The sequence below is a fragment of the Hymenobacter duratus genome, from assembly GCF_014698995.1.
In the GTDB taxonomy this organism is placed as follows: Bacteria; Bacteroidota; Bacteroidia; order Cytophagales; family Hymenobacteraceae; genus Hymenobacter; species Hymenobacter duratus.
This window is the reverse complement of the sequence record NZ_JACWZZ010000004.1, coordinates 458660-515270: the sequence shown is the minus strand read 5'-3', so window position 1 is coordinate 515270 and position 56611 is coordinate 458660. Positions and strand designations below refer to the sequence as shown.

At 59.8% G+C, this 56611-nt stretch carries 53 protein-coding genes (2 of these 53 cut by a window edge); 29 read left to right on the top strand and 24 right to left on the bottom strand.

The features are described from left to right. On the top strand, positions 1 to 799 hold the 3' portion of the coding sequence (locus tag IC231_RS18325; RefSeq protein ID WP_190785920.1) for an alpha/beta fold hydrolase. Its footprint begins 194 nt before the window's first position; the window shows 799 of its 993 coding nt (coding positions 195-993); its start codon lies beyond the left edge, outside the window; it ends in the stop codon at positions 797 to 799. 82 nt (positions 800 to 881) lie between these two features. Beyond that, positions 882 to 1751 (top strand): hypothetical protein, encoded by an 870-nt coding sequence (locus tag IC231_RS18320; RefSeq protein WP_190785919.1) that lies wholly within the window; start codon positions 882 to 884, stop codon positions 1749 to 1751. 50 nt (positions 1752 to 1801) lie between these two features. Here the strand turns inward: IC231_RS18320 and IC231_RS18315 are convergent, their stop codons facing one another. The 3 genes from IC231_RS18315 to IC231_RS18305 all read right to left on the bottom strand — a co-directional run bounded on the left by IC231_RS18315 (position 1802) and on the right by IC231_RS18305 (position 4871). Continuing rightward, positions 1802 to 3181, bottom strand: a complete 1380-nt coding sequence (locus tag IC231_RS18315) for a 4Fe-4S binding protein (protein WP_190785918.1) — start codon at positions 3179 to 3181, stop codon at positions 1802 to 1804. 89 nt (positions 3182 to 3270) lie between these two features. Beyond that, positions 3271 to 3498: a hypothetical protein gene (locus tag IC231_RS18310; RefSeq protein WP_190785917.1), complete on the bottom strand. Its 228-nt coding sequence runs from the start codon at positions 3496 to 3498 to the stop codon at positions 3271 to 3273. Between the two features lie 77 nt (positions 3499 to 3575). Next, entirely contained in the window at positions 3576 to 4871 is a 1296-nt protein-coding gene (locus tag IC231_RS18305) for an NAD(P)/FAD-dependent oxidoreductase (protein WP_190785916.1), read from the bottom strand. Between the two features lie 320 nt (positions 4872 to 5191). On the opposite strand from IC231_RS18305, the gene IC231_RS18300 reads away from it, so the two are divergent. Continuing rightward, positions 5192 to 5605, top strand: a complete 414-nt coding sequence (locus tag IC231_RS18300) for a hypothetical protein (protein ID WP_190785915.1) — start codon at positions 5192 to 5194, stop codon at positions 5603 to 5605. 301 nt (positions 5606 to 5906) lie between these two features. Continuing rightward, on the top strand, positions 5907 to 6611 hold the full coding sequence (locus IC231_RS18295) for a carboxypeptidase-like regulatory domain-containing protein (protein WP_190785914.1): 705 nt from the start codon (positions 5907 to 5909) through the stop codon (positions 6609 to 6611). 83 nt (positions 6612 to 6694) lie between these two features. On the opposite strand, the gene IC231_RS18290 is transcribed toward IC231_RS18295, so the two are convergent. Further along, a complete protein-coding gene (locus tag IC231_RS18290) occupies positions 6695 to 8152 on the bottom strand; it encodes an APC family permease (RefSeq protein ID WP_190785913.1) in 1458 nt (485 codons plus the stop codon). A 458-nt stretch (positions 8153 to 8610) separates the two neighbouring features. Between IC231_RS18290 and IC231_RS18285 the strand changes: the two genes are divergently transcribed. After that, complete coding sequence (locus IC231_RS18285; protein WP_190785912.1) at positions 8611 to 9162, top strand: FKBP-type peptidyl-prolyl cis-trans isomerase; 552 nt, start codon at positions 8611 to 8613, stop codon at positions 9160 to 9162. A gap of 22 nt (positions 9163 to 9184) precedes the next feature. After that, the gene (locus IC231_RS18280; RefSeq protein ID WP_190785911.1) at positions 9185 to 9415 is read left to right on the top strand and encodes a hypothetical protein; all 231 of its coding nucleotides are present in this window, start codon (positions 9185 to 9187) and stop codon (positions 9413 to 9415) included. A gap of 23 nt (positions 9416 to 9438) precedes the next feature. Here IC231_RS18280 and IC231_RS18275 read toward each other — a convergent pair whose 3' ends face one another. Beyond that, positions 9439 to 9993, bottom strand: coding sequence for a hypothetical protein (locus IC231_RS18275; protein WP_190785910.1), 555 nt, complete (start codon positions 9991 to 9993; stop codon positions 9439 to 9441). Between the two features lie 54 nt (positions 9994 to 10047). Next, positions 10048 to 10695: a hypothetical protein gene (locus IC231_RS18270; protein WP_190785909.1), complete on the bottom strand. Its 648-nt coding sequence runs from the start codon at positions 10693 to 10695 to the stop codon at positions 10048 to 10050. A 215-nt stretch (positions 10696 to 10910) separates the two neighbouring features. On the opposite strand from IC231_RS18270, the gene IC231_RS18265 reads away from it, so the two are divergent. Both IC231_RS18265 and IC231_RS18260 read left to right on the top strand, forming a co-directional pair. Next, on the top strand, positions 10911 to 13652 hold the full coding sequence (locus IC231_RS18265; protein ID WP_190785908.1) for a hypothetical protein: 2742 nt from the start codon (positions 10911 to 10913) through the stop codon (positions 13650 to 13652). 105 nt (positions 13653 to 13757) lie between these two features. After that, positions 13758 to 14864: an AAA family ATPase gene (locus IC231_RS18260; protein WP_190785907.1), complete on the top strand. Its 1107-nt coding sequence runs from the start codon at positions 13758 to 13760 to the stop codon at positions 14862 to 14864. Positions 14865 to 14999: 135 nt separating this feature from the next. On the opposite strand, the gene corA is transcribed toward IC231_RS18260, so the two are convergent. After that, positions 15000 to 16199 carry a magnesium/cobalt transporter CorA gene (gene corA, locus IC231_RS18255; RefSeq protein ID WP_190785906.1) on the bottom strand — a complete coding sequence of 400 codons (1200 nt, stop codon included), beginning with the start codon at positions 16197 to 16199 and terminating at the stop codon, positions 15000 to 15002. A gap of 221 nt (positions 16200 to 16420) precedes the next feature. On the opposite strand from corA, the gene IC231_RS18250 reads away from it, so the two are divergent. From IC231_RS18250 to IC231_RS18235, 4 genes are all read left to right on the top strand, one after another. Then, positions 16421 to 17710, top strand: coding sequence for an MATE family efflux transporter (locus IC231_RS18250; RefSeq protein WP_190785905.1), 1290 nt, complete (start codon positions 16421 to 16423; stop codon positions 17708 to 17710). A 143-nt stretch (positions 17711 to 17853) separates the two neighbouring features. Then, complete coding sequence (locus IC231_RS18245; RefSeq protein WP_190785904.1) at positions 17854 to 18789, top strand: glycosyltransferase family 2 protein; 936 nt, start codon at positions 17854 to 17856, stop codon at positions 18787 to 18789. Between the two features lie 83 nt (positions 18790 to 18872). Next, the gene (locus tag IC231_RS18240) at positions 18873 to 20513 is read left to right on the top strand and encodes a hypothetical protein (protein WP_190785903.1); all 1641 of its coding nucleotides are present in this window, start codon (positions 18873 to 18875) and stop codon (positions 20511 to 20513) included. A 108-nt stretch (positions 20514 to 20621) separates the two neighbouring features. Beyond that, positions 20622 to 21599: an acyl-ACP desaturase gene (locus IC231_RS18235; RefSeq protein ID WP_190785902.1), complete on the top strand. Its 978-nt coding sequence runs from the start codon at positions 20622 to 20624 to the stop codon at positions 21597 to 21599. A 77-nt stretch (positions 21600 to 21676) separates the two neighbouring features. Here the strand turns inward: IC231_RS18235 and IC231_RS18230 are convergent, their stop codons facing one another. The 3 genes from IC231_RS18230 to IC231_RS18220 form a co-directional block, all read right to left on the bottom strand. Next, positions 21677 to 22306: a hypothetical protein gene (locus IC231_RS18230; protein WP_190785901.1), complete on the bottom strand. Its 630-nt coding sequence runs from the start codon at positions 22304 to 22306 to the stop codon at positions 21677 to 21679. Positions 22307 to 22591: 285 nt separating this feature from the next. Further along, a complete protein-coding gene (locus IC231_RS18225) occupies positions 22592 to 23224 on the bottom strand; it encodes a hypothetical protein (protein WP_190785900.1) in 633 nt (210 codons plus the stop codon). A gap of 93 nt (positions 23225 to 23317) precedes the next feature. After that, positions 23318 to 23599 carry a DUF427 domain-containing protein gene (locus tag IC231_RS18220; protein ID WP_190785899.1) on the bottom strand — a complete coding sequence of 94 codons (282 nt, stop codon included), beginning with the start codon at positions 23597 to 23599 and terminating at the stop codon, positions 23318 to 23320. Between the two features lie 147 nt (positions 23600 to 23746). On the opposite strand from IC231_RS18220, the gene IC231_RS18215 reads away from it, so the two are divergent. From IC231_RS18215 to IC231_RS18190, 6 genes are all read left to right on the top strand, one after another. Next, positions 23747 to 24853: a vWA domain-containing protein gene (locus IC231_RS18215; RefSeq protein ID WP_190785898.1), complete on the top strand. Its 1107-nt coding sequence runs from the start codon at positions 23747 to 23749 to the stop codon at positions 24851 to 24853. A gap of 137 nt (positions 24854 to 24990) precedes the next feature. After that, on the top strand, positions 24991 to 26547 hold the full coding sequence (locus IC231_RS18210; protein WP_190785897.1) for a sigma 54-interacting transcriptional regulator: 1557 nt from the start codon (positions 24991 to 24993) through the stop codon (positions 26545 to 26547). Between the two features lie 251 nt (positions 26548 to 26798). Continuing rightward, the gene (locus IC231_RS18205) at positions 26799 to 28097 is read left to right on the top strand and encodes a hypothetical protein (RefSeq protein ID WP_190785896.1); all 1299 of its coding nucleotides are present in this window, start codon (positions 26799 to 26801) and stop codon (positions 28095 to 28097) included. After that, positions 28094 to 29749, top strand: a complete 1656-nt coding sequence (locus IC231_RS18200; protein WP_190785895.1) for a tetratricopeptide repeat protein — start codon at positions 28094 to 28096, stop codon at positions 29747 to 29749. The genes IC231_RS18205 and IC231_RS18200 overlap by 4 nt, the downstream gene beginning before the upstream one ends. Positions 29750 to 29797: 48 nt before the next feature. Beyond that, the gene (locus tag IC231_RS18195; protein ID WP_190785894.1) at positions 29798 to 30400 is read left to right on the top strand and encodes a helix-turn-helix domain-containing protein; all 603 of its coding nucleotides are present in this window, start codon (positions 29798 to 29800) and stop codon (positions 30398 to 30400) included. A gap of 111 nt (positions 30401 to 30511) precedes the next feature. Beyond that, the gene (locus IC231_RS18190) at positions 30512 to 30931 is read left to right on the top strand and encodes a hypothetical protein (RefSeq protein ID WP_190785893.1); all 420 of its coding nucleotides are present in this window, start codon (positions 30512 to 30514) and stop codon (positions 30929 to 30931) included. A gap of 77 nt (positions 30932 to 31008) precedes the next feature. Here IC231_RS18190 and IC231_RS18185 read toward each other — a convergent pair whose 3' ends face one another. Further along, positions 31009 to 31470 carry a peptidylprolyl isomerase gene (locus tag IC231_RS18185; protein ID WP_190785892.1) on the bottom strand — a complete coding sequence of 154 codons (462 nt, stop codon included), beginning with the start codon at positions 31468 to 31470 and terminating at the stop codon, positions 31009 to 31011. A gap of 207 nt (positions 31471 to 31677) precedes the next feature. Between IC231_RS18185 and IC231_RS18180 the strand changes: the two genes are divergently transcribed. From IC231_RS18180 to IC231_RS18170, 3 genes are all read left to right on the top strand, one after another. Continuing rightward, positions 31678 to 32322 (top strand): fasciclin domain-containing protein, encoded by a 645-nt coding sequence (locus tag IC231_RS18180; RefSeq protein ID WP_190785891.1) that lies wholly within the window; start codon positions 31678 to 31680, stop codon positions 32320 to 32322. 219 nt (positions 32323 to 32541) lie between these two features. Next, positions 32542 to 33015, top strand: a complete 474-nt coding sequence (locus tag IC231_RS18175; RefSeq protein WP_190785890.1) for a BLUF domain-containing protein — start codon at positions 32542 to 32544, stop codon at positions 33013 to 33015. A 101-nt stretch (positions 33016 to 33116) separates the two neighbouring features. Further along, the gene (locus tag IC231_RS18170) at positions 33117 to 34985 is read left to right on the top strand and encodes a PAS domain-containing sensor histidine kinase (RefSeq protein WP_190785889.1); all 1869 of its coding nucleotides are present in this window, start codon (positions 33117 to 33119) and stop codon (positions 34983 to 34985) included. Between the two features lie 29 nt (positions 34986 to 35014). On the opposite strand, the gene rsgA is transcribed toward IC231_RS18170, so the two are convergent. From rsgA to IC231_RS18145, 5 genes are all read right to left on the bottom strand, one after another. Then, on the bottom strand, positions 35015 to 35941 hold the full coding sequence (gene rsgA / locus IC231_RS18165) for a ribosome small subunit-dependent GTPase A (protein WP_190785888.1): 927 nt from the start codon (positions 35939 to 35941) through the stop codon (positions 35015 to 35017). Positions 35942 to 36014: 73 nt separating this feature from the next. Further along, positions 36015 to 37265 (bottom strand): 3-deoxy-D-manno-octulosonic acid transferase, encoded by a 1251-nt coding sequence (locus tag IC231_RS18160; RefSeq protein WP_190785887.1) that lies wholly within the window; start codon positions 37263 to 37265, stop codon positions 36015 to 36017. A 187-nt stretch (positions 37266 to 37452) separates the two neighbouring features. After that, positions 37453 to 38085: a peroxiredoxin gene (locus IC231_RS18155; RefSeq protein ID WP_185886428.1), complete on the bottom strand. Its 633-nt coding sequence runs from the start codon at positions 38083 to 38085 to the stop codon at positions 37453 to 37455. 88 nt (positions 38086 to 38173) lie between these two features. Then, positions 38174 to 38638 carry a Fur family transcriptional regulator gene (locus IC231_RS18150; protein WP_190785886.1) on the bottom strand — a complete coding sequence of 155 codons (465 nt, stop codon included), beginning with the start codon at positions 38636 to 38638 and terminating at the stop codon, positions 38174 to 38176. A gap of 158 nt (positions 38639 to 38796) precedes the next feature. Next, on the bottom strand, positions 38797 to 40089 hold the full coding sequence (locus IC231_RS18145) for an aspartate kinase (protein WP_190785885.1): 1293 nt from the start codon (positions 40087 to 40089) through the stop codon (positions 38797 to 38799). A 96-nt stretch (positions 40090 to 40185) separates the two neighbouring features. Between IC231_RS18145 and fbp the strand changes: the two genes are divergently transcribed. Further along, the gene (gene fbp / locus IC231_RS18140) at positions 40186 to 41202 is read left to right on the top strand and encodes a class 1 fructose-bisphosphatase (RefSeq protein WP_185886425.1); all 1017 of its coding nucleotides are present in this window, start codon (positions 40186 to 40188) and stop codon (positions 41200 to 41202) included. A gap of 123 nt (positions 41203 to 41325) precedes the next feature. Here the strand turns inward: fbp and IC231_RS18135 are convergent, their stop codons facing one another. From IC231_RS18135 to yihA, 3 genes are all read right to left on the bottom strand, one after another. Then, positions 41326 to 41922: a DUF5606 family protein gene (locus tag IC231_RS18135; RefSeq protein ID WP_190785884.1), complete on the bottom strand. Its 597-nt coding sequence runs from the start codon at positions 41920 to 41922 to the stop codon at positions 41326 to 41328. A 29-nt stretch (positions 41923 to 41951) separates the two neighbouring features. Further along, positions 41952 to 42434, bottom strand: a complete 483-nt coding sequence (locus IC231_RS18130; protein WP_211539178.1) for an energy transducer TonB — start codon at positions 42432 to 42434, stop codon at positions 41952 to 41954. A 77-nt stretch (positions 42435 to 42511) separates the two neighbouring features. Beyond that, complete coding sequence (yihA, locus tag IC231_RS18125) at positions 42512 to 43129, bottom strand: ribosome biogenesis GTP-binding protein YihA/YsxC (protein WP_190785883.1); 618 nt, start codon at positions 43127 to 43129, stop codon at positions 42512 to 42514. Positions 43130 to 43621: 492 nt separating this feature from the next. Between yihA and IC231_RS18120 the strand changes: the two genes are divergently transcribed. From IC231_RS18120 to IC231_RS18105, 4 genes are all read left to right on the top strand, one after another. Beyond that, positions 43622 to 45829 (top strand): OmpA family protein, encoded by a 2208-nt coding sequence (locus IC231_RS18120; RefSeq protein ID WP_211539177.1) that lies wholly within the window; start codon positions 43622 to 43624, stop codon positions 45827 to 45829. Positions 45830 to 45956: 127 nt separating this feature from the next. After that, positions 45957 to 46685, top strand: a complete 729-nt coding sequence (gene ubiE, locus IC231_RS18115; RefSeq protein ID WP_185886421.1) for a bifunctional demethylmenaquinone methyltransferase/2-methoxy-6-polyprenyl-1,4-benzoquinol methylase UbiE — start codon at positions 45957 to 45959, stop codon at positions 46683 to 46685. Continuing rightward, positions 46634 to 47458, top strand: coding sequence for a type IX secretion/gliding motility protein PorT/SprT (porT, locus tag IC231_RS18110; RefSeq protein ID WP_190785881.1), 825 nt, complete (start codon positions 46634 to 46636; stop codon positions 47456 to 47458). The genes ubiE and porT overlap by 52 nt, the downstream gene beginning before the upstream one ends. 62 nt (positions 47459 to 47520) lie before the next feature. Continuing rightward, positions 47521 to 48267, top strand: coding sequence for an SDR family NAD(P)-dependent oxidoreductase (locus IC231_RS18105; protein WP_190785880.1), 747 nt, complete (start codon positions 47521 to 47523; stop codon positions 48265 to 48267). A 67-nt stretch (positions 48268 to 48334) separates the two neighbouring features. Here the strand turns inward: IC231_RS18105 and IC231_RS18100 are convergent, their stop codons facing one another. Together IC231_RS18100 and cdd are read right to left on the bottom strand one after the other, a co-directional pair. After that, positions 48335 to 48988, bottom strand: coding sequence for an alpha/beta hydrolase (locus IC231_RS18100; RefSeq protein ID WP_190785879.1), 654 nt, complete (start codon positions 48986 to 48988; stop codon positions 48335 to 48337). A 5-nt stretch (positions 48989 to 48993) separates the two neighbouring features. Continuing rightward, a complete protein-coding gene (cdd, locus tag IC231_RS18095) occupies positions 48994 to 49485 on the bottom strand; it encodes a cytidine deaminase (RefSeq protein ID WP_190785878.1) in 492 nt (163 codons plus the stop codon). Positions 49486 to 49772: 287 nt separating this feature from the next. On the opposite strand from cdd, the gene IC231_RS18090 reads away from it, so the two are divergent. The 3 genes from IC231_RS18090 to IC231_RS18080 all read left to right on the top strand — a co-directional run bounded on the left by IC231_RS18090 (position 49773) and on the right by IC231_RS18080 (position 52846). Then, entirely contained in the window at positions 49773 to 51152 is a 1380-nt protein-coding gene (locus IC231_RS18090; protein ID WP_190785877.1) for a saccharopine dehydrogenase family protein, read from the top strand. A gap of 604 nt (positions 51153 to 51756) precedes the next feature. Next, positions 51757 to 52155, top strand: coding sequence for a hypothetical protein (locus tag IC231_RS18085; RefSeq protein ID WP_190785876.1), 399 nt, complete (start codon positions 51757 to 51759; stop codon positions 52153 to 52155). After that, positions 52148 to 52846, top strand: a complete 699-nt coding sequence (locus tag IC231_RS18080) for an ATP-binding cassette domain-containing protein (protein WP_190785875.1) — start codon at positions 52148 to 52150, stop codon at positions 52844 to 52846. The genes IC231_RS18085 and IC231_RS18080 overlap by 8 nt, the downstream gene beginning before the upstream one ends. A 25-nt stretch (positions 52847 to 52871) precedes the next feature. On the opposite strand, the gene IC231_RS18075 is transcribed toward IC231_RS18080, so the two are convergent. From IC231_RS18075 to IC231_RS18065, 3 genes are all read right to left on the bottom strand, one after another. After that, positions 52872 to 53591 carry a tRNA1(Val) (adenine(37)-N6)-methyltransferase gene (locus IC231_RS18075; RefSeq protein WP_211539175.1) on the bottom strand — a complete coding sequence of 240 codons (720 nt, stop codon included), beginning with the start codon at positions 53589 to 53591 and terminating at the stop codon, positions 52872 to 52874. A 134-nt stretch (positions 53592 to 53725) separates the two neighbouring features. After that, positions 53726 to 56215: an outer membrane beta-barrel protein gene (locus tag IC231_RS18070; RefSeq protein WP_190785874.1), complete on the bottom strand. Its 2490-nt coding sequence runs from the start codon at positions 56213 to 56215 to the stop codon at positions 53726 to 53728. A gap of 281 nt (positions 56216 to 56496) precedes the next feature. After that, positions 56497 to 56611: the end of a MarR family winged helix-turn-helix transcriptional regulator gene (locus IC231_RS18065; protein ID WP_190785873.1), read on the bottom strand. 326 nt of this gene lie beyond the right edge of the window; 115 of the gene's 441 nt are visible here — the last part of the coding sequence; the start codon falls outside the window, past its right edge; its stop codon occupies positions 56497 to 56499.

Sequence of the window (56611 nt, the reverse complement as noted above, 5' to 3'; positions counted from 1 at the left end):
TGGCCGCACGGTAGTGCTGCTGCACGGCAAAAACTTCTTTGGGGCCTACTGGCGCGAAACCATCAAGACCCTGACGGCGGCCGGTTTCCGGGTAGTGGTACCCGACCAGATTGGCTTCGGCAAGTCTGACAAGCCGGATCTGCACTATTCCTTCCACCAGCTGGCCCGCAACACCAAGCACCTACTTGATACGCTGGGCGTGAAAAAGGCCATTATCGTAGGCCACAGCATGGGCGGCATGCTGGCCACTCGGTTCGCACTGCAATATCCGGACGCCACCGAGAAGCTGGTGCTGGAAAATCCGATTGGGCTGGAAGATTACCGCGTAGGCGTGCCGTTCCAGAGTGTAGACCAAGCCGAGGCTACGGAGCGCAAAAGCACCGAGGAAAGCATCCGGAAATACCACGCCACCTACTATCCGCACGGCTACCCCAAGGCCCACGACGAATGGCTGCTGCCCCTGGCTGCCCAGACCCACCACCCCGATTTCGCGAAAGTAGCCCGCGCCAATGCCCTCACCTTCGACATGATTTATCAGCAGCCCGTGAGCTACGAGTTCAGCCGGCTGCAGGTTCCTACGCTGCTCATCATCGGGCAGGATGACCGCACGGTGGTAGGCAAAGGCCTCATCAAAGACCCCAAAGTGTTGGCTGCTATGGGGCAGTATCCGGAACTGGGCCGCCGCACCGCGGCCCAAATCAAAGGCGCGAAGCTGGTGCCACTGGCGGGTGTAGGCCACATTCCGCATTTGGATGCCCCAACTGAGTTCCGGAAGGCGCTGCTGGCCTTCCTACAGTAGGAGTCGGCCCGGGCCGTTGCCTCCTCACGGGAGGGCGAATGGAAACTGAGCCGTAAGTTGCGGGGCTTTTCGACTGTTCTCTATGCGTGCTATGTGCCTGCGCTGGCTGCTGCCGGTTCTTCTTCTGAGTTTCAATACTGTGCACGCGCAGCGCCCGGCCCCCGGCAAAGCGGCCACCCGCCGGGCAGCGGCCCGCGCCAAGCCAGCGAAACCCAAAGCCACAGTTCCAGCTATCAGTCAAGCCACCATCTTGAACGTAGGTGACACGCTGGATGGGCGCTTCGTGGTGCCGCAGGTGCAGCTGCCGGATGCCGCCGCCGCCGCCCGGATCAATGCCGAGCTGGTGGATGCGGCCCTGGGCGAAGACCTGCAGGTTGTGCCGCTGCCGCTCACGGCGCTTACCGGCCTGCGGCAGGCAGTTTCCGAGTACACCGAGCGTGACCAGAAAGGCTTTGTGGGGGCCCGCTACGAGGTGCTCTATAATGACCACGGCCTGCTCTCCGTAGCGCTTACGTCCGACTTGCTGGGGGCATACGCGTCGTCCGTGACGCGGCACGCCACGTTTGAGCTGCGGACGGGCCGGCTGCTGGAAGTGCGCGACCTACTGGCCGATACGCTGGCGCTACGCCAGCGCTGGCAGGAGTCCATCAACCGCCGTGTGGCCGACCACATCAGCAAGCTGCCCACCGAGTATGCCCAGCTGGATGCCCCACTGCTGGCGGAGGTGAAACGCCGGCTGCACTGGAACGACAGCACCCTCACCAGCCAACTCGAAGGCGACGACCCGCGCTTCTACGACTTCGCCCTGACGCCCTTCGGCCTCACACTCTACTACGATTTTGGCTTCCCGCACGTCCTCGAAGCGCTGCAGCCGGAAACCGACTACCTGTTCAGCTACGCCACCCTCACACCGTGGCTCAAGCCTAGAGGCCTGCTCGACTTCAAGCGGTAGTTACGCCAGAAGACCAGGTGTTTATGTTGTCTGTAGCTGAGTTAAAATGACTAGCTCAGAATCCGCAGCGAGTCGGCGTGAATCAGCTGGCTGCTCTGGTAGCGGCCTTCGCGCGGGCCGTTTTCGAGGTTGAGCACTCCGCGCGGGCAGGCCGTAGAGCACAGCCCGCAACCCACGCAAGAAGCCCGGATGATAGGCTCCCCACGCTGGGCGTACTGCTTCACATCAATGCCCATTTCGCAGACGTTGGAGCAGTTGCCGCACGAGATGCACTGGCCGCCGTTGGTGCTGATGCGGAACCGTGAGAAATGCTTCTGTAGCAGCCCCAGATATGCCGCCATTGGGCACCCGAAGCGGCACCACACCCGGCTGCCCATCAGCGGGTAGAAGCCCACCCCAATCACGCCCGAAAACACTGACCCAATAGCAAACCCATAGAACTTAGACAGCGGCTCGGTGATGGGCTGCAGCGCCGGCGCCACGCCCGAAGCACCCAGCCACAGCAGTGCTGTAAGCAGCACGATCAATGCCAGGATGGGGTAGATGATGCGTACTTCCCAGCGCCATGCGGTGCGGCTTTTGTCGGAGAGGTGGCGGTACGGGTCACCAGCGGTTTCGGCCAGGCCGCCGCAACCGCACACCCACGAGCAGTACCAGCGCTTCCCGAAAAAGTAGGTGAGCACCGGTGTAGCTACCAATGACATTACCGCGCCCCAAAACACCATGAACACGCCCAAGGCCGGGCCGCCATCCTTGAGCAGGTAGCTCACGGTGCCAGGAAACAGATAGTCGTACTTAAGCGGCCAGAAGTAGGAGAAGTAGTATTCGGGCTTCTGAAACGCCAACAGCAGGCCCGGCAGCAGGAACGCAAAACCCAATTGAAAGAGCATTACTGACACCGTGCGGATGCGCTGATACGGCGAGTGGCGGTACTTCCACAGCGCCCGGCCGCCCATCACCAGTATCGCCAGCGTGTAGAACGTGCCGTAGAGGAACCACTGGTCGGAGGGGCGCTGGCGCAGGGCTAGGCTGGCTGGGTCGAGGGCGTGCACCAACTGGTTGAGCGGCCCAAAATTACCTTGGCCATCGTTGTTGCTGAACCAGTAGAGCACCACGTAGAAGCCGGTAAGTACCACGGCTGTCAGCCAAGCTACGGCGCCCCGGCTGGTGCTGCCGCGTAGCCACATGTTGTCGTGCTGCACGCCGGCCGGCGTGCGCCCGAACTTATACCAGGCCCAGCCCAGCGTGCCGCTACTCAGCAGTAGCAGGCCCACCCAGAAGCTTAGGCGCGCCCGGCCGGCATCGGCATCGAAGGCTACGGTCAGCAACGCCAGCAAACCCAGCCCCACAGCTGTGAGCAGCGTTTTCTCGGTGGCCGAAGTGTCGGGTACCGGTGGGCGGGTCAGGGTGAGGTCGGGGGAGAAGGCCATAGGAAAGCAACAACAACGGACCGATACTGCTTTTTCTGCGCGTCATTCAGCGGCAGCAACGGACGAAAATAGGAATGCGAAAGGTGCTCCTAATGATGGTGATGGTGGCCTTGGTCGGGCTTGCCGAACAGGTTCATCAGTGAGCCTATCACATACAGCGCCGCCCAGCAGACGTAAAGCCAGTTGTAGCCCGGCAGCGTGCGGTCTGCGAAGAAATGCAGAATCAGGTGGGCGCCGGCACTCATAATAAGGCCCGTCACGGCAATGAATTGAAAGCTGTTGAGGGCACTCGGGCGGTAAAGTTTAGAGAAATCCACGGCGCTTTTACGGAATAACTGAGAAGAGAAAAGGGAGTCGGCAGAGGCGAGGCCTGTTGCCCTGCTGTACTTTGGACTTACGTATAAGCCGCCACCAGTTGCTGCTTAAACGAGCGTAACATGTCAGGTTCGTGGCGGCGGAAGAACTCAGGGTCGAAATTGGCTTTGCCGAGCTGGCCCAACACCTGCTGCACCGGAGTTTCGGCCCGCAGCCACGCCTCCCATACCTCGTGGCACTGCCGTATGCCCATGGCATTTACGCCCGTTACGGCATTGTTTTGGGCAGGCCGGAAGGTAATACGCAACGCATGGCGCCCGTTTGGGTGCTGCCAGTAACAGGAGGATTCGCCCGGCTCCGGCTCAGCAGGCACACGGCCGTAGGTCTGGTATTCGAGGTGAAAGAACTTGGCTGAGTTGAACCACGGACCGCGGCGGTAGCGGGTAGGTTGCCCACAAAGAGTATGCGCCACGGTTTCGCCCTGCATGCGGCCCGTATACCAGAGCTGCTCAATGGGTACTTCACCGGCGGCCGGTTGCCGATGCTGGGCACAGTCGCCGGCGGCGTACACATCGGGGGCGCTGGTTTGCAGGTAGTCGTCTACCAGAATACCCCGGTCGATTTCTAAGGTAGCGCAGGAGGCCGCCAGGTCCAGATTGGGCGTGACGCCGGTGGCCAGCCCCACCCATTGGCACTCAATTTCCTCGCCGTGGCTGGTGCGCACGGCCCGCACATGGCCATCAGTACCCAATATTTCCGCCAGCCCGGTCCCGTAGCGCACATCAATATGATGCTCGCGGAGTTGCTGGTCTACCAGAGCCGCTTCGGCAGCTGGCAGTACGGAGCCCCAGTATCGGTCGTCGCGCACGAGCATCGTCACGGCAATGCCGCGCGAATGCAGCATTTCGGCCAGCTCAATCCCAATCAGGCCGCCGCCTACTACCACGGCCCGCGCTATGCCGTGCGTGTGGCGGTGCATCTGCTCCAGGTCGGGCAGTGAATACAGGCCTTGCACGCCCACAAGCTCCTGGCCGGGCCAGCCGTAGGTACGGCTGACGGAGCCCGTAGCCAGCAACAGCTTGTCATAGGAAAGGTGTTGGCCGTTGCTCAGCGAAAGAGCTTTGCGGTCGGTGTCGAGGGCGGTAGCAGTGGCATACACCAGCTCCAGCCGGTTTTCGGGCCAGAACCAGTCAGCATAAGGCTTAATATCCTGCGGGCGCAGGTGTCCCATGTACACGTACATCAGCGCTGTGCGCGAGTAGTGGTGCGGCGTCTCATCCGACACGAGCGTAATGCGGGCTTCGGGCTGCAGCCGGCGCACCGTCAGCGCACAGCTGACGCCCGTAATGCCATTGCCGATGATAACCAGATGCATTGAAAAGAAAATATAGTGGAATGACCGGGGTAGTAGGTACAGCCAGCGCAAAGGTGAGCAAGAAATTGGTGCTGCACCGGTCGGCCGCCCCAATCAGCCCTGGAACAAGTGCCCGCCGCTAACTTCTGCTCCCGCATGATACATTCTGTTGGCGACTTTACTCATACGGGGGCAGTTCGGCTGCCGGTTTGCCGGCTTAGCCAGAGGGAGCGCGCAACGAAGTCTGCAGAATGCAACTAGGCGGGCGGTGCGGTACAACCCCCGCTCGGTCCGCGCGTAAAGCAAAACGGCAATCTGCTTCACTCTAACTTCTCACGGCCATGATGCTTGATAACCTGTTCGGCAAAGACAACATCGACGATAACGACAAGGAAAACAGCGAAATAACGGAAGGGAAACCAGCTGTCCACAACGAGCAGCTCGAAAAGGAAAAGGAATTCAAAGCCGACCAAAGCAACGGCAAGAGCGCCGATGATGCTTCGGCGCACCGCAACCAGGGCGCTGGCGGCTATACCCAACGCAGCGACCAGAAAGACCAGCTGGAAAACCTGCACATCGGGGGCAGCGAAACCGAGCCGCAAGGCGGCAACGAGCACCACGCCGCCGGCGAGCAGGCACAAGGCCCCGGTTTTGAGTCGGAAGGCAGCATCGAGCTGGACCACCAGCTGCGCACCCGGGAGCAAAAGTTTGGGGAAGACGCACCCAGCGGGCCGGCCAAACCGGTACAGGACTAAACCTTCCGAAATACGGCATGCAACTGGCCCCGTTCCGCAAGGAACGGGGCTTTTTTGTTGATGCTAATACAAGCCAGAGCGGTTGGCTGCCCAGCGGCATCCGTCTTAGCCGAAACACGTGGCAGCGTCCCGCCAGCCATGAAATTAAGTCGGCGGCAGCATTATTAGGATGGCATGGGACTAATCCTATATCTTTAGGGACCCGTGCTGAGTCCGGCCGGGGCTGCATAGAAATATTGTGCAATCCACGGGCTCAGGAAGGGGCTGTTCTGAGCATTTTCCCACCATTTTATTTTTTCGCATGCCCTCAAAATATACTCTCCCTGAACCCGAAACCGACGAAGCCGGCGCGCTGCTGAGTGAAGAGGATTCTCTGTCCTCCGGCAACGGCCGTTTGGCCATTATCGTTGGGGCAATTCTGCTGCTGGCCATTGTTGGCTACATGTTTATGCCCGGTTCCGGCGGGCGGCGGGTCATCACCAACGTCATGCCGTCCGTGATGCTCGGTGAAGCCAGCGTAACGGGCACGCGCCCCGCCGCTGAGCCGGCTGCTGCCACGGCTGTGGCCGCTGAAACCGAAGATGCAGCAACCAAGCCGGCCACCGACAAGACCAAGAAAGCAGTTACCCGCACTACCATCGATGGCAATCTGGCTACCCGGACCACCGAGTCGGTAGGGACAACTGAAGCCACCCCTGTATCGGAAGCCGCCGCTCCGGCCGCCGCGCCCGAAGCAGCTGCGGCCCCCGCTAATGTGACGCTTTCCGGCCGGATTCTGGACGAGAACGGCCGGCCATTGGCTGGTGCTACCGTTCTGGTAAAAGGTTCGCGCAAGGGCACTGGAACCGATGCCAATGGCAACTATTCCATTGAAGTGCCGGCCGGCGAGAATGCGCTGGTGTATGGCTACGGTGGCTACCAGGACCAAGAGGTCCGCACCCGTGGCTCACAGCCTGTTAACGTAACGCTGCTGCCCAGCGAAAACGGCAAACGCCGGCGTCGGTAGTTGTCGTCAGGAAGTGAATTCCCAAAAGAAAAGCCGCTCCGGACATCCGGAGCGGCTTTTCTTTTGGACCGTTGTGGAGGCTGCTATTGCCCACCGAAGCGCTTGCCAAACAGGAAATAGACCGGCACGCCCATTGCGACGAGCCCAAGCCCAAAACCAGCGTCGCGAGCCGTGGCCGGCGACACGAGCAGGATAATGCAGAAAGCAGACGCCAGCACCACATAGAGCATCGGAATGACCGGGTAGCCCAGGGCCCGGTAGGGCCGGGGAGCGTCGGGCCTGGTGCGGCGCAGAATGAAAATACCAATGATGGTGATGACGTAGAACAGAATCACCGAGAACATGACGTAGTTCAGAAGCTGCTCGTAGGAGCCCGACAGGCACAGCCCGCAGGCCCAGATGCACTGCGCCCACAGCGCCACACCCGGTACGCCAAACTTATTAAGGCGGGCCATACGGGGGAAAAACAAGCCGTCTTTGGCCATGGCATAGTAGGCGCGGGCGCCGCTCAGGATAATGCTGTTGTTGGCTCCGAACGTGCTGATCATAATCAGGACGGCCATCAGGCCCGCGCCGATACTGCCCAGAATGCTACCCGCTACGGCCGTGCCTACCCGCTCATCGGCGGCGTACATGATGCCACGGCTCATGATGTCGGTGGCTGCCGCGGCCGGGTCGCCGTGCATGGGCAGCACCAGCAGGTATACCAAGTTGATAAGCAGATACAGGCCCGTTACGATGCCCGTGCCGATGGCCATGCTCAGCACAATCGTGCGTTCGGGCCGCACGATTTCGTCGCCGGAGAAGCCGATATTGTTCCAGGCATCGGAGCTGAACAGAGAGCCGGTCATGGCCAGCCCGATGGCCCCAATCAGGCCCCAAGTGGTGAGCGGGGTACCCTGGCCGGCAGCATCGTAGCTCACGGCGTTCCACATATCATGGAAGTTGAGGCTCACGGCCTGGTCGTTGATGCCCAATGCCAGCCCGAACAGAATGAGCAGCGCCAGCGCTACCAGCTTAGTGCTGCCGAAAATGTTGGAAATCAGCTTGCCGCCGCGCACCCCGCGCGAGTTCACCCATGTGAGGCCTACCAGCATAACAATGGCCAGCAGCATGACGGTAGAGAACTTCAGTGGCCCGATTTCAAACAGTATGTTGTCCTTTGAAAACCACGGCACCAGCACCCCCACAAAGCGCGCAAATGCCACCGCCACCGCCGCAATTACACCGGTCTGAATTACGAGAAACAAGGACCAGCCGTAGAGGAAGGCCACTAGCTTGTTATAGGCCTCGCGCAGGTACACATACTGCCCACCCACCTTCGGAAACATAGCGGCCAGCTCGCCGTAGCTCACGGCGCCCGCCAGCGTAATAAACCCGGTAATCAGCCACACCACCAGCAGCCAGCCCGCCGAGCCAACCTGCCGCGCAATACCGGCCGACACAATAAAAATACCGGAGCCAATCATGCTGCCGGTTACAATCATGATGGCGTCAAACAGCGTAATGGCCCGCTGAAAATGGCCTTGCTTTTCGGACATAAAAGGAGAGGAAACAGGATTGAGGCCGGGAAGATAGGGGTTTGATGGAGTTGAAGACGATGTGGCACTTGTCATTTAGCTTTCATTCCCGCTGCGCGAATGCCCCAGCCAGCGTGTCGGCTGTGCATTCTCGAGCAGCCTATCGGTTGGCCACTGGGTACCCAGGCGTGCCAAACGAACAGAAATGGCTGGCAGAAAGCGGGGCAGCAGCCTGCTGAAAAGGTAGAATGGCTGAGCATACTGTTTGGGCTGACGAAGCGCGGATAACGTACCGCTCAAACCCGGAAAGGACCTCGTGCAGTATAGTCTGCAAGGGTGCTCGGGTTTCCGGTGTTACTTTTGGGTGGGCCGTAGCAGAAGCAGGGCGGCCCGGCTCCTCTGGGGCGGGGCTGCCGGTTGTGCAGCCCTGGGCCCTGGCTGTCGCTCCCTAACCTGTAAGAACTTCTTCTCCATCTGATATGCTTCATTCACAATCTTTTAGCAAGCGCCTGGCCGGCGGCCTGCTTGCGTTTCTGACGCCGCTGCTGCTGGTTTCCTGCGGCGGAAACAATATCGATATTGATGCCCTGAACGCACAGGCGTTGCAGCGCCAGAAGCAGGTATTACGAGCCGATTCGGTGGCTATTGCCAAGTACATTGCCGACAGCAGCTTCGTGAACGTCCGCCGCCAGCCCTCAGGCTTGTGCATCGTGACCAAAGTAGCGGGCGCCGGCGACCTGCCACGAAACGGCCAGACGGCTTCCGTGGTCTACAAAGGCATGCTGCTCACAAACCAGGTATTCGACCAGTCGCGCCCTGGCCCCGATGGCCGGCCTGTGCCGTTCCTGTTTACGCTGGGGGCAAACCAGGTAATTACGGGCTGGGAAGAGGGTATTGGGCTGATGCGCAAGGGCGAAAAAGCCATTCTGTTGATTCCTTCGGCCTGGGCCTACGGCCCGAGTGGGGCCGGCAACCTCATTCCGCCGGATGCGCCGCTGCGCTTTGATGTCGAGCTGACGAATCTGCAATAGTACAGCGCCAAACCTCCGGATTTTGAAACAGAGGACGCTGCTATTGCTGCTGCTGCTAGGCACCTCCACCGCCCGGGCGGAGAAGTTCGATAACCTGGGCAGCACCCTGGAGCACTTGGCGCTGCTGGTGCTGCTTCTGGTGGGCGGGACAGTGGTAGCAGGTTGCGTCGGAATCTACTGGCTGTTTGCGCGCAATCAACGGAAAAAGCGCGAAGCCCGGCAGCGGGAGCAGACCTTCTACGAGTCGCTCTGACTATGCGGCTGGCGGCTGGCGCGCTAGAACTCGCTCCGGTCATACCAGCTACGCATGCGCCATGGGTCGCCCTTCTGCTTGCGCACCAACACCAACCGCGCCGAGCCGGCTCCCTGGAACTGCTGGTTGTCGCGCTGCTCGATGCTGAGCTGGAAGGACCTTTCGACGTACACCAGCGTATCCGAAAACAGCGTGTCGGTGGTGGGCAGGTACTGAGTCCACTGCAGGTTGGCGGTGCGGGCGGCCCTGAACAGCTTGTAGGTGGTGGATATTTCCACGTCGCGGTTCCAGGTGCGGTCTACGTTGGCCGCGAAGTCCCGGTACGTGAACGTAAAGCGCCGGTCGAGAAGCTGGCCGTAGAGGGTGGAGTCGCGCAGCTGGTAGGCACTCCGGAACCGGTCGAAGAAGCCGCGCACGGTCACGGGGTTGCCGAGTAGCTGGTTCGGGTCGGTGGGCATATCATCAAGGCCCGGCGCGAAAGGGTTGCAGCCCGCCAGCACAGCCCCCACGGCCAAGCCACCGCCCACCATACGGCTACGACGACGGGCAGAAAGTGCAGGTGGCAGAAGATCAGGCATTGGAAAGCGTAGAATTCCCCGTCAAACTTCAGCAAGCTCAGCAGTACGGCGTTGCTAGTTGCGAATAAAATACTTTTTCAAGTCCGTCCAGCACATGGTGTTAGACGTACGCTGGTCGCGCCAACTGGCTATTTTCCACTCATTGTTGCGGCGGCGCACCAGCAGCCGGATGTTGCCTTCCAGCACCGTCGCCCGGAAAGCCGTATCAGTCTGCGTGATTTTTAGTTGATACAGCGCAGAAACCTCTGCCGAATCGGCCGTGAAAAACTGGTCGCGGCGGCTGCTGAGCGTGAGTTGGTTCTGGCCGCTGGCTGGGGAGCGGCGGCGCAGGCCGTTCAGGTAGTCACGCTCCTCGTTCACGCTCCAGTTGGCAAACAGCGTGGTAGCGGTACCGGCCGCCGTAGGATCGGGAATGAAGCGGTACTGTGGCCCGGTAAACGTCCGCTCATAGTTTACCACGTTCAGCGTTTGCACAGCCGTAGTAAAGTTGGCCAGCAGAATATCAATCTGGGTGGGCGGAAGCCAGTCGCTGGCGGCGGCCGCTGGCTCCGGGTCGCGCAGTTCGAAGCAGGCTGTCGTCAGGAGTAAAAGTGGGGCACACGCCAGCAGTCCGGCTTTGCGGCAGGATGAAGGGCGTACCTGTGCCCCGCCCAAAGGTTGGGTAGAGGCAGAAACCGGCAAAGCTTTCCATCGTGAAGCCATGCCTTGAAGGTAAGCAGTTTTCGGTTGAGCTCCAGCGCTTAAGCGGCAACTAGGCCGGGCATCGGTAGTAGCTGTTGTAGCCAATCTGCTTCTGAATTTCAATAGTAGCCAGTGAAATAGTAGGCGTAGACTAGCCTTCTGCCGTATTACGGCCAGGGTTTCTGTCACCTGCTTCCGAATAGCTATTTTTGCCGCCCGCCCACCGGCACCCTTGCATGTCCAAAAAGCTACTGGTATTTCTTACGGGTCTGTTTCTGCTGGCGTCGCTGGCGTCGTACGTGTACTACCGCCGTACTGTGGCGGCCGTGCCCGTCGACCCTTGGGCGCTGGTGCCCGACGATGCGGTGCTAGTGGCCGCTACCCGCGACCATCCAACGCTGGTACGCCACCTCAAGGAAACCCAGGTCTGGGACAACCTGACCACCGTGCGCTACTTCCAGGGCCTGGAAAATACCGTAGTACTGATTGATAGCCTCACTGGCTCCCGCAACGTGCTGATGCGCTTTCTGGGTCGCAAAAAAGTGCTGACTTCGGTGCACGTCACTGGCCAGGGGCGCTTTGATGTGCTGCTGCAGCTGCCCATTGGCAGTGTGCGCGAATACCGGCAGGTGCGCAGCCTTGTAGACGCACTGAGCCGCGACCCCCAGTTTCGGGTCCGGACCCGTGAGTATGAAGGCGCGCTGCTCACCGAAATCAGCGAGGTGGGTACCGGCCGAGGTATTACGTTTCTCAACCACCGCAACCATTTGGTGATGAGCCCTAATCCGGGGCTGGTAGAAGCAGTAGTGCGCCGTTTGGCTGCACCCGAGCAGCCCAGCGTCGCGGCCGACTTCCAGAACACTGACTTTTTCCGGCTGCGCGATGTAGACGCCACGCTGCTTATCAACTACCGTCGCCTACCGCAATTGCTGGGCGTGTTCTTCCGTGCCGACGTAGTGCCGGGAATCGGGAGCGTAACCAGTCTGGTGCTTGATGGGCAACTAGAGATGAAGCTGGCGGGCAATAAGGTGGTCTTCAGCGGATTTGCAAATCCGGAAACCACTGCCGGGAGCCTGCACGAGCAGCTGCGCGGCCAGCCGGCCCAGCGCCTGCGCATGGCCGACGTGCTAAGCCTGCGAACTGCACTACTGGTGCACTTGGGTATTGGGGAGGCCCGCGTACTGCGCGGTGCCCGTCCGGCCGCTACTACTGATTCACTCGCTGCCAGCATCAACCCGCTCCTCGACAGCCTGACGGCCGGCATGAGCAAGGAAGCGGCGCTGGCGTATCTGGCCCCGGCTTCGGCCCGCGTCAGTCCGGGGCGGCTGGCCGTGGTGTGGTGCGCGCAACCGGCGCGGCAGGCCATTCTGCTGGGCCAGCTGCGCCGGGTAGTAGGAGCCAGCCCGTCGTTTGAACGGGTCGGGAGCTACCAGATATATCAGATGGGCGTGCCGGAGCTGCCGGCCCGGCTACTGGGGCCCTTGTTCGCCGGTTTCCGGCAGCCAACAATGGCCGTAGTTGGCAATTACGTGGTTTTCGGAGATGATGCGGCGGCGCTGCGCACCTGGCTGCAGGACGTGGTGGCCGGACAGGTGTGGGCCCGTTCGCCCACGCAGGTGTCCTTTCTGCAGGAAACCCAGCCGTTGGCTCGCCTGAGCGTGGTGCTGGATACCCGCAACGCCTGGAACCTGCTGTTGCGCGGACTAGTGGAAGAGCGTCGGGCCGGGCTGTTGCGCAATGAGTCGCTGTTCAAGCGTTTTCCGCAGGTGGCCCTGCAGTTTGTGCCGGCCGCTAACGAAGCCGAAACCGGTGCCCAGTATTTCACCCAGCTGCTGCTGCGTCACCCGCTGGTAGGGCCCGCCGTAGCCCGTCCGCAGGGCAGCATCGGTACCGGCAGCCTGCTGGCGTTCAAAACGCCCCTGTCTGGTTCTCCCACGCTGGTTTCGGTGGCAGGGGCCACGCGGCCCGGCGTGCTGGTGCAGGATGCGGCGCAGGTGCTGCACTATATCACGCCCGAAAACGTGGTGGCCTGGTCTGATACGCTGGCTGGTCCGGTCGTCGGGCGGATTCAGCGCCAGACGGTAGCCGGCCGCTCGGGGTATCTGCTGGCCACTCCCAGCCAGCTCCACTTCCTGGACGAGCAGGGCCGCTCCACGCCGACGTTTCCCCTCAATCTGCCCGATTCAGTGCGGGCCAGTGGCCTGAGTGTGTCGCCGGTCGGAGCATTCGGAGCCCCGCGCCTCCTGGTGACGGGCGGTGGTGGCAACCTGTTTCTCTACGACACCAAAGGCAATGCCTACCCCAACTGGCTGCCCAAGCGCCTCGACTTCAACCTTGCTGCGCCGCCGCTGTACTTAGTAGTGGGTGGGCGCGACGTGGTGGTGGTGCTACTCGAAAATGGCTACGTGTATGCCTTCGATCAGCAGGGCGGCGTCTATCCGGGGTTTCCCATCAGCTTGGGGGCACGGCTGCAAAGCGAGGCACTGGCCGAAACGGTGGGCCCGACGCTCAACCGTACCCGCATTACGGTCGTGAACCAGCATGGGGAGCGGGTCACGTTTTCGCTGGCCGGCGACGTAGTAGGGCGCAGCCGTGTGGCTACCTGGAGCCGCAGCTCGGTTTTCCGGCTTATTCCGGATCAGCGGCGACGCTCCTACGTGGTGGCCCGCGAAGAAGGAGGGCAGTTGGATCTGTTCGACCCCACGGGCCGGAAGCTGCTGGGCCAGAAATTCCTGACTTCGGGCCAGAAGCCCGTGCAGTTCTTTGATTTCGGCGCGGAGCAGCGAGTGTATGTGCTGACCGAGCCCGGACCTGGCAAAGCCTACGTTTATGACCGGCTGGGGCGGCTGCTGGGTGGCCAGCCCTTCGACAGCAGCGCCCCGGAAATCGGACTTGAATACGAAGCAACGACCAAAACCTACCATCTCTACCGCACCATCGGCCCCGAACTTCGCCGCACGTCGCTGGAACTCAAGTAAGGCGGGCTGCTGAGCTGTGGCCAAACTGAGTACCTTGAGGCGGATAGACTCCTTCATTTGCACTACCAGGCGGCAGCAAAGCATGCCGTTTTCAACTTTTTCTGCTTGGCCTCTTCTGTTACTTCTGCGTCCCGCTGGCCCATTGGCTTGGTTGTGGGAAAGTTTCTGCCCTTCCACAAAGGCCACCAAGTACTGCTTGAGCAGGCTGCCGCTCAGGTGCAGGACCTATATGTGCTGGTATATTCCAACCCCGACCCGGCCACCATGGACGCTGAAACTCGGGCTGGCTGGATTCGGCAGATCTATACTCCGGCAGGGGCAGACCCTGGCACGCCGCCGCGTATCGGAAGCGCCGTGCTGCACGTGGTGGCCCTGCCGGTGGGCCAGCTGCCTGTGCCGCCCAACGATGCCGACGACTACACCCAGCGCGAATTTGTGCGGCGCTGGCTCCGGCAGCAGCCGCTGCAGCCCGACGTGGTGTTTTCTTCCGAAGCATACGGACCGGGCTTCGCGGCGCATATCGGGGCCGAGTATGTGGCCGTGGACCCACCCCGGACGGCCGTGCCCATTTCCGGCACGCAGATTCGGGACGACCTGTATGGGCACGCGGAGTTTCTGCATCCGGTTGTGCAGGCGCATTTCCACTCAGCGCAGTTCATCCGGAAGGTTGTGCTGATGGGGGCCGAAAGCACGGGCAAATCGACGCTGAGCAAGGCGCTGGCCGCGGCTTACGGCACGGTGTGGGTGCACGAGTATGGCCGCACGCTGCACGAAGAGAAAAACGGCGCCACCGACTTCGACGACCTGCTGTACATCGCGCACCGGCACCGCGAGCTGGAAGATGAGGCCGTGCCGCACGCCCGGCACTTCCTGTTCGTGGATACCAATGCTGCCACTACGGCGCAGTTTTCCTACTTCTATTATGCCCGCTGTGCGCCTGAGCTATTGGCCCTGGCCGCTGAGTGCCGGCAGCGCTACTTTCATACCTTTTTGTGTGCCCCCGACATTCCGTATGAAGACGATGGCTGGCGCGACCCGGAGGCACTGCGCGACTTCCACCACGGCATGGTAGCCATGCAGCTCGACATGCTGCAGATTCCGTATACGTTGCTCACGGGCACCGTGGAAGAGCGGCTGCAGCAGGTGTACGCCGTACTTGGCCAGCCCCAGCACGCCGCCGTCACGGCCGCCGACCCGCGCAAATGGGGCTGAAAGCGGAGTAGTGGATCAGACGGTGCCTGAAAAGTTGTTTGCTACCCGCTCAGCATGACCGTTTTGGCGCTTTGGACACAGCCTGGCAGGATAACGGCTCAATCAACGACTCTACCATCCTGCCACTCCACCACGTCACCTGTTGGTCAGCCAGCCTTTGCGGTAGAAATACAGGAGCTGAAACATCACAATAACGGCCAGAATAGCGAGCAGAATAGGGTAGCCCCAGGGGCTGTAGAGCTCGGGCATATTGAGGTAGTTGATGCCCCCGTGTGGGTTTTCGCGCTGAAAATTCATGCCGTACAGGCCCACCACAAAGCTGAGCGGAATGAAGATGGAGCTGATAATAGTCAGCACCTTCATTACCTCGTTCATGCGGTTGCTCTGGTTCGACATAAACAGCTCCACCAGGCTCGTCACCGATTCGCGGTAGCTTTCAGCCAGATCCAGGGCCTGAATGGCGTGGTCGTAACAGTCGCGGAAGTAGACCTTCATTTCCTCGGGCACAACGTCATCGGGCATGCGCAGAATCTCCGCAATTTTCTCCCGCTCCGGGTACACAAAGCGGCGGAACCGGATGATGTCCTTCTTCATGCGCAGAATGCGGCTCAGCACCCGCCGGTCGGGGCGGTCCTGCAGAATCCGGTCTTCGAGCCGCTCAACATAGTCGCCGATGGCTGCCATGGTTGGGTAGTACTGGTCGAGCACCACATCGGTGAGGGCGTAGGCGAGGTAGAGCGGCGGCTTGCGCTTGATCTGGCTGTAGCCCGAGCGGATGCGCTGCCGCACGGTATCGAGGCAGTCGTTGTAGTCGTCCTGAAACGTGAGAACGTAGTTGGGGCCGGTGAAAATGGACAGCTGGTCATCGTCGATTTCGAGCAGCTTGGTAAACTCGGTCATGCGCGAGACCAGAAACAGGCGGTTGTCACCGAACACGTCCACTTTGGCCCGCTGATAGTCGCCGAGCACATCCTCCATCTGCAGCGGGTGCAGGTCGAAATCCTGCATAATGCGCTCCATGAGCGGCAAGTTGTTGTAGCCCCGGACATCAATCCAGTGCCGCAACTCCGGATGCGTGGAAAAAAAGCGCCACAGCTCATCGTAGTCCGAGTATTCCTGCTCCGTGCACGAGCCTTCGTCGTAAGAAAGCAGAAACAGGCGAGGGGTCATGGCGCCGGCCCGGATGGTGAGCGTGCCCGGCCGCTGGCCTACGTGTGCTTCCCGGGCCAGCCGCGTATCGGCGCGGTCGGCAATTGAGTTGTGCTTTTCATCGTCGGGGTGCAGCGGGGCGGTGTCGGCAGCCGAATCGACAGCAGAGGAGGCAGAAGGTTCCATAGAACAAGTGAAGGCTGGGCCAATGTACGGCAGAAGGCCGGGTATGGCTGCAGAATAGCGCCTGAACTGCTACCGACGCCAGGTCGCCACCCGGCCGGCCCGGCACACCATGCGTAAGGTGGCCGGCGTGGGCTTCGGCAGCACGCGGGAACAGCTGCCGCTTGTGCCGCTTGGGCTCCTGTGCGCCGGACACTGCCGCGGCTTCCGCTACTTTTGCGGCCATGCGCCCTCCTGAAACCTCCGTTGCCACAGAGCCTGCTGCCTCGCCGGGGGTAGGGCGCTTCGTGCGCGGGTCGCTGGGGTCCGGGGCTGGTGTGCTGGCCCGTGCGGCGGGGGCGCTGCTGCTCAACAAGCTGCTGGCCGTATACGGCGGGCCGGGCGGACTCACGCTGCTGGCGCACTTTCAGAACCTGATGGCCCTGTTCACGACCCTGCCCAATGACGGCACGCACGTGGGCGTCGTGAAATACCTGGCCCCGCTACGGCCTGCGTCGGGCCGCTACCGGGCGTGGCTGGGCGCGGCCATTGCCCTGAACGGGGCCGCTATGCTGCTGGGGCTGGTTGTGATGCTGCTGGTGCCTGGTCCGTTGGTAGGGGTGTTTCGGCCCACTCTCGGCTGGCTGCTGCTGTTCGGGCTGGGCATCGTGCTGCTTACCGGCTATGCACTGCTAGTGGCGGTGCTGCTGGCAGCCGGCCGGCTACGGGGCTACATTGGCCTGACGGTGACGCTGAGCCTGCTGGGGCCGGCTGCCGTGGCGGCGGTGCTGGCCGCAGGTGGTACGGCTACCACGGCGCTGCTGGCGTATCTGCTGGCGCAGGGCATCACGCTGCTGCCCGCCTGGGCCTTGGCGAAGCAGGCCGGGCTGCTGCCGCCACTGCCGGGCCGCCTCAGCCGCCCGGCGCTGTGGGGCCTGAGCCGGTTTCTGCTCATGGCGGTGGGGCTGCTGCTGTTCGGAAAAGCCGTGGACTTTGCGGTGCGGGAAGTGCTGATCCGGCAGTTCAGCCTGGCCCAAACTGACCTCTGGCAGGCCGTGGCCAAGCTCTCCGACAACTACACGATGGTGATGACGGCCGTGATGAGCAGCGTGTATTATCCCCGGCTGGCGGCCTTATCGGCGCAGCCCGCTGCTCAGCGGGCCTGGGTGCGCACCGTGCTACGCCTGCTGGTGCCGCTGCTGGCCGCCGGCCTGGGCCTGCTGTATGGCTTGCGCTACTGGCTGCTGCCGCTGCTTTTTGAGGCCCGTTTTGAAGCCGCCGCCGGCCTGCTGGGCCCACAGCTGCTCGGCGACTGGTGCCGGTTTGCGGCCTGGCCCCTGGTAATGGTGCTGACGGCGCAGGCACGGGTAGGGCGCTACGTGGCGGTACAGGCGGCTTCGGCGGTGCTCTATGCTGCGGCTCTGGCAGTGCTGCTGCCCCGGCTGGGGCTGCTGGGGGCCGTGTGGGCCTCGGCGGCGCGGCACGCGCTGCTGCTGGTGTGGTGTGGCTGGTATTTCCGCCGGTTCTGGCGCTGAGCAGTGCCAGGAGTCGGAAGATAGGCTGGCCAGGGAAAGGGCAGGAGCACCTTGCCAGGCACGGCGGCGCAGACCCGTGGCCGGTGCGCTTTCCGGGCCCAAACGATACATTTGCCTGCTGCTTCATCACATGCCGCTCCCTTATGCCTTCTCCCGACTCGCTGCCGTTGGTTACTGTGGTGGCTCTGTGCCACAACCACGCCCGGTTTGTGGCGGCGGCCCTGGATTCCATCCTGGCCCAGACATATCCGCGGCTGGAGGTGTTTCTCGTGGACGACGGCAGCACGGACGGCAGTGTAGCGGTGCTGCGCCAGTATGCCGCCGCGCAGCCAGCCTGGAAAACGGTGTTTCTGCCCGAAAACGTGGGCAACTGCGCGGCGTTCAATCGAGCCTTTTTCCAGAGCCAGGGCGAGTACATCATCGACTTTGCTACCGATGACATTCTGCTGCCCGAGCGGGTAGCCCGGCAGGTAGCGCAGTTCCGGCAGCTCGATGCCAGCTACGGCATGCTCTACGGCAACCTGGAGCTGATAAGCGAAGCCGGCGAGTTTCAGCGCTACTTTCATCGGCCCGACAAGGCAGGCCAGCTGCAGCCCCGTCCGGCCTCCGGCTGGGTGTTCGAGGACGTGCTGCGGCGGTTCTTCATCAGTGCCCCCTCCATGATGATGCGCCGGGCCACGCTGCAGGCGCTGGGCGGCTACGACGAAACCCTGGCCTATGAGGATTTTGACTTCTGGGTGCGCGCCTCCCGCGACTGGCAGTTCTGCTACCAACCCGACGTGCTGACCCGTAAGCGCCTGCATCCGCGTTCTAAGTCGGCGCAGGGCTACCGCCCCCACGACCCGCTGCTGGCCTCTACCGTTGCGGTGTGCCGCAAGGCGCTGGCGCTGTGCCGTACCCCGCCAGAGCGCGAAGCACTGGCGGTGCGGGTACGGTGGGAGCTGAGGCAGGCGGCGCGGTTCGGGAGTCTGCCGCAAGCCAGGCACCTGTATAGCCTGTTGCGCGAACTAGGCGGAGCGAGGCTGCCGGAACACGCCATAGGCGCATATCTGCAGCTGCGCCGGCTGGCTGGCAACTAGCAGCGGCTACACTACGATTATCAATTAAGCCAGTAGGTTTGCTCCGGAATTCACCCGTTCTATCCTTCCTCCCGATTTCACCAATGGCTGGTAAGCTGTTTCGCCGAGTGCTGTTGCCGGCACTGCTCTTGCTGGCAGTAGCTACCGGTCTGGGCAGCTACTTCGAAACCAACGACGATGCGGCTATTATGCAGCTTCTGCGCGGTACCACGGCCGCTGCGCCGGTTTCCACGCTCTATCTGTACTTTCATGGGCTGGGTGCCGCGCTGGCCTGGCTCTACCAGGCCATGCCTGCAGTGCCCTGGTATGCGCTGCTGCTCTACGCGCTGCTCTATGCCGCTACGGCCGGCGCCTTCACTTTCCTCGACCGGTTGCTGGTGGGCAAACTGCCGGCGGGCTGGGCGGCTCTGCTGCTGACGCTGTTTTTTCTGGTGGCGTGGCTGGAGCACGGCTTCTGGTTCAACTACGTGCGCGTGCCCATTCTGCTGGCAGGAGTAGGGGTGTTGTGTGCGGCGCAGCGCCCGCAAAGCCGGTGGGCGCTATGCTGGGGACTGCTGGCGTTTGCCCTGAGTTGGCTGATCCGGCCCAGTGCCGCGCTGCTGGGGCTGCTGGCCGCCGCGCCGGGGGCCTGGTGGCTGGCCGGCCGGCGGGCCCTGCCGGTGCTGGGCGGCGCCGTGGCCTGGGCCATCACTGGGGCCGTGTGGCTACAGCTCACCTGGAGCCCGGCCGCCGCCACGTTTCGCCGCCTCGATGTGCTGAAATCCAACCTGCTGGATTTTCAGCTGGCCGCGCCGCCTGCTACGTCGCTAAGCGCGACCGACAGCCTGGGGCTGGCCGCCGCGCAGCAGTGGCTGCTGGCCGACTCAACCCTCGTTAATGAAGGCTTTTTTGCCCGCGCCGCGCCGCTGCCTGGTCCGCGCTATTTCCTTACCCATATTGCCCCTGCGAAGCTAAGCCAGGCACTGCCGCAGCTGGTCCGCGACTATTTCCCGCTCCTGTTGCTGCTGCTGGCCAGCGTGCTGCTGCAAGCAGGAAGGGGAGTGCCGCAGAAGAAAAGCTTCTGGCTGCTGCAGGCAGGTTACGTAGGGCTGCTGCTGGCCTTGGCCGCCGTGCTCAAGCTGCCGCCCCGCATAGCGCTGCCGCTGCTGGATTTGTGGGTACTGAGTAATCTGGCGTTCGTGCTGGCGCGCCCCGCCGCCGCCCGGCAGGCACCGTGGAGTATCTTGGTGGTTCTGGCGGTGGCATTCGTGCCGTATGCCTACAAAACATGGCACCGCCGTACCACGCTGGTGCAGGAGCGGCAGCGCAACCAGGCCGAGCGGCAGCGGCTTTTTGCGCTGGTCCACCAGCCCCCGGCCTCCTTGCCCGAGCTGATACTGTCCGATGCCTTTGAAGCTACCTACAAGGCGGAATCACCGTTTGCGGAGCATAGCCTAGTGGCACGCCGCCTCACTGTGGCCGGCTGGACCACGCTACACCCGTCTCAGGCGGCGTGGCGGCAGCAGCTCACCGGTACCAGAAACTTTGCTGAGGGGCTGCGCCGGCTGGCACAAAGGACCGATGTAGGCTGGATACTCACGCTGGGTAGTGCCCGGATTTTCAATTACCAGCTGGCACAACTGCCCGGAAGGCATGTGCAATTAGTTCCGGCCGCAGGGCAAATGGATTCTTCAAAAAATGTAAAAGCGTATTTACCATATTTAGGAAGTGCCAACTATAGGTAAAAGCCAAAATTTTGTAGGCGGGTTAAGGGACTTATTCAACGAAATACCGGGTAGTGAGTATATACCTTTGGGCTCCCTTCCTACGTTCCTTCATTTAGACCTACTGCCATGATTGCAACCACCACCTCCCGCGGAGAGGTTTTGCAGCACCTCGAACCTTTTTTGCGCGAAAACCTAGGCACTTTTCTGAAAAGCGTAGACAATAGCTGGCAACCATCGGACTACCTGCCCGATTCCCGGACGGATACCTTTTTCGACGAAGTAAAGCTGTTGCGTGAGCGTGCCAAGGAGCTGAGCTACGACCTGATGGCCGTGCTCATCGGCGACACCATTACGGAAGAAGCACTGCCAAACTACGAAGCCTGGTTTCACCAGCTCGACGACCTGGGGCGCGACCCCAACAACGGCTGGGCGCAGTGGATCCGGGGCTGGACAGCCGAGGAAAACCGCCACGGCGACCTGCTCAACCGCTACCTCTACCTCTCGGGGCGCGTAAACATGCGCGAGTTTGAGATAAGCACCCAGTACCTGATTGCCGACGGCTTCGATCTGGGCACGGCCCACGACCCGTACCGCGCCTTCATCTACACCAGCTACCAGGAAACGGCTACCAACATTTCGCACCGCCGGGTAGGGCAGCTGGCCCGCAAAGCCGGCGACGACCAGCTGTCCAAGATCTGCGGGATGATTGCCGGCGACGAAACCCGCCATGCCCGCGTTTACAAAACCTTCGTCGACAAAATCTTTGAAGTGGATCCTTCGGAGATGATGCTGGCGTTTGAGGACATGATGCGCAAGAAGATTGTGATGCCGGCGCACTACATGCGCGAAATGGGCATCGAAATGGGCAAAACCTTCGGGCACTTCACCGATGCCGCGCAGCGGCTGGGCGTGTACACCAGCCAGGACTACACCGACATCCTTGAAACGCTCATCACCGACTGGAAAATAGCCGAGATACCCGGCCTGAATGGCGCTGCAGAAAAAGCGCGCGACTATGTGATGGCGCTGCCCAACCGCCTGCGCCGTGTAGCCGACCGTATGCCGGTGCCCAAGCTGGAGTACCGCTTCAAGTGGATTGACTAACCGGCCTGCTCACGCACAAAAAAAGCCCCCGCAACACATTGGTTGCGGGGGCTTTTTTGTGGGCGGTGCCAGCCAGACTATGGCTGCGCGTCCATTACCTGGCCCATCGTCCATTTGCCATCGGCGCCGAGACGGTAGCTGATGGTTCGGTTGCTGGCGGCGGCTGGGGTAGTGCCATCAGCGGCGGCCGTTGTCGTGGTCACGGGGAAGGTGCGGCTGAGCGTTCCGTTGTTCAGCACGTAGGTGTCTTTGCCGGAGTAGCCCACACCTGCCGTACCCGGAATCATACCGGGGCTGCTGATGGGCGTGTAGCCACGCTCGGCAAACTCGTAACCGTAGAAGCCGGCGTTGGAGGCAGGATTATCGGTGAAGACGTACAGCTCGGGTTTGCCATTGCCGTTCAGGTCCGCCGTTACGGCGTCGCGCACGGCCCCGTTGATGTCAACGCGAACCGGATCAGTGGTGAGGGCCGAACCCCGGTAGGAGCGGATGGTAAGCTGGCGCTGCGCCGAAGAGCCGGTCGTGCGCACTTCGAAGCGTGCATCACCCTGGGTCAGCTCGCGGGTAAAGCTTACTGGCTCCGTCGAGGCCGTGTTTTCTGCGGTAGGAGCAGCAGTAGAAGCATCTTCAACGGCATTGCGCGAAGAGTCACAGGCAGTAGCTGCGAGAAGCGAGGCGCCTAGCAGAGCAAAAGCGGAAGCTTTCATAGATATGGTGGTTTGGAGGAGAGAAACAAGTACGACCCGCAATTCGGGTGGCTGGCCCCGCAAGCGGCAGAGCCGGCAGCAAAGAATGTGAAAACAGACAGCAACTAAATGGCTGCGTATCTGGCATGAGAGCGGTAATATCTACGCAAGGTATTACGTTCTAGGTGAAATGCAAATAAAAAGTAAACACGTGCTAGTTTTAAATGGCTTTTTCCAGAGCTTGGCTTCATTCTATCAGTGCTTTACGTAATTCCGGCAAAAGTGCTGCACCGTGGCGTTTATCTTTTACTTTATCTGGTTGCTAAACCCTACCTGCCGGAACATCATTGCGCCGGCCGGCAGCGCATACTGAATAGTCCGCTGGCCGCCGCTGGGGCAGCAGTTGGGGTCAGCCTCCAGATATATCGGGAAAGTGCGCAGCACCTGGCGGCTCTGCACCCGGAATTCGTCGTGCCCCTGATAGCCTTTGGCCGCCGGCCCTACCAGTTCGGGCAGCGTGAGGTTGCGGCGGCCCTGGTTCAGAAACTCGTAGCCAATCAGCTGGCCATAGGAGCCACTGCCGGCATCGGTCAGAAACACCAGAAGCTCCGGAAATTTGTCTTCGTTCAAGTTAGTGGCCACGGCATTGGCTACCACGCCCTCCACCGTCTGGGTGGTGGTGGTCAGCTCCCGGCCGTTTTTTTCTACCCGCAGCTGCATCTGGCGCTGGCTGCCTTCACCGGTAGTCTGCACCACAAAGCGGTGGTCGTTCTGGCTCAACTCGCGGCGGAAGCTGACGGTAGCGGCCGGTGTGGCTGCGGAGGTACTGGCCCGCAACGTGGCCGGGTCGGCTGTTTCGGTGGCGGACCGGGGCGCATCGCAGGCGGCCGCCAGCAGGAGCAGCAGGGCCGCCGACAGAAGAGGGAAAGAATGTTTCATATGCGTAGCGGAGCGGCCCTACTGCCAACGCCGGCAGGAAGCAGCTCCGCTTTTGCATACCGTAGAGCCCGGCCGGAGGTTACAAACCCGCGCTCAGGGTTGAATCTGTACGCCCTTCCAGAACGCCACGCGCCCCCGGATCTGCTGGGCTGCTTCCTTGGGCTCAGGGTAAAACCAGGCGGCGTCTTTGTTCAGCTCCCCGTTCACGCGCAGCGAATAGTAGCTGGCGCGGCCTTTCCAGGGGCAGGAAGTGTGCGCAATGCTGTCCTCGAAATACTCGCGCTTAATGGCGTCGGCCGGGAAATAGTGGTTATTTTCCACTACCACGGTGTCGTTGCTCTCCGCTACTACGGTATTGTTCCAGATGGCTTTCATGGTGGGTATGGGTTGTTTGGGGGCTTGTATACGGGGGAGAGGAGGTGCCGAAACCGCCAGATGGCTGCCAGTAGCGGCCCCCTGAAAACCAGCAACCATAAACCAACTTCGCCCGGTGGTTGTTCTGAAAGCTCATCCCCCTCCATTATGTCCTCAGGCTTTCGTTTTCGGGACTACGTGCCCGAAGAGTCGACCGATAAAGGTTTCGACTCCCTCTTCAAGATATTCATGCAGCTCATCACCATCACCAGCGGCGACGTGGGCGAAACCCTCTCGTGGCTGAATGAGCTGGACAAGCAGTACGGCCTCACCAACGATGAGTACGGCATGGGCAACTTCATCGAAGACCTCAAAAAGAAGGGCTATATCGATGAAGACGAGCAGAAAAAAGGCGAGTTCAACATCACGGCCAAAAGCGAGCAGCAGATCCGCAAAAGCTCTCTGGAGGAAATCTTCGGCAAGCTCAAGAAATCGGGGCAGGGCAACCACCGCACGCCCCACACCGGCCAGGGCGACGAGCAGAGCACCGACATGCGCGAATTCCGGTTTGGCGACTCGCTCGACCAGATTTCCATGACCGAGAGCATCCGCAACGCCCAGCTCAACCACGGCCTGGGCACCGGCGAGTTCATGCTGACCGAAGGCGACCTGGAAGTGCGCGAAAACGAGCACAAGAGTCAGACCAGCACCGTGCTCATGATTGACATTTCGCACTCCATGATTCTGTACGGCGAAGACCGTATCACGCCGGCCAAGAAGGTGGCCATGGCGCTGGCCGAGCTGGTGAAGCAGAAGTACCCCAAAGATTTCCTGGACGTGCTGGTGTTCGGCAACGATGCCTGGCAGATTGAGGTGAAGGACTTGCCGTATCTGCAGGTGGGGCCCTACCACACCAACACGGTGGCCGGCCTGGAGCTGGCCCTGGACCTGCTGCGCAAGCGCAAAACGCCCAACAAGCAGGTTTTCATGATTACGGACGGCAAGCCTACCTGCCTGAAAGAAGGCAACGGCTACTACAAAAACAGCTTCGGCCTCGACCGCAAGGTGGTGAACAAGACCCTGAACCTGGCCGCCGCCGCCCGCCGCCTCAAGGTGCCCATCACCACGTTCATGATTGCCTCCGACCCGTATCTGCAGCAGTTCGTCAACGAATTCACGGAAGTGAATCAGGGCAAGGCGTACTATAGCTCGCTCAAAGGACTGGGCCACCTAATTTTTGAGGATTACAAGCGCAACCGACGCAAAAACGTGTAGCTCGTGCCGGTAGGGGCGGGGCTTGTCCCCGCCCGCTGAACCGCGCCGTTCGGCCTTCCGCACACGTAGCAAGCACCCGACACTTCATTTAACATCGTTCAACGACGGGCGGGGGCAAGCCCCGCACCCTACACTGTATGCCTTCGTATTCCTCTCTCTCCGCCGACCAACTCCAGCAACTCACTACCCTTGGTGCCCTGAAAAAATCCGGCTATCAATCCCGCTCCGTGAAACAGGAGCTGCGCGACAACCTGATTGCCAAGCTGCAAAGCAAAGAAGACGTGTTTCCCGGCATCTTCGGCTACGAGGAAACCGTGATACCCGAGCTGCAGCGCGCTATTCTGGCCGGCCACCATATCAACCTGCTGGGCCTGCGCGGCCAGGCCAAAACCCGCATTGCCCGCCTACTAGTGGGTTTGCTCGATGAGTACATGCCCGTAGTGGCCGGCTCCGAGCTCAACGACGACCCGCTGCAGCCGCTGAGCGTATTCGCCAAAAACCTGATTGCCGAGCATGGCGACGACACGCCCGTGGCCTGGGTGCACCGCAATGACCGCTACACCGAGAAGCTGGCCACCCCCGACGTATCGGTAGCCGACCTTATCGGCGACGCCGACCCCATCAAGGCGGCCACGCTCAAGCTGCCGTACAGCGACGAGCGGGTAATTCACTTCGGGCTGATTCCGCGGGCGCACCGGGGCATTTTCGTGATAAACGAGCTGCCCGATCTGCAGGCCCGCATTCAGGTGTCGTTGTTCAACATTCTGCAGGAAGGCGACATTCAGATCCGGGGCTTCAAGGTGCGGCTGCCGCTCGATATCCAGTTTGTGTTCACGGCCAACCCCGAGGATTACACCAACCGGGGCTCCATCGTGACGCCGCTCAAAGACCGGATCGACGCCCAGATTATCACGCACTACCCCAAGAGCATCGAAATCGGCAAGCGCATCACCAAGCAGGAAGCCCGCATCAAAGACGTGCAGAAGGGCATGGTGACCAGCAACGAAGTCATTCATGACCTGGTGGAGCAGGTGGCCGTGGAGGCCCGCGCCTCGGAGTTCGTGGATGCCAAGAGCGGCGTATCGGCCCGCCTCACCATCTCGGCCTACGAGCAGGTGGTGGCCGGGGCCGAGCGGCGCGCCCTCATCAACGGCGAGAAGCAAACCTACGTGCGCGTCGGCGATTTCATTTCGGCGGTGCCGGCCGTAACGGGCAAGGTGGAGCTGGTGTACGAGGGCGAGCAGGAGGGAGCCGGCATCGTGGCCGAGAAGCTGATGGGCAAAGCCATCCGCACGCTGTTTCTGCAGTACTTCCCCGACCCCGACAAAGCCAAGAAGCTCAAAGGCCGCCCCTCGCCCTACAAAACGGTGCAGGAGTGGTTCGGCTCGGGCCACACCGTGGACATGCTGCACGATGCCAGCACCAAAGACTACCGCGCCGTGCTCGACCAGGTGCCCGGCCTGCGCGACATCGTGACGGAGCTGCACCCCAACGAAACGCCCGAGCACACCTACTTCCTGATGGAGTTCCTGCTCCACGGCCTGAGCGAGTACAGCCTGATTTCGCGCAACCGCCTCACGGCCGGTGCCCAGTTCAAGGACCTGCTCAGCAGCATGTTCACCATGCCCAGCTTCGGTGAGGATGACGACGAGGACGACGAAGACGAGAAGCCCCAGCGCGGCCGCCGTCGGTAGGGACCTCACCCCCCGGCCCCCCTCCTCAGGGAGAAGGGGAGCCTGATGACCTAAGTAAATGCCCCGTGTACTGAAAGGTGCGCGGGGCGTTTTTGATAGACATGAGTGAATTTTATCACACCTAGCTCTTGTAGGTTATTTTTTAATATTATAAATATAACCTACAAGAGCTAGGTGTGTGGCTGCTTGCAGACTCCAGATCATAAACTTTAGATATTTGTAACTTCATTTGCTCCCTTTCCTGCTTTAACATGTCTGTCTACCAGTTCCCCGTCATCGATAAGTTTCAGGCGCGGGCCGTTACGGAGCCGAGCTTTGAACCAGAGTTGTTCGGCGACGACCAACAGTTGTATGTAGATCTGGACCAAGTTCGGGGTTCTGAATTCCAGGATGATATTCTCTTTACGCTGGCAGTAGAGGACGGTAGACTGATGGAACTACCTAACGACTACATCAAGATCATCTGTTCGGGCCATCGGGGCTGTGGCAAAACCACGGAACTCAAGCGCCTCCACACTTACCTCAACCATCCCGACCGCTACCTATCCATCTTCCTGAGTATTGAGGAAGAAATGGAATATGGCTCGTTGCAGCCGGAGGATATTTTTGTGTGGATTCTGCTGAAGCTGGTATCCGCTATTGAGGAATACGACATTCCCGCCAGCCGTACGCAGTTTAATGAGTTAGCTCGGCAGTTTCTATCCAGCCAGACCGTAGAACAGGAGCTAAAGGATAATTTTGGGGTGGAAGTAGGAGCGGAGACGGAAGGGGGCATCAATTTCTTTAGCCTGTTTAAGCTGAAGACAAAGGCCAAAGCGGTATTCTCCACCAACAACGCCACATCTACTAAAATCAGGGAAGAGATTCGTAAGAATCCTTTAGCTATCATCAACCGAATCAATGCGGCGTTGGTAGACATGCGGCAGGCAGTGGCCGAGGCAGGGCTGGGGCAGGATGTGCTATTTATTATTGATGGCTCAGAGAAATTGCGGTTTCAGGTGTACGAATACCTGTTTATTCAAAATCCGAATCTGCTCCAAACGCTGGCGCTGAACATGATTATGGCAGTGCCCATTGACTCATACTACAAAATAGAAGCTGGACCAGGGCTGAATTTTTCGCATAGCCTGATTATTCCAATGATCAAGCTGGCCGGCCCGGGCAACCCGGCCGACGAGTGTTTTAAAGAAGTAATTGAGCGCCGCATTGCCACCGATTTATTTTTCGAATCCGGCGTGTTGGATGAATGCGTCCGCCGCTCGGGGGGCTGCGTGCGTCAGCTGCTCCGGATTGTGAATGCCGTGATTCGGAAGGCTCGGGGCGGTCGGGCTTCATTGGAGGTAGCGCAGGCGGCCATCCGGGCTCTGGGCAGCGACATGAACCAGCTACTCACGACCAAACATATTGACACGCTGAATCTGGGGCTGCACAAATTGCGTCCGGGTGATGCGGAGGTGCGCGAAATGCTGTTTCAGTTGGTACTGCTTAAGTACAATGGGCACTTACGGCTGAATCCGTTGTTGGAAGGTATCATACCTATTTTCGAATGAATACTACGCCCACATCCGCTGCTGCCTTGGAGGAGTCGACCATGTTCGAAGAAATGGTGTTCTCGCTGGCCCACCACGACCAGCCTACGGTGGCCTTTGTAGAGTGCGCCAGCTTGGCCAAGCGCGACGAGGTAGAAAAGCAGATGGCCGAGCGGCTGTCGGAGTACACATTTTACACGCTTGACGTCACGCCCTACCCGGTAGTGTCGCTACTGCGGGTATTGCAGGAAAAGCTGCCGAAAGAGGTCCAGGAGTCAAAGCCGGTTTCGTACGTAGTACACGTTCACGGCCTCGAAAATAGTTTGCTGGTAAGCGAAGATGGCCAACTAGCCGCCTCGGCTCTAACGCGCCAACTCAATCTGGAGCGGGAGTTACTGTTCCGGAAAGTGCCCTACATCTTGGTGCTGTGGGGCGATGCCCACTTCTTCCAGACGCTCCGGCTGGAGGCCCCCGACCTGTGCCATTGGGTAACGTACTCTTTCCGCTTCGAAGACCACACCGCCCGTTCCGTGGAAAGCCTGCCTCCGCTACCACCGGAACGCCTGCCTCAGCGCGGCAATATTGCAGAGCGACAGTATCGCATCCAGGAATTACAGGATCGTTACGATCATCTGAGCCTAGATGGTAGCGACAAGAAACGCCTGCTTCGGGATAAGACTGGTATCCTGAGTTTGTTGGCGCAGGAATTGACAGAAGCATTCAGGTATTCGGAAGCCGCAGAATACTACCATATAGCTATAGCATTACAAAAACGGCTGCGGGAACCGAATGGATTAATAGCTCATTCTTGGTTTAGACTAGGGGATGTGTATTTGCGTATGGGAAGATTGATAGAGGCAGAAGAAGTATATAAAGAGTGTTATGCTATAAGTGCAGATTACAATTACGGATCTATCCTGCATCAATTAGGGTTAGTTTATCAAATGCAGCACAATTGGAGTATGTCAATAGATTACTATGAAAAATCGGCAATGTGGTATAAGCGTACTAATAACAACAATAGTTTAAGTGGTATATATCATCAACTTGGTCGAGTATACCAGGAACAAAAAAAATGGTCTAATGCATTGGAGTACTTTCAACTGTCATTGCAGGAATATACTGATGATGGCCAGTCATCTAAGGGAGATACATACCATCAGATAGGAGTTGTCTATCAGCAGCAACACCGTTGGGATGAAGCGCTGAAATATTATTACGAATCATTGAGGGAGTACAAAGTGCAGTCTAATATATTCGATATGTCAGCTACTTATTATCAATTAGGAACAATGCATCAGGAGCAAGATAAGTTGAAAAAAGCGCTATTGTACTACCAAATAAGTCTGTACGCGTGTTATTTATCAGGTAATGAGGAAGGGTATGCACTTAATTATCACAATATTGGATTCATACACGAACTAAAAAAGGAATGGAAAGATGCTTTATTGTGTTACGATAAGGCGGTAAAATACATTGAGAAAATTGGTAATACTTATGACATAGGTTCCACTTATTATCAAATAGGCCGAATATACGAAAAACAACAAGACACTATTAATGCGAAAGAATGGTTTGTAAAAGCGGTTAATAATATGACTTTGCATGGCCATCAGAACTTGCCTATAGCTTTAGCTGCTTTGAAAAGGTGCAATCTGGATAAGGTTATTTAAAATCTGTAGGTTATTATTGATGATTATAAAAATGACCTACAAACATTGATGCCTCGTCAATCTATTCCTTCAACTACGCTCCTGGCCCAGGTCCGCAAATACTTTGGTCTTGAGCAGCGAGAGTTGGCAGGCTTGTTAGGAGTCACTGCCGCTCAAGTCGGTCACATCGAAGCCGGCCGCCGCACGCTTACCAGCAAGGTGCTGCTGCGCCTGAACCCGCTGGCGGCGCTGCTGCCCCCGGAGGCCCCGGCCCCGCTCTCCGAAACCGAGCTGGCCGCTACCGTGGCTCCGCCCGCTGCCGGCCCCCTGGAAGCCCGCCTCGACTACTGCCGCCACCACGCCGGCCGGCTGCGCCGGCAGCTGCGAACCTACACTACCCGCGCCAACTATGCCCACCGCTGGCAACAGGCGCTGCCTACGCTGCTGGCCGCCATACCCGAAGCCGACTTCACGAACCTGCCCCCGGCCTCCGACCTGGAAGCCCTGCACGCTTGGAACGCCGCCCGTACGACCCGCGCGCGGCTGCACCAGCTGGCCACCGAGCTGACCCCCGCAGAAACGGCTGAGTGGCACCTGCTGCGGCTGCGCGCCGAAGCCCTCGAAACCGAAGCCGCCGCGCTGGCCGAACTGCTGGCCGTTGCGGCCGGGTAGGCGTCTCAAAACGAGAAGATATTTCCCAAAATAATTATAACGCAGGTAGAATCGGGGAGGGTTTTGGTCGTCTATATTGGGGCATTCCTCACCATTTAACCGTTACCGTTTATGCCTTTTGATCTAAAACTATTGACCACCCGCGCCGACTGCGACGAAGTGCTGGACGACCTGGCCGCCGAGCTGGATGGTTACCAGCAGCGCACCAGCAACCTCGACTACGCAGACCGGCGCGCCGACCGTACTCAGGCCGACGTAAGCGGGCAGGTAGCTGGCCTCGAAGCGGAAATTACGGCCTACACGTCTATTCTGGCCTCGCCTGCCATTACCCCCTCCCTGCGCAAGCTAAACGAAACCAAGCTGCGCCGCGCCAACGACCGGCGCGACAACTTACTGGACCGTGGCAGCGCCCGCAGCGGCCCCGCTCGCTTCCTGGCCGGCGTCGATGGGGAGCAGGTGACGGCACAGGTAGCCGTGCTGACCGATGCCCAAACGCAGGTAACGAACCACCGCAGCTCGCTGACTACCTAACGGCACGCGTATCTGTAAAACACAAAAAAGCCCGCCGGACTAACCAGCGGGCTTTTCGTTTGTAGGGGCGGGGAGGCTTACGCCTGCTCCGTCACCACGATTTTCTGGATTTCGTCGTTGGCCTGAATCTGGTCGATGACGTCGAGGCCTTCTACCACCTTGCCGAATACCGTGTGGTTGCGGTCGAGGTGGGCGGTGTTGTCGCGGCTGTGCACGATGAAGAACTGGCTGCCGCCGGTGTTGCGGCCGGCGTGGGCCATGCTCAGGGCGCCACGCTCATGGTACTGATGGTCGCCGGACAGCTCGCAGTCGATTTTGTAGCCGGGGCCACCGGTGCCGGCCATGCCTTTAGCGCCGTCGCGCGAGTTGGGGCAGCCGCCCTGAATCACGAAGTTGGGAATGACGCGGTGAAACTTCAGGCCGTCGTAGAAGCCTTTCTGGGCCAGGTCGGTGAAGTTCTTCACGGTGTTGGGAGCGTCTTTTTCGTAGAACTCCACTTTCATTACACCTTTGGCAGTGTGGATTTCGGCAGTTTTCATGTTGGCTTGCAAACGGATGGAACGGGTATTTGTACGATGCGGCGGAACCGGCAGATGCGGCGCCGGCCCAAAGGTAGCCAATTTGCGCGCGGCCAAACATCCGGGCAACAGTTGGGTTTCGTAGAGACACTACCGCCGCCCGGCTGTCCGTGGCGCGGTAGTTTGCTTCCAACTCTCACACTTCCCAACCAACCCTTCGTGTATCCCATGAACAAAACCCTGCGCTCTGCTTCCTTCAGCCTGCTTTCAGCGGGCGTGTTTGCCTTCGGTCTTGCCAGCTGCGGCGACTCGGCTACCACCGAAACTACTACCACTACCACCGATATGGCCACTACCGTCGATTCGACGGCCATGATGAGCGACTCGGCCCGTATGGGCAAGTCGGAGGGCGTGCTGGTAGATGGCATTCCGATGACGCCGGACAAAACCATCGTGCAGAACGCCGTAATGGCGCCCAGCGTGAGCACGCTGGTGAAAGCCGTACAGGCGGCCGGCCTCGACGGCACGCTCAGCGGACCGGGCCCGTTCACGGTATTCGCACCCACCAATGCCGCCTTCGACAAACTGCCCAACGGCGCCCTCGCCGGCTTGCTGAAGCCCGAAAGCAAGGATAAGCTCAAAGGCGTGCTGACCTACCACGTCATTGCGGGCCGCCTGCTGGCCCAGGACCTGAAAGATGGCCAACAGCTGACGACCGTAAATGGTCAGAAAATCACGGTGTCGGTGAAAGACGGCAAAGTGATGATCAGCAATGGCAAGGATGCCCCCGTAGCGGTGCAAACCGCCGACGTGGTATCCAGCAACGGAGTTACGCACGTCATTGACGGCGTGCTGCTGCCCTCGGCCCAATAGCCGGGAATTGATTTCCTGATTGGTTGAAAAGCCCGGCTGTTTCAGCCGGGCTTTTTTTGCAGGGTGGCGGCAGCCGTGTGGTGTAGGGCTGCCATCGGATTGCAGACGCGGGCGGCCTTGCTACGCTGGCATCTCCGCCTGCAGAGGCCACAGGCTAAAGTGGAGCAATTCCGGTAATTTGCTGTTCCGTAGCGCTGGCCAGCGCCTTTTCTGTTGTTGATGAAGCATATTGTATATATGAGCCGGGCCGTGCGCCCCATGACTGACCCCGATTTGCAGGAGCTGCTGGACCAGAGCCGGCATGATAATGTCCGCCAGGGCATCACGGGCATCCTGTTTTACAGCCACGGCAACATTGCGCAGCTGTTTGAGGGCCCTGCCGAGCAGGTAGATCCGCTTTTTGACCGCATCTGCCGCGATGGCCGGCACTCGCACGTGCGCAAGCTCGTGGACGCCCCCATCGAAGCCCGCAGCTTTCCAAGCTGGTCGATGGCGTTTCATCCGTTGGAACCGAGCGGTTTTGCGGCCCTGGAGGGTTTTCTGCTGCCTCATCAGCTGCCGCCACTCCCGTCCTCGCTGACGATTGCCGATGCGCTGCTGGTGCAACTGGTGCAGCTGGCTGTGTTCGGCCCCGACCCGACGCAGCCGTTTCAGCACCGGCATGCCGACCCGCCCGGAGCGCTGGATGCGTAGGTGTCGGCACATCTTACCTGCATTTACACTTAGCCATAGCCGCTCTATCCGGGGCCTCCCATTAGTTAGCCCAGGCCAGGACTTTTATCGAATTACGACATATGCCAGCCCCCCATTTTGAGCAATTGCTGCGTCGGCTTCAGGCCGGAGTAGCTACTTTAGAAGGCCCTGAACTACGCTATGGGTTCGTGAATGAGCAGATGCAGGCGCTGGTAGGAACCAATGCCGAAGGACGTACCCTGGCCGAGCAACCCGGCCTTTTGCCTGCGGCACTGCTGGAGGTGCTGCCAAAAGTATTTGCGGCGGGCACTCCGTATGCTGCCCGGGCCTGCGCGTGCGGCTCGGCAGCCGACAGCCCGAACGTGCGCCACTTCGACCTGGTAGTGGACCCCTACGACGGCGAGGCCGGCCAGCCGGCCGGGCTGCTGCTGCTGGCCGTGGATGTGAGCGAGCAGGAAGCTGCCCGCCAGCGTGCCCACGAGCTGGCCCTCACTACGCGGCAGCTGGATGCGCGCCTGCGGGTACTGACCGAAACAGCGCCGCTCTTTACCTACACCATGTCGCCGCAGGGAGAGGTAACGTACGTGAGCCCGCAGTGGTACCGCTTCACGGGCCAGCCTGATACGGCCGACCTGACGGCCATCTGGCCGCTGCTGGTGCACCCGGATGACCGGTTGCGGGTGCTCTTCGAATCGGAAACTGCCCGCCGCACCGGCACCGGCTGGAACTACGAATACCGCCTGCGCCGCTACGACGGGCAATACCGCTGGATGCTGAGCCGGGCCTTGCCCGAGGTGCATCCGCCCGACCAGCCGGTAGCGTGGCACGGCGCCCTGACCGAAGTGCACCTTCAGCGGGAGCTAAGCGAAGCCCGCCGCCGGGGCGAGGCCGAGCTGCGCTTTCTGGCCGATAGTATTCCGGAGCTGGTCTGGACCACTTCGGCCGAGGGCTTGGTGGAGTATTACAACCACTACACCAAAAGCTACAGTGGCCTGACCACCGAAGAGCTGGGCCCCACGGGCTGGGTGGGGCTGCTGTACCCCGAGGAGCAGGCCGCCGCCGCCCGGCGCTGGGTGCAGAGTGTGGCCAGCGGCGAAGATTTTGAGGGCGAATACCGGCTACGGCGGGCCGATGGAGTGTACCGCTGGCATACCATCCGGGCACGGCGCCTCAACGACGGCAGCGGCCCCCGCTGGTTTGGGGCGGCCTCCGATGTGGAAGAGCAGCATCGCCTGCGCCAGGTGCTCCAAACCCAGTACGACGAACTGGCCCGCGCCCACCACAACCTCGACACGTTTGTGTACGCGGCCTCCCACGATCTGCGCCAGCCCACGCACAACCTGCGGGGGCTGTTTGAGGAGCTGCGCCGCTCCGTCCGGTTCACTGACCCCGAGCAGGCGCTGATGCTGCGCATGGTAGATACGGCCCTGACGCACCTGGACAGTACACTGGCCGACCTGACTGCTACCGTGCAAACCCAGCGCCAGCAGCAGGAGCCCGTGGAAATACTGGACCTGGCCCTGGGGCTGGAAGAAATCCTGCTGGGCCTGCGCCCGCAGATTGTGCACCAGGGAGCATCCGTGCAGATAGACGTGCAGGAAGCGCCGGGGCTACTCTATAGCCGGGCCAACTTCCGCTCCGTGGTGCACAACCTGGTGAGCAATGCGCTGAAGTTTGCGCACCCGCTGCGCCCGCCGCAGGTGCTGCTGCGCAACTACCTGACAGACGACGGCCAGCCGGTGCTGGAAGTTCGCGACAATGGCCTGGGAATGCGCATAGACGACCCGCACAACCCGGCCTTCCGGCTGTTTGCGCGCCAGCATACGCAGGTAGAGGGCACCGGTGTAGGGCTGTATCTGGTGCAGCGGATTGTAACCAGCCAGGGAGGGCACATAGAAGTAGACAGTACGCCCGGCATAGGCACTACTTTCCGCGTGTTCTGGGCCGCACCGCTAGGGATGAGGGAGTGAAACTGACGTAGCGGCCGGAGCCGAACCGGTTATTTCCGGTTGTCGTCGGCTTGCTGCATGCTCACGTAGCTGTCGTAGCGGGGCAGGGCAATGCGGCCTTTGTCCACGGCTTCGCGCACGGCACAGCCGGGCTCGTGCAGGTGCTGGCAGTTGTGGTAGCGGCACTGGTTGAGCAGGGCGCGCATTTCGGGGAAGAAGTGGGCCAGCTCGCCGGGCTTCATGTCCACGAGGCCCAGTTCCTTGATGCCGGGCGTATCAATCAGGAACGTACCGGGCCGCACCTCCAGCATCTCGGCGAAGGTGGTGGTGTGCACGCCTTTGTCAGAGAACTGGCTGATTTCGGCCGTTTTCAGGTCCAGGTCGGGTACCAGCGCATTGATGAGCGTGCTTTTGCCCACGCCCGAGTGGCCCGAGAGCAGCGTGGTTTTGTTATCCAACTGCGCGTCGATGTCGGCTACGCCTTCGCCCGTGTGGGCCGAGCAGCGCATGCCCGGGTACCCGATTCGCTCATACATCTTCAGAATCTGGTCCTGGTAGTCGGCCAGATCTTCGTCATACAGGTCGGTTTTGTTGAAGAGCAGCGTAACCGGAATGCTGTAGGCCTCGGCCGTCACCAGAAACCGGTCGATGAAGCCAAACGAGGTGGCCGGCGAGGCCAGCGTAACTACCAGCATGGCCTGGTCGAGGTTGGCGGCCACAATGTGGGCATGTTCGCTCTTGTGCACCGACCGGCGGATGATGTAGTTGCGGCGCGGCTCGATGTGGTGAATAACGCCCGCGCCTTCGGTCTGCTCTTCCACCGTAAAGTCTACCTGGTCGCCAACGGCCAGCGGGTTGCTCACCTTCAGGTCTTTCATTTTGAACTTGCCCCGCAGCCGGCAGTGGTGCAGCTGCCCGGTGCCCGCTTCGCGCACCACGTACCACGAGCCAGTAGATCTTACAACGGTTCCGGTCATGAGGAAAATGCGTGAGAAGGTGAAGTCAGAATAAAACGGAAAAGGACAGCAGACTGTGCCGAAAGTAGGTGGCTCATTCCGCTACCCGCGACGCCACCCATTGCATAATCCGGCCGGTGGCGCCGCTGTTGTCGTGCACATAGTCGAGGCTGCGGTCCTGCACGGCGAGGCGGGCCTCTTCCTGGTAGAAGAGTCGCCCAAATGCCGCCAGCAGCTCTTCCGCCGACTCTATCGGGAAGGCGCAGTCGATTTCTACCAGGTCTTTCGCCTCCTGAAACTTATCGTAGGTAGGCCCAAAGAATAGTGGCAGGCCAAAAGCAGCGGCTTCCAGCGTATTGTGCAGGCCTTTGCCAAACGCCCCCCCGATGTAGGCGAAATGCCCGAACCGGTAGAGCTGGCTGAGCAGGCCCACGTTGTCGATGAGCAGCACGCGGGCGTCGGCTACGGTGGCCGCGTCGGCGCGGGAGTAGCGCACTACCTGGCCCGGCATGGCTTCTTCCACGAGGCGCAGGTTGGTTTCGCTGATTTCGTGGGGAGCCACAATGAAGCGCATCTGGCCGGCGTATTGGCGCATCAGCGGCGTCAGAATCGGCATATCCTCGGGCCAGCTACTCCCAATAATAAGAACCGGCACCCAGTCTTCCGTAAAAGCATCGACGAGGGGCAGCGGCTGGGACGCGGCAGCGGCCGTGCGCACCACGGTGTCAAAACGGGTGTCGCCGGCCACGCTGGTCTGGGTAATGCCGGCTTCGCGCAGCAGCGCCACGGAGCTTTTGTTCTGGGCGAAGATGTGGGTGAAGCGGCTCAGAATTTGGCGGAAGAAACCGCCCCAAGGTTGGAAAAACACCTGCTCCGGCCGGAAAATAGCCGATACGCAAATGGTAGGTACCTGGCGGCGCTGCAGCTCCGTGAGGAAATGGTACCAGAACTCGTACTTAACGAATACCGCCAGCCGGGGCTTCACCGCCGCTACAAAGGCCTGCGCGTTGGCTGCCGTATCAAGCTGCAGGTAGAACACGTAAGCCGCGCCGGGCCAGTTTTTGCGCACTTCATAGCCCGAAGGTGAGAAGAACGTTAGCACGATTTTGTGGCGGGGGTAGCGCGTGGCGTAGGCCTCTATTAGGGGGCGGCCCTGCTCAAACTCGCCCAGTGAGGCGCAGTGAAACCAGGCCAGCGGCGCCGTTTCGTGCCGTAGCGCCGCCTGAATGCGAGGCAGCAGCCCCTGCCGGCCGGCCACCCACTGGGCCGCTTTCGGCACAAAAGGGGCTACCAGCTGCAGCAATAGCGCATACAGGCGCAGGGCTATGGAATATAGGAAAGGCAAAAGAGCGGTTTCGTTGCGGATGAAAGGAGGAGTGCAGAGTCTGAAATACCCGGCACCGGCCCTCCGGGATGCATCATTCAGTTAACGGCACAAAAGTACAGTCTTCCTCAGACTATTATAAAAAAGCCTCTGCCATACCGGCAGAGGCTTTTTGAGAGGCATCAGCCCACTCACGGGCTGATGCGGCTTAGTGGTGCTTGCCGAGGTAGTCGGCTACACCTTCGCGGGTGGCCGACATGCCTTCCTTGCCTTCTTCCCAGTTGGCGGGGCATACTTCGCCTTTCACCTCGAAATACTGCAGCGCGTCTACCATGCGCATGGCTTCGTCGATGCTGCGGCCCAGCGGACCGTCGTTCACTACCTGGTGGCGCACAATGCCGTCCTTGTCGATGAGGAACAGGCCGCGGTAGGCGAGGGGCGAGCCCACGAAGGTCATTTCGCCGGCCTCGTTGTAGTCGTAGTGGCCGCCCAGCACGTCGTAGTTGGCCGCAATGGTTTTGGTGGCGTCCGCTACCAGCGGATACGTTACGCCCTCAATGCCGCCGTTGTCGCGCGGAGTCTGCAGCCAGGCAAAGTGCGAGAAGTGCGTGTCCGTGGAGCAGCCTACGATGGCCACGCCTTTGGCTTCAAAATCAGCCAGACGCTCCTGGAATGAAATAATTTCGGTGGGGCAAACGAACGTGAAGTCGGCGGGATAGAAGTAGAAGATGACGTGCTTCTTGCCCAGATACCGGTCGAGGGAGAAATCCTCCTCGAATTCGCCGTCGATAACGGCGGTAGCTTTGAACGAGGGGGCACGCTTACCTACGAGAACTGCCATGAGTTACTGAATTTATGAAAGTGAAAAAAGATGATGCGTTGATGGAGAACCGGTGAGCGGAGAAAAAGCACCGGCATGTCTGGCGGCCTTACTTTCGGGGCTCGTCACCGGCGAGCTTATTGCCGGTGATGTGCAGCGAGAAGCTTTGGGCCTGAAAGCCCTGCAGCCCGCGGACCGCGAAAAACTCCTGAATGAGCGTGTCCAGCTGCGGGTCGTGGAAGTCGATGATTTCCTGCGTATCCGTGCAGAACAGGTGGTGGTGGGCGGAGCAGTCGGCATCGTAGCGGCGGCAGGAGCCTTCCGTCGAGGCGACGCGCCGCGTGAGGCCAGCCGCCACAAACGAGTCCAGCGCCTTGTATACCGTACCCAGCGACAGGCTGGGTTCCTGGCCCACTACCCGGCGGTGTACCTGCTCGGCCGTAGGGTGGCCGGGCAGGTGCAGCAGGCTTTCCAGAATGACCAAGCGTTGGCGCGTAGCCCGCAGTCCGGCCTCGGCCAGTCGGGCACGCAAATGGCCCGGCGAGGGCGGCAAATGGTCTGAAAAGTGGCTCACTAGCTAAGAATGATTCTCCGCAAAGATATGCCCATAAGGCGCATTGAGGCAAAATTGTTCGGTGCCGGTGCAGAAATTACGGCGGGCGGCTACCCAAACAGGCTGCCACTCAGGACCTGAAGCCACCGGAAAAAACCGGCGGACGGCTGGCTTGCCCGTTATTTCGCGGCTTTATTGCGGCTGCCCCGGCACACAAACTGAAACGTCTGGCGGCTGCGCTGCTCCAGCAGCAGCTCGCGCCCTTCCGTGAGGCGCTGAATACTCGGGGCATCGTAATTTTTGATGGTGTACAGCTCCAGCCCCGTGTTGTAGTGAATGGTGAACTGCTCACGCAATACAGCCAGTAGCTTTTCGAGGCGATAAGCGGAAAAATCGGTGCAGACCGAGAAGCTGATGGCCGAGTTCTGCATCAGGTTTATTTTAAGCCGGACCTGCGCCAGCGCCCCGAAAATCACCTCCAGGTTTTCTTCCGAAATAAAGGTCAGGTCCTTGCTCTCAAACGACACGAGGCACTGCCCGTCTTTGCGGATGAAGGCCGGCACCAGCAGCCCGTGCCGGCAGTCGTGGATGCGGGTGCCCTCGGCGCTGGGGTCCAGAAACGACTTCACCAGCAGCGGAATCCGGCGCACGGCCAGCGGCTTAATGGTTTTGGGGTGAATCACGGAAGCCCCGTAATAGGCCATTTCAATGGTTTCCTGGTAGCTGATTTCGGGGTAGCGCACCGTGTCCGGGAAGAATTTGGGGTCGGCGTTCAGCAGCCCCGCCACATCCTTCCAGATGGTCACCGACTCCGCGCCCAGGCAGTAGGCCAGAATGGCCGCCGTATAGTCGGAGCCTTCGCGGCCCAGCGTGGTCGTCTGACCGCTGGCAGTGCCACCCACAAAGCCCTGCGTGACGATAGGGCCCTGCGCCAGCAGCGGCAGTACCTCCGCCGTGAGGGCCCGCTCCGTAGTCGGCCAGTCGATGCGGCCCTCGCGCCAAGTACGGTCGGTCCGGATCAGAGGGCGGCAGTCGAGCCACCGGGCGTGCAGGGCGCGGGCCACAATGAGAGTCGCCAGCAGCTCTCCAAAGCTCACTATCTGGTCGTACTGCTTGTCGTAGTCGCCGGGAGTGAGGGTGGCCAGCCGGTCGCCGAGCTGCTCCAGTAAGGCTGCCAGGGTAGGCGCATGCGGGTCGGCGGTGTGCTCATCGGCCACTTCCAGTGCCGCCGCTACCTCCAGATGAAACGTGCGCAGCGCGGCCAGCTGGCTGCCGAAATCCTGCCCGGTGTGGGCCAGCTGGTACAGTTCTTCGAGGGCATTGGTGGTTTTGCCCATGGCCGAAACCACGATGAGCAGCGGCGTACCGGCCCCATATTCCCGCACAATACGGCTGAGGTTGCGGATAGCCGCCGCATCTTTCACCGAGGCACCGCCGAACTTGTATACTTTCAACTGAGAAGCTTCCTGCATGGGGCCAAATGTAGCGCCGAACGGATATTGGTGCCACTACGCCCGAAAAAGGTTAATTTTGGCTTCCCACCCATCTGTTCATTCTCTCAGGCTTTTATGAATCAACACGACAAACTGGCGCTGCCCGTAGGCACTACTCTGGACCGTTTCATCATGCGCAAGCAGGAAGATTTTCCCTATGCTACCGGGGAATTGTCTCAGCTACTCCGCGACATTGCCCTGGCCGCCAAAATCGTGAACCGCGAAATCAACCGCTCCGGCCTCATTGATATTGCCGGGGCCTATGGCAACCGCAACGTGCAGGGCGAAGACCAGCAGAAGCTGGATGTTATTGCCAATATCCGCTTTATCCGGGCGCTGCGCAATGGGGGCGAGGTGTGCACCATCATCAGCGAGGAAGACGAGGAAGTTATCCAGACCGGCAACGTGCAGGGCAAGTACATCGTGGCCATCGACCCGCTCGACGGCTCCAGCAACATCGATGTAAACGTATCCATCGGCACCATCTTCAGCATCTACCGGCGCGTGTCGCCGACCGGCAACGAGGGCACCATGGCCGATTGCCTACAGGCAGGCACGCACCAGGTGGCCGCCGGCTACGTTATTTATGGCTCCAGCACCATGCTCGTGTACACCACCGGCAATGGCGTAAACGGATTCACCTACGAGCCTAGCCTCGGCGAGTTTTTCCTTTCGCACCCCAACATTCAGTCGCCGAAAACCGGCACGGTTTACTCCGTGAATGAGGGTAGCTCTGCCTCTTTCTCACCGGGTGTGGCCGACTACGTGGCGCATTGCAAGGAACAGGGCTACTCGGCCCGCTACATTGGCTCCCTGGTCGCCGACTTCCATCGCAACCTGCTTAAAGGCGGCATCTACATCTACCCGTCCACGCAGAAGTCGCCGAAGGGCAAGCTGCGCCTCATGTACGAGTGCAATCCGCTGGCGTTTATTGTAGAGCAGGCCGGCGGCAAGTCCAGCAACGGCCGCATGCGTACTATGGAAATCGAACCTCAGGACATGCACGACCGGTGCCCGCTATTTATTGGCTCTACTGAGTTAGTAAATAAAGCAGAGGAATTTCTGGCGAAAGAGTTTGTGGAAGCGAAATAAAACGGAGCGGAAAAACGGAAAGCGCCTACCGCATTTGGTTTTATTCCGTTTCCGGTTTGCCTAATAAAAAAAGCCCGGATGCTACTGTAGCATCCGGGCTTTTTTATGCTGACTAAAAAGAAATTACTCTTTCTTTTTAGCGGCTTTTTTTGCTGGCTTTTCGGCGGCTGTTTCACTGTCGCTATCCGAAGCAGACGTCTTCTTTTTGGCTTTTGGCTTTTCTTCTACAGCGGCTTCCGAAGTGGCCTTAGCAGAAGATTTTTTTACAGCCTTCGGCTCAGTATCAGCGGCTTCAGCGGCAGCGGGTGCCTCTTCCGTAACGGGCGCCTGATACTCAAGGCGGCTGCTTACGGCGTGGTACCACTGCACCAGCTTCTTAATGTCGGACATGTACACCCGGTCCCGGTCATAGTCCGGAATGATTTCACCCATGAAGGCCGTCAGGTCCCGGTCGTCCGACTTGTGCGTGAGGGCCAGGCTGGTGCCGTGCTTCTGGTGAATCCGGTCGAACACCTCCGACAGCGGCACCGTCTGGTCGTAGTCCTGGGTGTAGATGGAAATTTCCTGCAGCAGCGACACCTTGTTGCGGGCCGAAGCTACAGAGCGTGTGCCGCGCTCATCCAGGGATTCGACGATAACGCCTGCGCGGGTTGGCTTTACGAGACGGAACAGACCGGGCATTCCGCTGATAGCGGCAATTTCCTTCAGGTCGTAGGGCATAGGTAGAATGGTTGTTTGAACGGGCAAAGTTACTCAGTTGCGGCGGCTTGGCCGGGGGCGCCCAGCTTAAACACGATGGGCAGGCTGGTGAGAATAGCGTAATCGGGCTTTTTGAACTGGAGCAAACGTACTACGCGTAGCGCTTCTTCGCCGCAGCCGCCGCCAATGTTTTTTACCAGCTTGATGCCTTCCAGCGTGCCACTGGTCGTCAGCGTGAAGCTTACGATGCAGGTGCCCTGAATCCGGTTGCGGCGGGCCAGAATAGGGTATTTCTTTTCTTTCTCGATGAAGGCATACATTGCCTCCTGGCCTCCTTCATAGTATTCAGCCACCGGAATGGCCTTGCTTACATTGCCGGCAGCTGGGGCCTGTGCAGGCGCGGCTTCCGTAGCAGGGGCCGTCGTTTCCGGAGCCGGGCCGTCGGTTTTGATCTTTACCTTGGTTTTCTGCGCCAACGCTGGTACAGTGCTGGCCATCAGGCCCAGCGCCAGCACGAGTGTGATTTTCTTCATGTGAGTGGAAGGAGGAGTGAAGGAGTGAAGTAAGCCCACGTGGCTACGGGTGGCGCCATGACAATTACAGGGCCAATCTACACATTCTCCTGCGTTTGGACTAGCTGCTGGTTGATGTCGGCAATGAAGCCGAGTATCTCTTCGCGGCCCGTTTTCTCTTCTGCCGACGTAATAAAATGCCGCGGCACCTCGTCCCAGCTTTCGCTCATCTTCTGCATGTAGTCCACCACGTTCTGGTGCGTGCGGCTGCCCGATTGTTTGTCGGCTTTGGTAAATACCATCACAAACGGAATGCCCTCAGATCCGAGCATTTCCATAAACTCCAGGTCGACGGCCTGAGCCGAGTGACGGGAGTCAATCAGCACAAACACACACGTCAGGTTTTCGCGCTGGCGGAGGTAGAAATTAATCATCCGGGCCCATTGCACGCGGCTCTCTTTGCTCACCTTCGCGTAGCCGTAGCCCGGCAAATCCACGAGGTACCACTCCTTATTAATGAGAAAATGGTTAATGAGCTGCGTTTTGCCAGGCAGAGAAGACGTTTTAGCCAAGCCCTTGCGCTCAGTCAGCATGTTGATGAGTGAGGACTTGCCCACGTTGGAACGGCCGATAAAGGCGTATTCGGGCAGCGTGGGCGGCGGGCATTGCTCTACCCGCGAATTGCTCATCAGAAAGGTTGCGTCACGGATTTGCATAGGAAAATAGTAAGGAGTACTGCGGCAAAGGTAGAGGGTTTGTAAACGCTACTTCCGAATAGCGCAAACGGAATATAAATTTTTGATTGAAATTCTTGTAGTATACAAAGCGCCTCTATATTTGCGTGCTTCACATTCTTTGCTGAAAGGCAGCTAACAACTGAGAATTATGATTTTGAGCATTTTCCGCAGTAAAATTCTGCGTCAATTGGATAAGATTGAGGTGGTATTATAAAATTTCTATCTTTGCCCCCAAATTGATGCCTTACGCACCAGCAGGAAAGCTATGTGAAGTGGCGCGGAACGGTTAGTTGAAGCCTTTCTGTCGCGAAAAAAATAGTTCCCTGCTTAACCCTAGAACGTGTTTTCAGTATAAGAGGCATCTTACGCAAAGCACAGCACCGACAGGTTGCCTTCCGTTCTCGGGAATCTCCTCTGCAACTCCTTATTCCTCAAACCCCTCCTAAAATGGACAACTTAGTCAGAAGGTTATTGAAAGCCTCTTGCGCCTTCGCTCTTACCGCGGCCGTGGCCCAGCCCGCGCTGGCCCAGAGCGTGCGGAAGCAGCTGAAGACTGCAAATAAGTTCTTTGAACAAGAGAACTACCGGGCATCCATCCCTTTCTACGAGCAAGTGTTGGCCAAGGAGCCCAACAACGCCCTGGCCCTGTTCCGCGCCGGCATCTCCTACATGTCATTCGACAAAGAGAAAGCCAGCGACTATATCTACAAGGCTCAGAAACTGAAACCCAAGGTTTCGAAAGATGTGGAGTACTGGCTGGGCCGTGTGGATCACCTCAACTACAACTTTGATGAGGCTATTTCGCACTACCAGGCATACAACGCTACGCTGAAACAGAAGGACACCCGCAAAGCGGAGCTTGCCCAGCTGATCCAGCACTCGAAGAATGCCAAGGTGCAGTTCAACAGCCCCAAGGACATCTTCGTGAAAAACCTGGGGCCCACCATCAACACGCCGTACTCGGAGCATAGCCCGGTTATCTCGCAGGACGACAAGCTGCTGCTGTTCACCTCGCGTTCTGACAACATGAGCAACATTCCGGTAGCGGATGATGCGAAAGGCAAGAAGAAGGACAAAAATCTTGCTGCTGACGGTCAGTACTACGAGAACATCTACGAGGCTACCCGCATCGACGATGAGAACTGGGAGAAGCCTCGCTCGCTGAGCTCCGTGCTTAATGGCAAAGGCCACGACGCTTCTATTCAGGTCTTCGACAACGACACGAAGCTGCTGATGTACCGCAACGATGAGAACGGCGACATCATGTATGCCGAGAAGTCGGGTACGGACTGGACGGAGCCTAAGAAGCTCAACGACAACATCAACTCGAAGGCTTTCGAGTCGGATGCGTACATCACGCCAGACGGACGGACCATCTACTTCTCTACGGGCAAGTATTCGGAAGACGGTACGCTGGACATCTATTACGCTACCCGCCAGCAGGGTGGTGACTGGGGTGAAGCCAAATCGGTAGGCAACGCCATCAACACCAAGTATGACGACGACAGCCCGTTCTTGAGCAAGGACGGCAAGACGCTGTACTTTGCTTCGCGCGGCCACAACACCATGGGCGGCTACGACATCTTCAAGTCGGAGTTTGACTCGATTGGTAACAAATGGGGCCGTCCCGAGAACATGGGCTACCCCGTGAACACGCCGGATGACGATACTTACTACCGCCTGAGCCCAGATGGTTCGTATGCCTACCTGTCGTCGTACCGCATCGGTGGCTACGGTGAAAAGGATATCTACACCATCAACTACATCAAAAACGCCATCATCCGTGGTAAGGTGTATACGAAGCGTGACAGCACTGTTATTCCGGGTGTAGAGCTGGTGTTTAGTGGCACGCAAGCCGATAAAACGGCACTTAGCTACCGCGACATCACCAAGCCTGAAACCGGCGACTATCAGGTAAGTGTGCTTTCGGGCCGTACCTACCAGGTAGCGCTGTCGAAAGATGGCCAGAACGTAGGTACCGAGGAATTTGCCATACCTGTGTCGACCAACGACTCGACGGTAATCAACAAGGATTTCTATGTTGACTACATCGACACGAGTGCTACGGGCATGTTTGCCTTCAAGAAGATTTACTTCGACACCGACAAATACAAGCTGCGTCCGGAGTCTATTACCGAGCTGAACAACATCAGTTCGATTCTGAAGGCTAACCCCGGCGTAAACATCTCCATCGAAGGCCATTGCGACTCGCGCAACACCGACGAGTACAACATGGTACTGGGCCAGAACCGTGCTGACGCCGCCTATAACTACCTGAAGAAGCAGGGTATCGGCGAAACGCGCATGGTAACGGTTAGCTACGGTGAGCGTCGTCCGGCTGCCGGCAATGATTCGCCGGAGAACATGCAGCTTAACCGCCGCGTAGAGTTCCGCGTGATTCTGAAGGAAGGCGAAGCTATGCCAACCATGACCACGCCTGCTCCGACTTCCGCTGCTCCGGCCCGCACTACGCCGCTGCAACCTGGCAAAAGCAAGGTGAAGATGGCCGACGGCACCAAGGTGAAAACCAAAGTGGACGAGGACAGCGACAAAGTAAAAGTGAAAACCAAAGGCGCTAACGGCGAGGAATCGAAGACCAAGACCAAAGACGGTACCATCGATGCCAAGACCAAAGACGCCAATGGCGAAAAGACCAAAGTGAAGACGGACAACGACTAAGCCGCTTTCAACCGCTAGAAAACGGGCCGGGCAATTTGTCCGGCCCGTTTTTTTTCAACATAATGGCCCAACCCACGTTATGTTTGGGCAATTTCGCCCCTGAATTCTCGTTGTTCGCCCCAGAACCATGGCCGTAGTACCCTATAAAGACGACACCGCCGGCAAAAAGTCGCAGGTAGCGCAGATGTTCAACAGCATTGCCGGGAAATATGACTTCCTGAACCACTTCCTGAGCGCCGGCACGGACATCTACTGGCGCCGCAAAGCGGTAGGAGAGTTGAAGCAGCTGCGCCCGGCCCGCATTCTGGACATTGCTACCGGCACGGCCGACTTCGCCATTGAAACGCTGCGCGCCGCCTCCAAAGACGCGCAGGTGACAGGCGTGGATATTTCGGAAGGCATGCTGGAGGTGGGGCGTCGCAAGCTGCAGGCAAAAGGCCTCACCAACCGGATCCAACTGGAACTGGGCGACTCCGAAAACCTACCGTTCCCCGACAACCATTTCGACGCCGTAACGGCTTCGTTTGGGGTGCGCAACTTCGAAAACCTGGCCATTGGCCTCGCCGAAATGCGGCGGGTACTGCGGCCGGGCGGCAAACTCGTGATACTGGAGTTTTCCAAGCCCACGGCCTTCCCTATGAAGCAGGCCTACAACTTCTACTTCCGGCATATTCTGCCGGTATTCGGTAAACTGATTTCCAAAGACCGCGCCGCCTATACCTACCTGCCCGAATCGGTGCAGGCTTTCCCGGACGGCCCCGACTTTCTGGCTATTCTCCGGCAGGTTGGCTTTACTTCTCCCGCATGGCAACCCCTCACGTTCGGCATAAGCTCCATTTACACCGCGCACAAATAGGCCGCTTCGCATTGCTGGGGCTGCTGGCTCTGGCTGTGCCGTTGAGTACCGAAGCCCAGAAAAAAAGCCGGGCCAGCGCCAGCCGTGGCAAAGGCGGCAAGGTCAAATCCATTACGGTGGAAAACCTGCCTGGCTACGACGATAAATGGTTTCACCCCGGTTTCTACATTGCTCCGCACTTTTCGCGCTACAAGCTGGAGCAGTCACCGGCTTACATCACCAACCAGGGCACCAACCGTGGCGTGACGGCAAATGCCATCAGCAGCCCCGGCTTCGCAGTTGGGTTTGTGGGTGACGCGCGCCTGGGGGACTTTTTCAATCTGCGCTTTGCACCGGGCGTTAGCTTCATCACGCGCCAGATTGAGTTCAAGCCAGCTGGCTACGCGCCCGATCCGACGAACGAGGATGACCCGGCCGAAATAACCACCCAGGAGGTCGGAGCCACGCAAGTAGACTTTCCGGTCCTGCTCAAGTTTCATTCGGAGCGGCGGCGCAACACACGTGTGTATGTGGTGGGTGGCCTCAAGCCCAGCGTGAGCGTGGGCAACCGCCGCAAAGACCCCCTGAAAAACCAGCTCACTACGGCCCGCAGCGACATGGCCATTGAGTATGGCGTAGGGCTGGACCTGTTCTATCCGTTTTTCAAATTTGCGCCTGAACTGCGCTTTTCGCACGGCCTGAGCAACCAGTATCAGCCCGAGGACAACGTCTACAGCCGCAGTCTACAGAGCCTGAAAAGCAACACTGTGACGCTGTACCTTAATTTTGAATAGCAAATCGAATCCCGAAAGACCGTCCCGCAAGACGGTCTTTTTGCAACCCTTTATCTGAAGACATGCAGACTGCTTTTATTACCGGCGCTTCGTCGGGAATTGGCCGGGCTACGGCCGTTGCGTTGGCAAAATCCGGCTTTCAACTCGTCCTGACGGGCCGCCGCCGGGAGCGGCTGGAGGAACTGGCGCAGGAACTGAGCGGCACACCAGTCCATATCCTGACGTTTGATGTGCGCGACCGGACTGCCGTAGAGGAGGCAGTCGCGAGCCTGCCCACACAGTTTGCTGCTATTGACGTCCTCATCAATAATGCCGGCAACGCCCACGGCTTGGCGCCAGTGCAGGACGGCGACCCCGCCGACTGGGATGCCATGCTCGACGGTAATGTGAAAGGCCTGCTCTACGTGAGTCGCGCTGTATTGCCCGCCATGACGCGCCGCCAGGTGGGCCACATCATCAACATCGGGTCCGTGGCCGGCTCGGAGGCGTATGCCAATGGCAACGTGTACTGCGCCTCTAAAGCCGCCGTATCGATGCTGACCAAGACGATGCGGCTGGATCTGCTGCCGCACAATATCCGCGTGGCTGAAGTGAACCCCGGAGCTGTGGAAACGGAGTTTTCCAACGTGCGCTTCAAAGGCGACGAAGCGCGGGCCAAACAGGTCTACAAGGGCTTCGAGCCACTGCGGCCCGAAGACGTGGCTGACGTAATCCAGTTCATGGTGACGCGCCCGCCGCACGTGAATGTGGCCGAAGTACTGCTGTTCCCGACCGCGCAGGGGGCCGCCACTACTATCCACAAACAGTAGAACCCCCCAAACAAAAAAGCGCCGGCCCCAAAGCCCGGCGCTTTTTTCGTAGGTTTTACTTACTTATTCAGGAAGCCGACAGCTGCTGCAGCACGCCGGGGTGCAGCGTGTGCTTGCCGGCAAAGCCGATGACTAGGGGCTCTACACCCAGTCGCCGCAGAAATGCGCGCTGCTTTTCCACGTCTTCGGGCTTGATGAATTCGTCTTCGTCGCCGCAGACTAGCGAAACCGGCAGGCCCTGCAGCAAGTGCGAAGCCACCGTGAAATCGATATCGGGCGGGAAGGCGCCGGCCCAGAGGATGAGCCGGGCCGGGCGGAAAGCGGCTCGGGCCAGCCAGCGGCTTACGGTAGCGGCGCCCTGCGAGAAGCCCAGTGCCGTCACGCGCACATCAGCCGGCACGATTGCTAGTACTGATGCCGCCAACTGGTTCAGGTACGCAACATAGTCGTCGATTTCCGTGAGTCGGTCTTCGCGCGTCATCCAAGTAGCGCCCACACGGCCGCCGGTGCCCTGCAGGTAGAAGCGCGACAGACCCTCCGGCGCAACAATTACCAGCGTTGGGTCGGAGGCGGAGAGGATAGTAAAATGGCGGATGAAATACTGCGCCAGCTGGCCGTAGCCGTGGCACACAAACCACACCTGCCGGGTAGTGGCTGACAGTTCCCCCAACTGAAAATAGCGAGCTGTGCGCGTGACGGCAAGATGGTGCTCCTGGGCCATCCGGCTTAGCCTTTCTGCGGCAAATCGTCGGCGGTGAAGCCGAAAGGCAGCAGGTCGGAGAGGCTGCGGAAACGGTAGATGCTGCCATCGGGGCCGGGCAGCAGCAGCGGAATGGCCTGCTGCTGGCGGTGCTCATACTCGGCCATCACCTGCCGGCAGGCCCCGCACGACGTTACGGCTACAAAGTCGCCGGAAGCGGGCCGGGCCGCTACCGCCATGCCCAGAATGCGGCGCTCGGGCTGAGAAGCTGCTAGGCCAAACAGCGCCGTGCGCTCGGCACAAAGACCCGAGGGAAAGGCAGCGTTTTCCTGATTGGTGCCCCGGAAAATGGTGCCGTCATCCAGCAGCAGCGACGCGCCGACGTGGAAGTGGGAGTAGGGGGCGTAAGCGTGGTCGGTGGCGGCGCGGGCAGCCTGCCAGGTAGCGGCTTCGGCGGGTGTCAGTTCGGCTTCAGAAAGAACCTCGACGTTGATGGTGAGGTGGAGCGGATGGGCCATTGAGTAGGCAGGAAAAGGAAAGCCCGGTACCGCTGGCGGCCCCGGTTGGATAAGGGGCGGTGAATGTACTACAATTTCCTTTAGGGATGAGTGCGCCATGGTCTGCTGCTGCAAGCGGAGGAGAACCAGAGCTGGCAGAGGAGCCAAAAAGGTCGAAGAAGCCAGTAGCTAACCTTCCATACTCCCCGGAATTCGCTAGAATTGGGCCTGATTTGGCAGCTGATCCGGAGCCTGACTCTACACAAGCCGGCTCCTGCTGATGGTCCCTTTCCACCCAATTTTCCCCGATGACCCGTATTACCCTGCTCGGTGCCGGCCGCTCGGCCTCCTCGCTTATTCAGTACCTGCTTCGCTACGCGCCCCTCGAAAACTGGCAGCTCACGGTGGCTGATGTGAATCCGGCCCATCTGGTGCCGGTGCTGGCTGCGCACAGTGAGTACGCCCGCGCTGTGTCCTTCGATATTCAGGATGAGGCCCGGCTGGAGAATCTGGTAGCTGGCTCCGACATCGTTATTTCAATGCTGCCGGCGCTGTTTCATGGGCCTGTGGCGCGGGCCTGCGTGCGGCTGGGACGGCACCTGGCCACGGCCAGCTATGTGAGTGAGGAAATCCGGGAGCTGCATGCCGAAGCGCAGCAGGCGGGCATCACGCTGCTTATGGAGTGCGGCCTCGATCCTGGCCTCGACCATATGTCGGCAATGGCCGTGATAGAGCACATCCGGGCGCGGGGCGGGCATATCACCTCGTTCAAGTCCTATTGCGGCGGGCTGCTGGCCCCCGATTCGGAGGGCGACAATCCGTGGAAGTACAAGTTCACCTGGAACCCGCGCAATGTAGTGTTGGCCGGCCAGAGCACGGCTAAGTACCTCGAAAACGGCCGGGCCCGCTTTATTCCGTACCAGCACCTGTTTGCGCGCACCGAGCCGATAGAAGTGCCCGGCTACGGCAGCTTCGACGGCTACGCCAACCGCGACTCGCTCAGCTACCGCGCCCCTTATGGCCTCGACGACATCCCGACCATCCTGCGCGGCACGCTGCGCCGGGCTGGCTACTGCGCCGCCTGGCACGCGCTGGTGCGCCTGGGCCTCACCGATGACTCCGTGCATATCGGAAACACCGCCGACCTGCCTTGGCGGGAGCTAATCGAGTCATACCTGCCGGTAGCGGTGCCGCGAGCGGCGTCCGAAACCGAGCTGGCCAGCCAGTGCGCCAGCTACCTGAACCTGCCGCTGGCCGGCCCCGAAATGCAGCGCCTGCAGTGGCTGGAACTATTCACCGACAGGCCCGTGGGGCTGGCCGATGCAACGCCCGCACAGCTGCTGGAGCGCCTGCTGACCGACAAATGGCAGCTGCAGCCCCACGACCACGACATGATTGTGATGCAGCACCTGTTTGAGTTCGTGTTGGAAGGCGTACACTATCACAGTACCTCCTCACTGGTGGTGCTCGGCGATGATGCCACGCACACGGCCATGGCCAAAACCGTGGGCCTGCCACTGGGCATGGCCGTGCGGCGGCTGGCGCGTGGCGAAGTAAGGCGGTGCGGTGTCGTCATTCCCACCAGCTCCGACCTGTACCAGCCGATTCTGGCAGAGCTGGCCGCCGACTACAGCATTCGGTTCGAGGAAACGGAAAACGTGGCTTCCCGGAATATGCTTGCGAGCTAAGGCCAGACGAAGAAGCGTGTTTCGGCGTTGTGCAGGCTCCGCTTCCTTCCCGACTCCATGACTACCTATTTACTGCTGCGGCTGCGCGTGCTGAGCCGGCTGCTGGCTGAACTGGGCTGGTGGCGAATGGTGCTGCTGGGCCCGATGCTGCTACTGGCTCTGGCCCGCGCACTGTTTGTGTTGGCTCCGCATCCGGCTGGCCAGTGGGTAGTGCCGCTGTTGGTGATGCTATTGGTTTGCAGCCAGCACCGCCGCCGTGCTGATTTGTCCTTCCTGCATCTTGCCGCGCCTGAGTATCGCTGGTGGCTGGCCGCCGAATACGCGTTGTGGAGCCTGCCGGCGGCAGGTGCGCTGCTGGCTTTTGGCAGGGTAGGAGCCAGCCTGCTGACCGTAGCGCTGGCCCTGTCCTGTGCCTGGGTGTCTGCCGCGCAGGCCCGGAGTTCGGCGCGGCCCCGGCGCAGTATGCTGCGGAGCGAAGCGCTGGAGCTGGTAAGCGGCTTCCGGCAGACCAGCGCCTGGTTGTGGTGGCTGGCGCTATTGGGGGGGGGCGCTGTGGTGGCATCAGTATTCGGTGGCACCGGCCCTGGGGCTTGGCATCTGGACAATGCTTTTTGCCTCGCACTACGGCACGCCGGAACCCTGGACGCTGCTGCTGCCGGCACTTCGGCAGCCGGGTACCTGGCTGCAGCGGCGGGTGGGGCTGGCACTGCTTTATTTCGGGCTGACGGCGCTGCCTTTTGCCTGGGTGATGGGCAGCGGGCCTGCCGGAAGAGGCGGCGCAGCCTTACTCATGCTCTGGGGCACGGCGCTGCTCATAATGATAGTGCTGGCCCGCTATGCTTTCTACCCCAGCGCGGTGCTGGTGCGGCTTACGCAGGGCGCGGTGCTGGCCCTGAGCGTGCTGGCCGCCGGCCATCCGGTGTATCCGGCGCTGCTGGCGGTGGCTTTTTTCGGACTTATCTGGAAAAGTCGGCAGCGGCTTTCCACCTTTCGCCATGATTGAAGTAAGTGGTTTGCGCAAGGCTTTCGGCACGCATGAAGTGGTGCACGATGTCAGCCTGAACCTGCGGCCCGGCACCCTGCATGGCCTCGTCGGGGCGAATGGGGCCGGAAAAACCACGCTGCTGCACTGCCTCTACGGCCTGCACCACGACTACCAGGGCACCGTGCGCGAAACTACAGGCCTATCTATTCGCCCGTGTACAGGCCTGCTGCCCTACGAGCCGTACTTCTATCCGCGCCTCACTGGCCGCGAGTACCTAGAGTTTACGCTGCAGGCCCGTGGCCGAGCCTTAGTTGATTTTGAGGGCTGGAATCAGCTTCTGGAGCTGCCGCTCGACCAATATGCCGAGGAGTATTCGGCGGGCATGAAGAAGAAGCTGGCACTCCTAGCGCTCCTCGTGCAGCCCTTCCGCTACCTTATCCTGGATGAGCCCTTCAACGGCCTCGAACTCAACACCAACCTGCTGCTGATGGAAATACTGCGGCGGCTACGCGGGCAGGGTACCGGTATTCTGCTGACCTCGCACTTGCTGGGCTCCCTCACCGAACTCTGCGACGAACTCACAGTATTGGCTGATGGTACCGTACGCCGCCGCTACCAGGCGGCCGAGTTTGGCCAGGTGCAGGCCGACCTGCTCGACGGTTTCTACCAGAATAAGCTGGCGCAGGTACACCGCTTGCTGCCACTGTAACGGGCAAATACCGGAGGCTTCTCTACTAAAACGCTAGGTAAAAATCCTGTAGCAACGTCCGAAACGCTGCTGAGTATTCCTCCACGTCATCTTTTACCAACAGCTCATGCTGCTGAGCCGGCTGTTTTTGCCGCGAAAAAGCCGTGATATGGCGTAGCGGCTTACTACCGGCGCGGTGCTGGAGCACCAGCCTTGTTAGCGGCCACAGACCTGCCTGCGCCGCAGCTTCCTCGAAGTGCCGCATTTCCGGCGGCGGTAGTAGTACCGTGAGACGCCCGATAGGTGTCAGAAAATCAGATGCAAAGCGGGCCAGTTCGGGGAAGGAAAGCGTATCGTCGGCGGTATGGCGGGCAGTGGTCCGCTGCGCATTAGGGGAGCGGAGTGAGTGGCGGAAAAAGGGCGGGTTGCAGAGAATGTGGTCGAAGGGAATGGGCTGGGTGGCCGCGAACTGTGCCAGCGGCAGCGCGTGCAGCCAGAGCCGCGCGGCCCAAGGGCTGGCCGCGAAATTGGCCGCCGCCTGCGCCGCTGCGGCCGGCTCCAGCTCTACGGCTTCTATCCGGGCGCCGGCATTGCGCTGGGCAGCCATCAGGGCCAGCAGCCCGGTGCCGGTGCCAATATCCAGTATGCGATGCGCCTGGCCAAGGTCGGCGGCGGCACCCAGTACGCAGGCATCGGTGCTCACCTTCATGGCGCACTCACCCTGCTCGATGCGGAACTGCTTGAACTGGAAATAGGAATTGGCCACTCGGCGCGAAATACAAAGGAAGACGAGCAAAGGTCCTGCTTTATGCCCACATCAGTAGCTTCCGGCTGGCCACAACACGCATAAAAAAGCGCCAGCCTACCTGGCTGACGCTTTTTTTGCGCAGAGCATGCTGGCTATGATCCGCCAGCACGGCGTTTCTCGTCCTCAGCGCCGCCTGAGCGGCGCTTGGTAGGTGCTACCTTGTCGTTGCCGATGCGGTAGCTGAACGAAAGGGTTGCTACGCGGGAGTCGCGGCGCTGAGTGAAGCGCTCCACATAGTTCTCGTAGGAGGAAGTAGCACGCACATAGTCGGTGAAGAAGATATCCGTCATGTTCAGCTTTAGAGTGCCCTTCCGGTCCCACACCGTCTTCTGAACTCCGGCCGTTACCTGGCCCTGTGGCCGCACCTGAAAAAAGCCATACACTTCCGGCGACTGGTAGAAAGCCGTTAAGTCGGCGCTCCAGCCTTTGCCAATAGTGAAAGAGCTAGTGCTATTGACATTGTAAGCCGCTTTTCCCGCATTGAGGCGCGTGCCAGCCAGGTCACCGGTGAAATGGTTGTAATACACCACCAAGTTATTGGTCATGCTCCACCACTTGGCCAGTTCCAGCGGAGCAGTTAGGGTGAGGGCCGTGTACTGCTGCTGCCCTAAGTTCTGGTTCGTCGACACCACGGCCCGGCCACCTTCCGGCGCTGGCTGCACCGTCCCGATAATGGGGTCAGTTGTGACACTGTAGCTGAGCCCGAGGCTGTATTTCTGGCGAAAAGTGTGCGTAAGCTCAAAGTTGTAGCTCGTCTGGGGCAGCAGATCGGGGTTGCCGGCACCATAGGTTGTTGCGTCGATGTAGGATTTGAATGGGTTGAGCTGTCCATAGGAAGGCCGGTCGATGCGGCGGCTCAAGGACAGAGAAACCTCGTGCGTTTTGGAAAATTCCCGCTTCACGGCCGCGCTCGGAAACAGCTGAAAGTAGTTGCGGTCGAAGCCCTGGGTTGGGTCTTCGGGCACGCCTGTGGCCTTGGTTTGTTCGCCCCGCAGGCCGGCCTGCAGCGTCCAGCCCGGCTTGGCGTAGTTGAAATTTACGTAGCCTGCGTTGATGTTCTCGTCGTACAGAAAGCGGTTGGAGCGGCGGGCGTCGCGCACCAGTCCTACTCCGTCCGGCCCCGGAATCCGGAACAGCAGATCATTGTCCGACGTCACCCAGCTTACTTTCCCGCCGGCTTCCATCGTCAGGTGCTTGCTCAGCAACTGCGTGTAGTCCGCCTTCACCGACCAGATGTCGAGCTGGCCGTGCTGGTTGCTGTCGAGGAAATCGAGGGAATCAGTGGGGAAGGTGTAAGTCGTACTCAGCTGCTGCAGGCGGCGTGCGTCGTAGCGCGCCACATCGGCGTCGGCCGTTAGCTCGCGCGGCCCCACCGAATCGGCTTTGAAGGTGTGGCGGAAATTTAAATTCCCGGCCACGTTGGGCGCCACAATGCTGCGCGTGTTCAGCGACTGATACCGGCGTTGCAGGCTGTTGTTTGCGGCCAGCTGATCGGAGTTGTTGGTGCCATCCTGGTTGAACCGAAAGTTCACGCCGCTTACTGTTGCGCCCAGCACTGTCCGTTCGGTCAGGTCGTAGTCGAGGCCGGCTTTCCAGGTATGGGAACGGCCGCGCCCTTTGCTGAAGTTGTCCTGCTCGGTGCTGCCCGTGAAGGTGCGCTGCCCGTCCGGATAGCTGAAAAAGTCCCGATGAATCATTAGGTCCCCAAAGTTCTCCCGGTCGGCGTAGGTGTAGCTCCCAAACAGGTTCAGGCCCTTGCGGCGGTGGTTGAGCGAAAGGCCCGTTGTGTATTTATCAACGCTGGACTGCCCCCGTCCGTAGCTGGCATTGAGAGTGCCGTTGGTGCCTAGGCGCTGGTCCTTTTTAAGGTTGATGGCAATAATGCCAGCACTACCCTGGGCGTCGTATTTCGCTGGTGGGTTCGTTATCAGCTCAATATTCTTCACTTGGTCGGCGGGAAGGGCGCGCAAGTAGTCGGCCAGTTCAGTGCCCGTCATGGGCTGGCGCTTGCCGTCAATGAGCACCAGCACGCCTTGGCGGCCACGTAGGGCCAGGTTGTCATTGCCGTCTACCGTCACACCCGGCGAACGGCCCAGCACCTCCAGCGACGAGGCCCCCGCTGCCAGCGTGCTGCCTTCCACATTCACCACGGTACGGTCGGCGAGGCGCTCAAACAGTGGTTTCTGGCCTACTACTGTCACTTCCTTCAGGGTAGTGGCCCCGCTGGCTGTCAGCGCGAGAGGCGGCAGGCTCACGTCGCTGCCGGCCACTTCTACCGGTGTGCTCCAGCGCCGCACAAACCCCACCTGTGAGGCCAGTACCAGATAGCGCCCCGGCGCCACTGGCCCCAGGCGGTACGTACCCTTTTCGTCGCTGAACTCCGATTTTACGACCACCGAATCGGCAGCCCGGTGCAGCGTGAGCGTAGCAAACTCCAGTGGCTTGCCCGTGGCATCCTGTACCGCGCCGCGAACCGCGCCGGTAGCCTGTGCCGCCGCATAGTGCGCAGGAAAGACAGCTACCGGAAAAGCAATAACAAGGAAGGCCAGCTGCCCAAGCAGCCGAGTAAGTAGGGTTTTCATGAGCCAGACGACGTGTCGCTAGTGAAAAGAAGGAAAGGAAGGATGAGCTGCTAGAAGAAGGTAGCGGAGTAGCAGAGGCGGCCGAAAGGCCGGAGCAGCGAGCTTGTAGTGGAACTTCCTACACCGCTCGTCAGCCGCTGTAGGAAGGATTCGATATGTCTACGAATTTATTCGTACAATTATATACGAATATTTTCGTAGAAGCAAATTTTGTTTTTACTATTTATCAAGTGCTACCAACAGGTGGTTCTTAAGGCGGCTGACAGAGAGTGAATTAACTACTAGGGAGTAGGGGCCCGTGCGCTGCAATTCAGGTAGATGCGTTCCAGCATGTTGCGCAATAGGGTTAGGTCGTCTTCAGAGAGGCCTTGCAGTGCTAAGCTGCGGTTGCTGAGC

What these genes read in the sequence shown, in the direction of transcription:
- IC231_RS18320 (WP_190785919.1), top strand. Translation starts at nt 882, where the DNA reads ATGCGTGCTATGTGCCTGCGCTGGCTGCTGCCGGTTCTTCTTCTGAGT.
- IC231_RS18315 (WP_190785918.1), bottom strand. Translation starts at nt 3,181, where the DNA reads ATGGCCTTCTCCCCCGACCTCACCCTGACCCGCCCACCGGTACCCGAC.
- IC231_RS18305 (WP_190785916.1), bottom strand. Translation starts at nt 4,871, where the DNA reads ATGCATCTGGTTATCATCGGCAATGGCATTACGGGCGTCAGCTGTGCG.
- IC231_RS18300 (WP_190785915.1), top strand. Translation starts at nt 5,192, where the DNA reads ATGATGCTTGATAACCTGTTCGGCAAAGACAACATCGACGATAACGAC.
- IC231_RS18295 (WP_190785914.1), top strand. Translation starts at nt 5,907, where the DNA reads ATGCCCTCAAAATATACTCTCCCTGAACCCGAAACCGACGAAGCCGGC.
- IC231_RS18290 (WP_190785913.1), bottom strand. Translation starts at nt 8,152, where the DNA reads ATGTCCGAAAAGCAAGGCCATTTTCAGCGGGCCATTACGCTGTTTGAC.
- IC231_RS18285 (WP_190785912.1), top strand. Translation starts at nt 8,611, where the DNA reads ATGCTTCATTCACAATCTTTTAGCAAGCGCCTGGCCGGCGGCCTGCTT.
- IC231_RS18275 (WP_190785910.1), bottom strand. Translation starts at nt 9,993, where the DNA reads ATGCCTGATCTTCTGCCACCTGCACTTTCTGCCCGTCGTCGTAGCCGT.
- IC231_RS18270 (WP_190785909.1), bottom strand. Translation starts at nt 10,695, where the DNA reads ATGGCTTCACGATGGAAAGCTTTGCCGGTTTCTGCCTCTACCCAACCT.
- IC231_RS18265 (WP_190785908.1), top strand. Translation starts at nt 10,911, where the DNA reads ATGTCCAAAAAGCTACTGGTATTTCTTACGGGTCTGTTTCTGCTGGCG.
- corA (WP_190785906.1), bottom strand. Translation starts at nt 16,199, where the DNA reads ATGGAACCTTCTGCCTCCTCTGCTGTCGATTCGGCTGCCGACACCGCC.
- IC231_RS18250 (WP_190785905.1), top strand. Translation starts at nt 16,421, where the DNA reads ATGCGCCCTCCTGAAACCTCCGTTGCCACAGAGCCTGCTGCCTCGCCG.
- IC231_RS18245 (WP_190785904.1), top strand. Translation starts at nt 17,854, where the DNA reads ATGCCTTCTCCCGACTCGCTGCCGTTGGTTACTGTGGTGGCTCTGTGC.
- IC231_RS18240 (WP_190785903.1), top strand. Translation starts at nt 18,873, where the DNA reads ATGGCTGGTAAGCTGTTTCGCCGAGTGCTGTTGCCGGCACTGCTCTTG.
- IC231_RS18235 (WP_190785902.1), top strand. Translation starts at nt 20,622, where the DNA reads ATGATTGCAACCACCACCTCCCGCGGAGAGGTTTTGCAGCACCTCGAA.
- IC231_RS18230 (WP_190785901.1), bottom strand. Translation starts at nt 22,306, where the DNA reads ATGAAAGCTTCCGCTTTTGCTCTGCTAGGCGCCTCGCTTCTCGCAGCT.
- IC231_RS18225 (WP_190785900.1), bottom strand. Translation starts at nt 23,224, where the DNA reads ATGAAACATTCTTTCCCTCTTCTGTCGGCGGCCCTGCTGCTCCTGCTG.
- IC231_RS18220 (WP_190785899.1), bottom strand. Translation starts at nt 23,599, where the DNA reads ATGAAAGCCATCTGGAACAATACCGTAGTAGCGGAGAGCAACGACACC.
- IC231_RS18215 (WP_190785898.1), top strand. Translation starts at nt 23,747, where the DNA reads ATGTCCTCAGGCTTTCGTTTTCGGGACTACGTGCCCGAAGAGTCGACC.
- IC231_RS18210 (WP_190785897.1), top strand. Translation starts at nt 24,991, where the DNA reads ATGCCTTCGTATTCCTCTCTCTCCGCCGACCAACTCCAGCAACTCACT.
- IC231_RS18205 (WP_190785896.1), top strand. Translation starts at nt 26,799, where the DNA reads ATGTCTGTCTACCAGTTCCCCGTCATCGATAAGTTTCAGGCGCGGGCC.
- IC231_RS18200 (WP_190785895.1), top strand. Translation starts at nt 28,094, where the DNA reads ATGAATACTACGCCCACATCCGCTGCTGCCTTGGAGGAGTCGACCATG.
- IC231_RS18195 (WP_190785894.1), top strand. Translation starts at nt 29,798, where the DNA reads ATGCCTCGTCAATCTATTCCTTCAACTACGCTCCTGGCCCAGGTCCGC.
- IC231_RS18190 (WP_190785893.1), top strand. Translation starts at nt 30,512, where the DNA reads ATGCCTTTTGATCTAAAACTATTGACCACCCGCGCCGACTGCGACGAA.
- IC231_RS18185 (WP_190785892.1), bottom strand. Translation starts at nt 31,470, where the DNA reads ATGAAAACTGCCGAAATCCACACTGCCAAAGGTGTAATGAAAGTGGAG.
- IC231_RS18180 (WP_190785891.1), top strand. Translation starts at nt 31,678, where the DNA reads ATGAACAAAACCCTGCGCTCTGCTTCCTTCAGCCTGCTTTCAGCGGGC.
- IC231_RS18175 (WP_190785890.1), top strand. Translation starts at nt 32,542, where the DNA reads ATGAAGCATATTGTATATATGAGCCGGGCCGTGCGCCCCATGACTGAC.
- IC231_RS18170 (WP_190785889.1), top strand. Translation starts at nt 33,117, where the DNA reads ATGCCAGCCCCCCATTTTGAGCAATTGCTGCGTCGGCTTCAGGCCGGA.
- rsgA (WP_190785888.1), bottom strand. Translation starts at nt 35,941, where the DNA reads ATGACCGGAACCGTTGTAAGATCTACTGGCTCGTGGTACGTGGTGCGC.
- IC231_RS18155 (WP_185886428.1), bottom strand. Translation starts at nt 38,085, where the DNA reads ATGGCAGTTCTCGTAGGTAAGCGTGCCCCCTCGTTCAAAGCTACCGCC.
- IC231_RS18145 (WP_190785885.1), bottom strand. Translation starts at nt 40,089, where the DNA reads ATGCAGGAAGCTTCTCAGTTGAAAGTATACAAGTTCGGCGGTGCCTCG.
- fbp (WP_185886425.1), top strand. Translation starts at nt 40,186, where the DNA reads ATGAATCAACACGACAAACTGGCGCTGCCCGTAGGCACTACTCTGGAC.
- IC231_RS18135 (WP_190785884.1), bottom strand. Translation starts at nt 41,922, where the DNA reads ATGCCCTACGACCTGAAGGAAATTGCCGCTATCAGCGGAATGCCCGGT.
- IC231_RS18130 (WP_211539178.1), bottom strand. Translation starts at nt 42,434, where the DNA reads ATGAAGAAAATCACACTCGTGCTGGCGCTGGGCCTGATGGCCAGCACT.
- yihA (WP_190785883.1), bottom strand. Translation starts at nt 43,129, where the DNA reads ATGCAAATCCGTGACGCAACCTTTCTGATGAGCAATTCGCGGGTAGAG.
- ubiE (WP_185886421.1), top strand. Translation starts at nt 45,957, where the DNA reads ATGGCCGTAGTACCCTATAAAGACGACACCGCCGGCAAAAAGTCGCAG.
- porT (WP_190785881.1), top strand. Translation starts at nt 46,634, where the DNA reads ATGGCAACCCCTCACGTTCGGCATAAGCTCCATTTACACCGCGCACAA.
- IC231_RS18105 (WP_190785880.1), top strand. Translation starts at nt 47,521, where the DNA reads ATGCAGACTGCTTTTATTACCGGCGCTTCGTCGGGAATTGGCCGGGCT.
- IC231_RS18100 (WP_190785879.1), bottom strand. Translation starts at nt 48,988, where the DNA reads ATGGCCCAGGAGCACCATCTTGCCGTCACGCGCACAGCTCGCTATTTT.
- cdd (WP_190785878.1), bottom strand. Translation starts at nt 49,485, where the DNA reads ATGGCCCATCCGCTCCACCTCACCATCAACGTCGAGGTTCTTTCTGAA.
- IC231_RS18090 (WP_190785877.1), top strand. Translation starts at nt 49,773, where the DNA reads ATGACCCGTATTACCCTGCTCGGTGCCGGCCGCTCGGCCTCCTCGCTT.
- IC231_RS18085 (WP_190785876.1), top strand. Translation starts at nt 51,757, where the DNA reads ATGCTTTTTGCCTCGCACTACGGCACGCCGGAACCCTGGACGCTGCTG.
- IC231_RS18080 (WP_190785875.1), top strand. Translation starts at nt 52,148, where the DNA reads ATGATTGAAGTAAGTGGTTTGCGCAAGGCTTTCGGCACGCATGAAGTG.
- IC231_RS18070 (WP_190785874.1), bottom strand. Translation starts at nt 56,215, where the DNA reads ATGAAAACCCTACTTACTCGGCTGCTTGGGCAGCTGGCCTTCCTTGTT.